General features: G+C 42.6%; 58 protein-coding genes, 10 tRNA genes, 3 rRNA genes and 3 pseudogenes (2 of these 74 running past the window's edge). 11 read left to right on the forward strand and 63 right to left on the reverse strand.

Annotated features, from left to right (window positions below; translation table 11 throughout):
• Positions 1-238: the start of a TlpA family protein disulfide reductase gene (locus FNL97_RS16770; RefSeq protein ID WP_172713587.1), read on the reverse strand. 311 nt of this gene lie to the left of the window's left edge; the window shows 238 of its 549 coding nt (coding positions 1-238); its start codon is at positions 236-238; its stop codon lies beyond the left edge, outside the window.
• 268 nt (positions 239-506) lie between these two features.
• On the opposite strand from FNL97_RS16770, the gene FNL97_RS16775 reads away from it, so the two are divergent.
• Positions 507-1,955, forward strand: coding sequence for an IS66-like element ISBst12 family transposase (locus FNL97_RS16775; protein ID WP_062898466.1), 1,449 nt, complete (start codon positions 507-509; stop codon positions 1,953-1,955).
• Positions 1,956-2,079: 124 nt separating this feature from the next.
• Here FNL97_RS16775 and FNL97_RS16780 read toward each other — a convergent pair whose 3' ends face one another.
• Complete coding sequence (locus tag FNL97_RS16780; RefSeq protein WP_143416224.1) at positions 2,080-2,619, reverse strand: hypothetical protein; 540 nt, start codon at positions 2,617-2,619, stop codon at positions 2,080-2,082.
• Between the two features lie 669 nt (positions 2,620-3,288).
• On the opposite strand from FNL97_RS16780, the gene FNL97_RS18095 reads away from it, so the two are divergent.
• Complete coding sequence (locus tag FNL97_RS18095) at positions 3,289-3,465, forward strand: hypothetical protein (protein WP_172713588.1); 177 nt, start codon at positions 3,289-3,291, stop codon at positions 3,463-3,465.
• A 91-nt stretch (positions 3,466-3,556) separates the two neighbouring features.
• On the opposite strand, the gene FNL97_RS16785 is transcribed toward FNL97_RS18095, so the two are convergent.
• A complete protein-coding gene (locus FNL97_RS16785; protein ID WP_143416225.1) occupies positions 3,557-4,048 on the reverse strand; it encodes a hypothetical protein in 492 nt (163 codons plus the stop codon).
• A gap of 209 nt (positions 4,049-4,257) precedes the next feature.
• On the opposite strand from FNL97_RS16785, the gene FNL97_RS16790 reads away from it, so the two are divergent.
• Positions 4,258-4,599, forward strand: coding sequence for a helix-turn-helix domain-containing protein (locus FNL97_RS16790; RefSeq protein WP_143416226.1), 342 nt, complete (start codon positions 4,258-4,260; stop codon positions 4,597-4,599).
• A 372-nt stretch (positions 4,600-4,971) separates the two neighbouring features.
• Here the strand turns inward: FNL97_RS16790 and FNL97_RS16795 are convergent.
• Positions 4,972-5,679, reverse strand: a pseudogene (locus FNL97_RS16795) (IS256 family transposase); the annotation flags it as partial.
• 579 nt (positions 5,680-6,258) lie between these two features.
• Positions 6,259-6,738, reverse strand: coding sequence for a flavin reductase family protein (locus FNL97_RS16805; RefSeq protein ID WP_003247648.1), 480 nt, complete (start codon positions 6,736-6,738; stop codon positions 6,259-6,261).
• A gap of 914 nt (positions 6,739-7,652) precedes the next feature.
• Here FNL97_RS16805 and FNL97_RS18785 point away from each other — a divergent pair.
• Positions 7,653-7,876, forward strand: a pseudogene (locus FNL97_RS18785) (ISNCY family transposase); the annotation flags it as partial.
• 136 nt (positions 7,877-8,012) lie between these two features.
• Here the strand turns inward: FNL97_RS18785 and FNL97_RS16815 are convergent.
• The 3 genes from FNL97_RS16815 to FNL97_RS16825 all read right to left on the reverse strand — a co-directional run bounded on the left by FNL97_RS16815 (position 8,013) and on the right by FNL97_RS16825 (position 13,344).
• Positions 8,013-9,671, reverse strand: a complete 1,659-nt coding sequence (locus tag FNL97_RS16815; protein ID WP_143416227.1) for an IS1634 family transposase — start codon at positions 9,669-9,671, stop codon at positions 8,013-8,015.
• A 178-nt stretch (positions 9,672-9,849) separates the two neighbouring features.
• Positions 9,850-11,106 (reverse strand): MFS transporter, encoded by a 1,257-nt coding sequence (locus FNL97_RS16820; protein ID WP_143416228.1) that lies wholly within the window; start codon positions 11,104-11,106, stop codon positions 9,850-9,852.
• Positions 11,107-11,943: 837 nt separating this feature from the next.
• A complete protein-coding gene (locus FNL97_RS16825) occupies positions 11,944-13,344 on the reverse strand; it encodes a radical SAM/SPASM domain-containing protein (protein WP_143416229.1) in 1,401 nt (466 codons plus the stop codon).
• 364 nt (positions 13,345-13,708) lie between these two features.
• Here FNL97_RS16825 and FNL97_RS16830 point away from each other — a divergent pair, with 364 nt between their 5' ends.
• The 4 genes and pseudogenes from FNL97_RS16830 (at position 13,709) to FNL97_RS18630 (ending at position 17,521) form a co-directional block, all read left to right on the forward strand.
• On the forward strand, positions 13,709-15,157 hold the full coding sequence (locus tag FNL97_RS16830; RefSeq protein ID WP_062898466.1) for an IS66-like element ISBst12 family transposase: 1,449 nt from the start codon (positions 13,709-13,711) through the stop codon (positions 15,155-15,157).
• A 214-nt stretch (positions 15,158-15,371) separates the two neighbouring features.
• A pseudogene (locus FNL97_RS18945) lies at positions 15,372-16,263 on the forward strand (transposase).
• A gap of 186 nt (positions 16,264-16,449) precedes the next feature.
• Positions 16,450-17,010 (forward strand): IS630 family transposase, encoded by a 561-nt coding sequence (locus tag FNL97_RS18625; RefSeq protein WP_286173419.1) that lies wholly within the window; start codon positions 16,450-16,452, stop codon positions 17,008-17,010.
• Positions 16,994-17,521, forward strand: coding sequence for an IS630 family transposase (locus tag FNL97_RS18630; protein ID WP_062754107.1), 528 nt, complete (start codon positions 16,994-16,996; stop codon positions 17,519-17,521). Before FNL97_RS18625 ends, FNL97_RS18630 begins: the two co-directional genes overlap by 17 nt.
• A 363-nt stretch (positions 17,522-17,884) precedes the next feature.
• Here FNL97_RS18630 and FNL97_RS16845 read toward each other — a convergent pair whose 3' ends face one another.
• Positions 17,885-19,066, reverse strand: coding sequence for an IS701-like element ISBsm1 family transposase (locus tag FNL97_RS16845; RefSeq protein ID WP_143416230.1), 1,182 nt, complete (start codon positions 19,064-19,066; stop codon positions 17,885-17,887).
• A gap of 240 nt (positions 19,067-19,306) precedes the next feature.
• Between FNL97_RS16845 and FNL97_RS16850 the strand changes: the two genes are divergently transcribed.
• Positions 19,307-19,693 carry a hypothetical protein gene (locus FNL97_RS16850; protein ID WP_047817660.1) on the forward strand — a complete coding sequence of 129 codons (387 nt, stop codon included), beginning with the start codon at positions 19,307-19,309 and terminating at the stop codon, positions 19,691-19,693.
• Positions 19,694-19,873: 180 nt separating this feature from the next.
• On the opposite strand, the gene FNL97_RS16860 is transcribed toward FNL97_RS16850, so the two are convergent.
• From FNL97_RS16860 to FNL97_RS16965, 21 genes are all read right to left on the reverse strand, one after another.
• Positions 19,874-21,532: an IS1634 family transposase gene (locus FNL97_RS16860; protein WP_015863777.1), complete on the reverse strand. Its 1,659-nt coding sequence runs from the start codon at positions 21,530-21,532 to the stop codon at positions 19,874-19,876.
• A gap of 303 nt (positions 21,533-21,835) precedes the next feature.
• Complete coding sequence (gene glmS, locus FNL97_RS16870) at positions 21,836-23,638, reverse strand: glutamine--fructose-6-phosphate transaminase (isomerizing) (protein WP_143416231.1); 1,803 nt, start codon at positions 23,636-23,638, stop codon at positions 21,836-21,838.
• A gap of 464 nt (positions 23,639-24,102) precedes the next feature.
• On the reverse strand, positions 24,103-25,449 hold the full coding sequence (gene glmM, locus FNL97_RS16875) for a phosphoglucosamine mutase (protein WP_143416232.1): 1,347 nt from the start codon (positions 25,447-25,449) through the stop codon (positions 24,103-24,105).
• A 28-nt stretch (positions 25,450-25,477) separates the two neighbouring features.
• A complete protein-coding gene (locus tag FNL97_RS16880) occupies positions 25,478-26,713 on the reverse strand; it encodes a CdaR family protein (RefSeq protein WP_012748921.1) in 1,236 nt (411 codons plus the stop codon).
• Entirely contained in the window at positions 26,706-27,527 is an 822-nt protein-coding gene (gene cdaA / locus FNL97_RS16885; RefSeq protein WP_062756465.1) for a diadenylate cyclase CdaA, read from the reverse strand. The genes FNL97_RS16880 and cdaA overlap by 8 nt, the downstream gene beginning before the upstream one ends.
• 101 nt (positions 27,528-27,628) lie before the next feature.
• Entirely contained in the window at positions 27,629-28,240 is a 612-nt protein-coding gene (gene rsiW, locus FNL97_RS16890; RefSeq protein ID WP_062678980.1) for an anti-sigma-W factor RsiW, read from the reverse strand.
• A 13-nt stretch (positions 28,241-28,253) separates the two neighbouring features.
• On the reverse strand, positions 28,254-28,817 hold the full coding sequence (gene sigW, locus FNL97_RS16895) for an RNA polymerase sigma factor SigW (RefSeq protein ID WP_041269551.1): 564 nt from the start codon (positions 28,815-28,817) through the stop codon (positions 28,254-28,256).
• Between the two features lie 159 nt (positions 28,818-28,976).
• Positions 28,977-29,879: an arginase gene (rocF, locus tag FNL97_RS16900; protein WP_143416233.1), complete on the reverse strand. Its 903-nt coding sequence runs from the start codon at positions 29,877-29,879 to the stop codon at positions 28,977-28,979.
• A gap of 166 nt (positions 29,880-30,045) precedes the next feature.
• Positions 30,046-30,118, reverse strand: a tRNA-Ala gene (locus FNL97_RS16905).
• A 20-nt stretch (positions 30,119-30,138) separates the two neighbouring features.
• Positions 30,139-30,210, reverse strand: a tRNA-Gly gene (locus FNL97_RS16910).
• Positions 30,211-30,217: 7 nt separating this feature from the next.
• Positions 30,218-30,290: transfer RNA gene (locus tag FNL97_RS16915), tRNA-Lys, on the reverse strand.
• Positions 30,291-30,508: 218 nt separating this feature from the next.
• Positions 30,509-30,583: transfer RNA gene (locus FNL97_RS16920), tRNA-Gln, on the reverse strand.
• A gap of 92 nt (positions 30,584-30,675) precedes the next feature.
• Positions 30,676-30,760: transfer RNA gene (locus FNL97_RS16925), tRNA-Tyr, on the reverse strand.
• 9 nt (positions 30,761-30,769) lie between these two features.
• A tRNA-Thr gene (locus FNL97_RS16930) sits at positions 30,770-30,842 on the reverse strand.
• A 157-nt stretch (positions 30,843-30,999) separates the two neighbouring features.
• Positions 31,000-31,075, reverse strand: a tRNA-Val gene (locus FNL97_RS16935).
• A gap of 12 nt (positions 31,076-31,087) precedes the next feature.
• A tRNA-Glu gene (locus FNL97_RS16940) sits at positions 31,088-31,159 on the reverse strand.
• Positions 31,160-31,177: 18 nt separating this feature from the next.
• Positions 31,178-31,250: transfer RNA gene (locus FNL97_RS16945), tRNA-Thr, on the reverse strand.
• Position 31,251: 1 nt separating this feature from the next.
• Positions 31,252-31,326: transfer RNA gene (locus FNL97_RS16950), tRNA-Asn, on the reverse strand.
• 152 nt (positions 31,327-31,478) lie between these two features.
• A 5S ribosomal RNA gene (gene rrf, locus FNL97_RS16955) occupies positions 31,479-31,595 on the reverse strand.
• 280 nt (positions 31,596-31,875) lie between these two features.
• Positions 31,876-34,810, reverse strand: a 23S ribosomal RNA gene (locus FNL97_RS16960).
• Positions 34,811-35,446: 636 nt separating this feature from the next.
• A 16S ribosomal RNA gene (locus FNL97_RS16965) occupies positions 35,447-37,001 on the reverse strand.
• Together the 16S, 23S and 5S rRNA genes with 10 tRNA genes alongside form the textbook arrangement of a ribosomal RNA operon.
• Positions 37,002-37,359: 358 nt before the next feature.
• On the opposite strand from FNL97_RS16965, the gene pdaB reads away from it, so the two are divergent.
• On the forward strand, positions 37,360-38,121 hold the full coding sequence (gene pdaB, locus FNL97_RS16970; RefSeq protein ID WP_062678624.1) for a polysaccharide deacetylase family sporulation protein PdaB: 762 nt from the start codon (positions 37,360-37,362) through the stop codon (positions 38,119-38,121).
• Positions 38,122-38,217: 96 nt separating this feature from the next.
• Here pdaB and FNL97_RS16975 read toward each other — a convergent pair whose 3' ends face one another.
• Entirely contained in the window at positions 38,218-38,823 is a 606-nt protein-coding gene (locus FNL97_RS16975) for a KinB-signaling pathway activation protein (RefSeq protein ID WP_143416234.1), read from the reverse strand.
• Positions 38,824-38,979: 156 nt separating this feature from the next.
• On the opposite strand from FNL97_RS16975, the gene gerD reads away from it, so the two are divergent.
• A complete protein-coding gene (gerD, locus tag FNL97_RS16980; protein ID WP_062678625.1) occupies positions 38,980-39,609 on the forward strand; it encodes a spore germination lipoprotein GerD in 630 nt (209 codons plus the stop codon).
• A gap of 39 nt (positions 39,610-39,648) precedes the next feature.
• Here the strand turns inward: gerD and salA are convergent, their stop codons facing one another.
• The 32 genes from salA to rpsC all read right to left on the reverse strand — a co-directional run.
• Positions 39,649-40,665 (reverse strand): iron-sulfur carrier protein/transcriptional regulator SalA, encoded by a 1,017-nt coding sequence (gene salA / locus FNL97_RS16985; protein ID WP_012748913.1) that lies wholly within the window; start codon positions 40,663-40,665, stop codon positions 39,649-39,651.
• Between the two features lie 98 nt (positions 40,666-40,763).
• Positions 40,764-41,471 (reverse strand): N-acetylmuramoyl-L-alanine amidase CwlD, encoded by a 708-nt coding sequence (gene cwlD, locus FNL97_RS16990; protein ID WP_012748912.1) that lies wholly within the window; start codon positions 41,469-41,471, stop codon positions 40,764-40,766.
• Between the two features lie 62 nt (positions 41,472-41,533).
• Positions 41,534-41,974, reverse strand: coding sequence for a YbaK family protein (locus FNL97_RS16995; RefSeq protein WP_012748911.1), 441 nt, complete (start codon positions 41,972-41,974; stop codon positions 41,534-41,536).
• Positions 41,975-42,098: 124 nt separating this feature from the next.
• The gene (gene rpsI, locus FNL97_RS17000) at positions 42,099-42,491 is read right to left on the reverse strand and encodes a 30S ribosomal protein S9 (protein ID WP_012748910.1); all 393 of its coding nucleotides are present in this window, start codon (positions 42,489-42,491) and stop codon (positions 42,099-42,101) included.
• A 22-nt stretch (positions 42,492-42,513) separates the two neighbouring features.
• Entirely contained in the window at positions 42,514-42,951 is a 438-nt protein-coding gene (rplM, locus tag FNL97_RS17005; RefSeq protein WP_012748909.1) for a 50S ribosomal protein L13, read from the reverse strand.
• Positions 42,952-43,096: 145 nt separating this feature from the next.
• Positions 43,097-43,843 (reverse strand): tRNA pseudouridine(38-40) synthase TruA, encoded by a 747-nt coding sequence (gene truA, locus FNL97_RS17010; protein WP_143416235.1) that lies wholly within the window; start codon positions 43,841-43,843, stop codon positions 43,097-43,099.
• 13 nt (positions 43,844-43,856) lie between these two features.
• Complete coding sequence (locus FNL97_RS17015) at positions 43,857-44,654, reverse strand: energy-coupling factor transporter transmembrane component T family protein (RefSeq protein ID WP_012748907.1); 798 nt, start codon at positions 44,652-44,654, stop codon at positions 43,857-43,859.
• On the reverse strand, positions 44,644-45,519 hold the full coding sequence (locus FNL97_RS17020; RefSeq protein WP_143416236.1) for an energy-coupling factor ABC transporter ATP-binding protein: 876 nt from the start codon (positions 45,517-45,519) through the stop codon (positions 44,644-44,646). Before FNL97_RS17020 ends, FNL97_RS17015 begins: the two co-directional genes overlap by 11 nt.
• Entirely contained in the window at positions 45,495-46,334 is an 840-nt protein-coding gene (locus tag FNL97_RS17025) for an energy-coupling factor ABC transporter ATP-binding protein (RefSeq protein ID WP_143416361.1), read from the reverse strand. Before FNL97_RS17025 ends, FNL97_RS17020 begins: the two co-directional genes overlap by 25 nt.
• 121 nt (positions 46,335-46,455) lie before the next feature.
• Positions 46,456-46,818, reverse strand: a complete 363-nt coding sequence (gene rplQ / locus FNL97_RS17030; RefSeq protein ID WP_012748904.1) for a 50S ribosomal protein L17 — start codon at positions 46,816-46,818, stop codon at positions 46,456-46,458.
• A gap of 137 nt (positions 46,819-46,955) precedes the next feature.
• The gene (locus FNL97_RS17035) at positions 46,956-47,900 is read right to left on the reverse strand and encodes a DNA-directed RNA polymerase subunit alpha (protein WP_012748903.1); all 945 of its coding nucleotides are present in this window, start codon (positions 47,898-47,900) and stop codon (positions 46,956-46,958) included.
• A gap of 174 nt (positions 47,901-48,074) precedes the next feature.
• Positions 48,075-48,464, reverse strand: coding sequence for a 30S ribosomal protein S11 (gene rpsK / locus FNL97_RS17040; RefSeq protein ID WP_003247621.1), 390 nt, complete (start codon positions 48,462-48,464; stop codon positions 48,075-48,077).
• A 25-nt stretch (positions 48,465-48,489) separates the two neighbouring features.
• A complete protein-coding gene (gene rpsM, locus FNL97_RS17045) occupies positions 48,490-48,855 on the reverse strand; it encodes a 30S ribosomal protein S13 (RefSeq protein ID WP_012748902.1) in 366 nt (121 codons plus the stop codon).
• A gap of 20 nt (positions 48,856-48,875) precedes the next feature.
• Positions 48,876-48,989: a 50S ribosomal protein L36 gene (gene rpmJ / locus FNL97_RS17050; protein WP_003247619.1), complete on the reverse strand. Its 114-nt coding sequence runs from the start codon at positions 48,987-48,989 to the stop codon at positions 48,876-48,878.
• Between the two features lie 32 nt (positions 48,990-49,021).
• Positions 49,022-49,240 (reverse strand): translation initiation factor IF-1, encoded by a 219-nt coding sequence (gene infA / locus FNL97_RS17055; RefSeq protein WP_003247618.1) that lies wholly within the window; start codon positions 49,238-49,240, stop codon positions 49,022-49,024.
• A gap of 103 nt (positions 49,241-49,343) precedes the next feature.
• Positions 49,344-50,090, reverse strand: a complete 747-nt coding sequence (gene map, locus FNL97_RS17060; RefSeq protein WP_012748901.1) for a type I methionyl aminopeptidase — start codon at positions 50,088-50,090, stop codon at positions 49,344-49,346.
• Positions 50,090-50,740 (reverse strand): adenylate kinase, encoded by a 651-nt coding sequence (locus tag FNL97_RS17065; RefSeq protein ID WP_012748900.1) that lies wholly within the window; start codon positions 50,738-50,740, stop codon positions 50,090-50,092. The genes map and FNL97_RS17065 overlap by 1 nt, the downstream gene beginning before the upstream one ends.
• 47 nt (positions 50,741-50,787) lie before the next feature.
• Positions 50,788-52,080 (reverse strand): preprotein translocase subunit SecY, encoded by a 1,293-nt coding sequence (gene secY / locus FNL97_RS17070; RefSeq protein WP_143416237.1) that lies wholly within the window; start codon positions 52,078-52,080, stop codon positions 50,788-50,790.
• Positions 52,080-52,520, reverse strand: coding sequence for a 50S ribosomal protein L15 (gene rplO, locus FNL97_RS17075; RefSeq protein ID WP_012748898.1), 441 nt, complete (start codon positions 52,518-52,520; stop codon positions 52,080-52,082). Before rplO ends, secY begins: the two co-directional genes overlap by 1 nt.
• A 23-nt stretch (positions 52,521-52,543) precedes the next feature.
• Positions 52,544-52,732 (reverse strand): 50S ribosomal protein L30, encoded by a 189-nt coding sequence (rpmD, locus tag FNL97_RS17080; protein WP_063166981.1) that lies wholly within the window; start codon positions 52,730-52,732, stop codon positions 52,544-52,546.
• Positions 52,733-52,745: 13 nt separating this feature from the next.
• Positions 52,746-53,246: a 30S ribosomal protein S5 gene (rpsE, locus tag FNL97_RS17085; protein ID WP_012748896.1), complete on the reverse strand. Its 501-nt coding sequence runs from the start codon at positions 53,244-53,246 to the stop codon at positions 52,746-52,748.
• Between the two features lie 19 nt (positions 53,247-53,265).
• Positions 53,266-53,628: a 50S ribosomal protein L18 gene (rplR, locus tag FNL97_RS17090; RefSeq protein ID WP_012748895.1), complete on the reverse strand. Its 363-nt coding sequence runs from the start codon at positions 53,626-53,628 to the stop codon at positions 53,266-53,268.
• 32 nt (positions 53,629-53,660) lie between these two features.
• A complete protein-coding gene (rplF, locus tag FNL97_RS17095; protein ID WP_062677096.1) occupies positions 53,661-54,197 on the reverse strand; it encodes a 50S ribosomal protein L6 in 537 nt (178 codons plus the stop codon).
• A 31-nt stretch (positions 54,198-54,228) separates the two neighbouring features.
• A complete protein-coding gene (gene rpsH / locus FNL97_RS17100) occupies positions 54,229-54,627 on the reverse strand; it encodes a 30S ribosomal protein S8 (protein WP_012748893.1) in 399 nt (132 codons plus the stop codon).
• 32 nt (positions 54,628-54,659) lie between these two features.
• Positions 54,660-54,845 (reverse strand): type Z 30S ribosomal protein S14, encoded by a 186-nt coding sequence (locus tag FNL97_RS17105; RefSeq protein ID WP_003247599.1) that lies wholly within the window; start codon positions 54,843-54,845, stop codon positions 54,660-54,662.
• A 34-nt stretch (positions 54,846-54,879) separates the two neighbouring features.
• A complete protein-coding gene (rplE, locus tag FNL97_RS17110; RefSeq protein ID WP_012748892.1) occupies positions 54,880-55,419 on the reverse strand; it encodes a 50S ribosomal protein L5 in 540 nt (179 codons plus the stop codon).
• 27 nt (positions 55,420-55,446) lie between these two features.
• Positions 55,447-55,758 (reverse strand): 50S ribosomal protein L24, encoded by a 312-nt coding sequence (rplX, locus tag FNL97_RS17115; RefSeq protein WP_062677095.1) that lies wholly within the window; start codon positions 55,756-55,758, stop codon positions 55,447-55,449.
• Positions 55,759-55,795: 37 nt separating this feature from the next.
• Positions 55,796-56,164: a 50S ribosomal protein L14 gene (gene rplN, locus FNL97_RS17120; RefSeq protein WP_003247583.1), complete on the reverse strand. Its 369-nt coding sequence runs from the start codon at positions 56,162-56,164 to the stop codon at positions 55,796-55,798.
• A 50-nt stretch (positions 56,165-56,214) separates the two neighbouring features.
• Positions 56,215-56,478, reverse strand: a complete 264-nt coding sequence (rpsQ, locus tag FNL97_RS17125) for a 30S ribosomal protein S17 (protein ID WP_003247581.1) — start codon at positions 56,476-56,478, stop codon at positions 56,215-56,217.
• A 23-nt stretch (positions 56,479-56,501) separates the two neighbouring features.
• Positions 56,502-56,708 (reverse strand): 50S ribosomal protein L29, encoded by a 207-nt coding sequence (gene rpmC / locus FNL97_RS17130; protein ID WP_062677094.1) that lies wholly within the window; start codon positions 56,706-56,708, stop codon positions 56,502-56,504.
• Positions 56,698-57,132, reverse strand: coding sequence for a 50S ribosomal protein L16 (gene rplP / locus FNL97_RS17135; protein WP_062677093.1), 435 nt, complete (start codon positions 57,130-57,132; stop codon positions 56,698-56,700). Before rplP ends, rpmC begins: the two co-directional genes overlap by 11 nt.
• Positions 57,133-57,134: 2 nt before the next feature.
• Positions 57,135-57,362: the final stretch of a 30S ribosomal protein S3 gene (rpsC, locus tag FNL97_RS17140; RefSeq protein WP_012748889.1), read on the reverse strand. The gene runs 429 nt beyond the window's last position; the window shows 228 of its 657 coding nt (coding positions 430-657); its start codon lies beyond the right edge, outside the window; its stop codon occupies positions 57,135-57,137.

Consider the following 57,362-nt stretch of genomic DNA (forward strand, 5'->3'; position numbering starts at 1 on the left):
ATAATAACAGGGCTTTTTGTTGTTTCAATATTTCTTTTAAAATCACTTTTTTGCCTTGATAATCTAAAGCACGAAAAGCTGGAGCTTTGTCTCCATTTTGTAAACTTCCAAACTGGATCCCTCTTACAGTTCTAATCTCGGATAAAAAAGTTCTCACAAGTTTAATAATAGAGTAAATTATATATGATTGAATAAGTAAAAGTGTCATTACTAAAAAAAGTAGAGTATTTGAAAGCATAACTATCATCCTTTCTAAATTCTAGTGAATATATTTAAAAACAAATCGCATAATCTCGCTTATTTTTTTGAGTTCCTTTAAAACTTGAACATATATTAAAAATACACTTACGATAATGAAAGATAATAAAGTTTGAACGGTAAAATAATTGATGGAGTATTCAGATTTAAATAAAACGTAACTATTCAGCCACATCATAAAGTGAGCTGAATATTTTCTTCTTTCCTTGTCTATGATGTGAATATTGATAGACAAGGAGGTGAATCGCATGTTGACGGTACAACAAGCTGTATTTACAGTTGAGAGCTTAATCGGCAAAGTTCAACAACAAAAACAGCTCATTCATCAACTCATTCAAGAAAATGAACATTTGCGTCACGAAAACAAACAGCTACGCAAAGAAAATGAACAACTGAAGTACCGTGTTCAAGAGCTGGAAGCACGCACGAAAAAAAACAGCTCCAATAGCCATTTGCCCCCATCTTCTGACCGTTTTGAGAAAAAGCGTTCCTCCCGCGAGCCGTCTGGCAAAAAGCCTGGTGGGCAAGAGGGACATGAGGGGAAGACGCTCCGTCAAGTGGAACATCCACATCATCGTGTCGTCCACCGTGTGCATACGTGTCAAGGATGTGGAGCTTCTTTGCGTGAAGTCAAACCGTTCAAAGTCGATATCCGTCAAGTGTTTGATGTCCCTCCTGTGGCGATCGAGGTGACACAACATGAACGTGAAGTGAAATCGTGTCCACATTGTCGATGCGTGCAACAAGCCGAATTCCCATCCCATGTCACGAATCATGTGCAATACGGTCCACGGCTCACGGCGCTCGTTGTTTATTTACATCATATCCAATTGATCCCGTACAAGCGTTTAAGTGATACAATCGAAGCGTTATATCAACACTCGATTAGTACAGGAACCCTTGCCAATATGGTGAAACGAGGACGCGAAGCGCTGGAATCAAATATGGACATCATCGAAGACGCCTTACTTGAATCCAACATCCTGCATGTCGATGAAACGAGTTTGCGCATCAATGGGAAACTCGCATGGGTGCATGTCGCGTGTACATCGAGATATACATACTTGGCTCCTCACGCTTCTCGTGGAAAAAAAGCGACCGATGATATCGGGATTCTTCCCCGATATGAAGGGACGATGATGCACGATGCGTTCGGTACGTATCCGAAATACACACATGCCACCCATGCCCTTTGTCATGCCCACCATTTGCGTGAGTTAAAAGGATTCATCGAACAGGGGCATACGTGGGCGATGCGCATGACCACGTTTCTGTTAGCCGCCAAGCAAGCCGTCGAAGCCCATCACGGTGCACTTTCCGAAGAAGAAGCGAGACGGTGGGAACGAGTGTATGATCGCATCCTAGAAAGAGCACAACACCGATTAGAAACGATGACGCCTCTTCCGAAAAAAGCACTCGCTTTTGTTCGACGCCTTCAAAAACGAAAGGAAGAAGCGCTGCGTTTCTTACGTGAAGTACATGTTCCCTTTGATAACAACCAAGCCGAACGCGATCTTCGCATGGTCAAAGTCAAAGAGAACATTTCGGGTACGTTTCGCGAAGAAACATTCGCGCAGTCGTTTTGCATCGCAAGAAGCATCGTTTCCACACTGACGAAACACGAAAAAAACGTGTGGGATTCGTTATGTCTTCTGTTGGCAGGCGAAACGATCGATCGAGTTCTTTCCGCTACCTAGGGCATTTTCTATGACCGAAATGCCCTATTTGTGCTGGGCTTTTTTATACACTAGCACTGGGGTGAATAGTTACAAAATAAATAAGCTGGCGAATACGCCAGCTTATTTATTTTAGCTTAATTTCTTAATTTCGGAACATTCCAGCATCAGCTTGTTCAAATTGCAATCTGTATGACGAAGACGAATAATTTTTTTTGGACAAAGCTCCGAAAACAGGGGGAACAATAATAGTGATAAACAGTGCGATCATAAAAATGGCAAATGAAAAAGGATTTATCCGTTTTCCAACTTCATCCTCGTATTTTTTCACAAAACTTTTTATTTGAGCATTCTTTGTGACTGATGCAGAATCGATAAGTTTCTGCTCATCTAGATCATAATAGTATATCTGTTTTGCATCAAAATAAAAAATGCTGTCTCTAACTTCTTTTCCTTCTGCCAATACCACCTTAATGTTTTTGGTTTGTTTTGTATTTCCTTCAGTGACTTCGGCAGAAGTTGTTATACTGTCGAGTATTTTAGCAGAATTATCCTTATAATAGGTAAGAGTTTTTTTGAACTCTTCGTTAATTGCCCCTGTAATATCTTGGTTGTTTTTTGCCAATGCTGTGAAAGGAGCAATCCATAGCAGCGATAAAATTAAAAAGAAAATGAATTTTTTCATCTTATCACCTCTTTTGAATATTTTTTATAAATTATACCACATTTTTCATCTGGATAAACTCCTTATATGTAAAATTTTTGTTGGAGTTTTAATTCTTTCCTTCCCAATGCATTGTTTTATCAACTGTATAGTCCATCACTTTGAAGCTGATTGAAATTTTACGCTTTATTATTTGTTTGCGCCTCTAATATCGTTAGGAATGTAACAACATTAGCAAATTGGGATCAGGAGCAACCCTTGCGAATGTGAGAAGTTACTTAATGGTATCTTTCAACAGAAAGCTTCCTCCACCCACAAAAATGGGATATTGAAATTTTGAGGTGACAATCTTTTTAAAATAAAATATTTGACGACTTATTTCTTTAAAACATCAAGTCTTAAAGTATATTTTGTAATGAAAGTTAAAATATGTTATTATATTGGGTGAATAATATTTACTATTGTACAGAGTGATTATTGCAATCTTTATAAGTTGTGTAAAATTTTTAACAAAAGTAAATATTATATAGAATACCCAAAAAGTGTGGATTAAAAAATTGAAGTTATAAACAGTACGTTTGAAAAAACAAACTAACCACACTTAATAAAATTTCGGAAGACGATGAATTCTAATGAAGTTAGAAACTTACTTTATCAATATTATCAAGGAGAGCGGGGGGAGGAACTTCGATGAATTTTCAAGATGATTTTTGGAAACGGAAAATCGAAAAATCGATGGATCACATCCAAGTTCCAGAAAGCATTTTTACCTTTGCCAAAGAACTTCCTTTCCAAATGGAAAAGCAACAAAATCCGAAACTCAATTTCCCATCGTTTTTACCTCGAAAGTTAAATACCAAAAAATGACAAACGCAAATGAAATATAGTTTCGAAAAAAGGCAGTTCCTTTATTTGCTATGTGCAAACAAAGGAACTGCTTTTTGTTTAAATGCGCATGTTATGAATATCGATTTACAAAGTTAAAAATTAATTGGGAAAGAATATCTTGTATCTTCAGGTGAGGGAATTTCTGTTGACATACTTTAACGAACTGATTGTACAGATCATCGGAAATTCGAAAATTTTTTGTTGAAATTTTTGAGGATGTGTCGAAAATACGTTTATCGATAAAGAAATCCTCTCTATTTTCGTATTGTTCAATTATCGACTTTAGTGTATGAAAGTGATCTTTGATATATGTGAGTTCGTCATTATCAGTGTTGATCGAATTAGGAGAAATTTGGCTTTCGTCCCTTATAAATTTGTAGTATTGATTTTCACGCTTGATATAGACGTAATCATCTTCCTGCATCAATTTCGTAAAAGTAGAGTAGTTTATATTGAAGTAATCTGCAACTTTTTGTAAATCAAAACCTTCCTTTTTGAGTAGTTCGTTGACGATTTTTACACGTTCTTTGCTACTCATTGCTAATAAGTTGTCTTTGTTCATGTATACGCCTCCTTTCTTTTTGTGTTGCTATATTATAGATTTTTATTTTATGTTTATAACTCTATTAATGTTATATAATCAATTTATTTTTTGGTAAAAAATAATTGACAGATATCTTACTCAAGAGTTATAATAAAATTTTTATTTACTTATAAAATCAGGTGTGGTATATTTGTGGTATACTAACTTGGAAGGAGACTTTACAATCAATGAAACAAAATAAAAATGAAAGTAAGGGAATATATGCATTTGCAAACAAAATTTATGAACTTCGAAATGAGAAACAGATGGACTACTTTGAATTGTCACGAATTACAGGCATTAATGATGTGGAATATTTATCGAAGTTAGAAAGTGCCAGCATAATAAATCCATCTGCTGGTAAAATAATCAGAATTGGACAGGCGTTAGAAGCAGATATTTTCGAGTTATTAAGTTTGGCAAAAAACCGTGAAGAAAATGAAGGAATTCAATTAAGAATCGAAGTAGATAATAGAACGATTTCCTTCATACTCAACAGGACGGTATGCAAGCAGTCATTGAATTTATAGTTAGGGTTCCAGAGAAAGTTGAAAGTGCTGAAAGTTTGGCAAAACTCCTTTGGCTATATTCGCAAGGGGAAGTAGTTTAATCAAGAATATTCGCAATAGAAAATATATATAGAATGGATTGTATTGACAGCAGAGACTTATGTTAATATAGGATTACTCATAATTAAATAGATGGATTTAATTTTTTAATCGATTGGAAAAGTATGTAGAACAAGGTACCGTCAAGAATTTTGTGTAATGAAAGATAGATAGGGTATCTCTGAATGGATTTAGAATGGATAAGGAGTCGGTTTCCTCCGCACAGGAGACAGAATATTCTGTCTCCTGTGCGGAAAGGGAGCATCCCCTTACTTTGTTATTTACAGTATTTGGTTAATTGTAACGTTCTTCAAACATTCGCTGGAGGGCTTCCTGCGCTTCGGCAAATCCTCTTAACTTTCGCCCTGCCCATTTCTCGTTAAAATCTTGAATCGTCAAATACACGACTTTTTCCGCGGCTTCTAAACTGCTCAAACTGTTCATCGGCTTTAGACGTTTCCGAATCTCTTTGATCGTTCGTTCGATGGCATTGGTCGTGTAAATCACACTTCGAATACTGCTTGGATCATCCATAAATGTAGGGAGGACATCCAACTCATTGGCCCAAGATTGAACTTCTCTTGGATATTTGCTGGACCATTTCGACTCAAACTGTTGAAACATTTGTAACGCCATCTCCTTATTCGGCGCGCGATAAATCAGCTTGAGATCCTCGGCCACTTCGAATTGGTCTTTTTTCCGAACACGGCTGAGGGTGTTGCGGACTTTGTGAACGACACAACGCTGCACATCGGCTTTCGGATACACCGCCTTAAAGGCTTCCTCCAGCCCCGGGCATCCATCGAAGACGCCAAGAAGCACTTCCTTGACGCCTCTTTTGTAGAGCTGTTTGAGAATCTCCCGCCATCCATAGGCGCTTTCTTGTCCTCCCACAAAGAAATCAAGAATTTCGCGATATCCTTCTTCATTCACCCCTAACACCACATAAATGGCTTCTTTCTCCACGGTTTCGCGACGAAGTTTTACGTATAAACCATCCATAAAGCATTTTTTACAAAGGCTGTGTTAAATAATTGCAAATATTTGCTACAATATACAAATGGGAGGTGTTGAATTTGAATAATAAAAATATAGGTTTTGTTTTCGTGTTACTTGGTTTTGTTTTCTTAATGTTATCGTTAACTCTTACCTTACCTACCCCTATATGGAGTGTATTGATTGGAATAAGTATAATTTCAAACATTATAGGAACTGCAATTTTAATTCGCTTTATAAAAACTTCGCAAAAAGTATAAGATAGTTTTTAAAGCGACCTTTCTTAGTATGGTCGCTTTTACTTTTTTAAATTAATCAACAGTATTGATTAACAGAGCCAAAAAATAAATACTCAAATCGTCGCCCTAAAAATTTTAATTAATCAAAATCGAGTATACAACTTTTTTGTCACTCAACATCATCTCCTACCTACACTCTGTTTTAGAGGTGAGAGACTTCTCGGTAAATATGTTAAAAGGATGAAGCAGGCGGAAAAAGCCTGCTTCATCCCATACATGCAGTGGTTTTCATATCCGTTCCCTTCGCAACCGCTTATAACTGGCTTATACGTTAGGAGTCGCCAAATTACCCCCCGTAATAAAATCCGGTTTCCTTCAGTGTCAGCGGATCGCCTTCCCGATGCACACCCGCATTGATTACTTCGCCTACATAAATATAGTGATCGCCTTTTTCTACTTTTTCGACGACTTTGCACTCAAAGAAACTGAGCGCATCTTTAAAAATCGGGCATCCTGTTTCTTCGGTATAGAATTCGTACCCTGCCAGCTTATTTCCTTCCGGTTCTAAAGATTTAAAGAAAGCGGTGACCATATCCTTTTGGCCTGTTTCTAAAATATTGACGCTAAATACGCCGCTTTTGGCAATTTGCTCTTGGGAACGGGTGCCTACTTTCACTGCAACCGCTACCAATGGAGGATTAAAAGACGTTTGTGTCAGCCAGTTTCCCGCAAAAGCATTGGCAGCGCCATTTTCATCTTTTGTGCCGACAATGTATAAACCGTATGTAATTCCGCGTAAAGCCGTTTTTTTCGCCTTGGCATCCATGTATGGAACTCCTCCTTCCGTAAAAATCGCGTTTTTCAGTTGTGTAAATGTTCTTATTTTCCATTTTATTCAAACTAATAATATATGTCCAGCTTTTTATTTTTAGGAGACAAGGGAAATTTCACAACTTAGAATACAGCGGCCGAACACAAGTTTTCAAGAAAACGACAGATGGTATAATCCTTTATTGGAAAAGAGAATGGAAGGATATTCCTTAAAAAAGAGGGTGTCCCAAAAGCAGAAAATGGGACACCCTCTTTAAAAGACCCAGTATACTGTTGAGTGACAAAAAAGTTGTATACTGAAAAGTTCATTGAAAAAGCAAAACACCGTTCAGAAATATGAACGGTGTAACAAAAAAGTTGTATACTTATTTTACAATTTTTTGAATCAGCCAATTAAAAAGTGACAAAATTGTTGTATACTCAAATTCCTTTATTTGTATTTAAGATTCTCCCGAAACTTGTTGTATTTATTATACAAATACAGATTAACTAAAGTTATTTCACCACAAAATTACATTATTTTACTTCAACAATGACCTCTATGTAATAACATTTAAATTAAAGGATCTGTTAAATTGTTTTTGGCGATTAGAAAATGTACCAAATGGCAAATAAGAGTATTGGTTTGATTGAATATTAAATTATACGCTACGTTACTTGACATATGGCCTCTGCGGTCATGATTCCATGCAAAGAGGTAAATTTATGTGGCTTTTTAGGCAAAAGAGCCTATCATGACCGCCACTCCATATCAAGTTATAATTATGCAAAATAGATGCATACAATTAATTACCAAACTGTACAAACTGTACATTTTCTGATTGCCACTAACAGTTAAATTTTATTGTTGATTTTTTGACTAAAAGAAAAAGATCACTTTTTATTATGGTCTTTAGTTGTTTTTATTCAAGACAAACAGCCGAACAAGCAGGAATCCTATTCATCTTCCCCATCAACCGCCGCAATAGCGGGGAACGGAAAAATACTGATAGACTGGTTCTTCCTGTCTTTTTGAAAACGAGATTTGGCCAATGGCTGTTTGGGCTTCCGTGTGAGATTGAACGGGTATTTAACGACCTAAAGAGTGATGGGGTGGAAGGTACGGATTTCATCGATATGTACTGCTTGTGTGATGTTACATCTCACATTTCGCACCCCAGCAGTGCAGAAACAAAGGATTTTTTATTCATTTTTTTAAAATATTTTTTGAGCCAACACAACAAGCGATGGCAATCCTTTTTTTACCATCGCTCATCATTCCTTATGAGATTAGACATAAATGCTTTCGTCCATTCCCAACTCTTGCAGAATCCTTCGCTGCTCGTAGGTGAGCGGTTTACCTAACGCGCGTTGGATTTTCCCATCCGGCAGCTCCAACAGGACGACTTTCACATACCAGAACAACTGAAAAATCGCCTGCCCGGTCGGACGGGTCAGCTTGCGGCCCCCTACGCCCTTTAACGGGCGCTCCGGCGTAATAAACTGACGCACCCGGCGCTGGAAGACGCGGTAAATGGCCAATGCGAGGAGAAACAAATAGCCCAACACCGCCACTCGTTCCGGTTTTTTCACGTAAATCTCGTCCGTAAAGAACGGATCTTTCAGGAAGGAGAAGTTCATTTCCACCGAGATCTGCCCTTTATACAGCTTCAAGATCTCTTTCGCGTCCATTCGTCGGTCCTTCCACTCCTCCGGCACCGTCGTGACGAGAACAAACCGGGACGCTTTCCGTCTCGCCTGTTCCCACGCGTCTTGGTCGAATTCCACGCTCAGGCGAAGGATGTACAGCGTCTCCATTTCCGGTTCCGCCCCTTTTTTCGGCCGTCCGCGCCGTTTTTTCGGACGCACGATCTCTTCGATGACGGCCTCCACTCGATGGAACCGGGGACGAAGGGATGCCTTGAGGGATGCCAAGGCTTGTTCGGCGTCTTCCCGGCACGAAAACGGGTGGCGCTCCCAACGGGCTTGTTCCTCGTGAAGAAACTCCGCTTCTTGTGCTCGTTCTTTTTCGAGCGTCTTTCCTTTCCGTTGGTCGAGGGCGCTCGATTCGACAACGACCAGCCGAACCGGATGGCCTTCATACATCGATGCCGTTTCCCATACCCGATACGTGGCGCCGTTTTTCTCCGCCAGCGAAAATGGATCGCTCCACGTCGTGTCCCTGGCATCGGCTTCGGCCAGCGCGGTTTTCACGATCCGGAGCGACGACGGGCCTCTGGTGATCAAAAAGGCGTTCGCCGCTTTCGTTTGCGCCAGCGTGTCCTTCGTCATCGCGGCGGAATCTGCCACGTAAATCCATTCGTCCTCGATCTTCGCTTGCTTCAGCTGCTCATGGACACGGGACAGCACCTCGGGATTCCACGTTTTGTCCGGCAGGTTGCCGTCGTGCACATCTCCATAAAAAGGAACGCCATCCTCGTTGCCGATCAGTCCGAAGCCGATCTGCTTTTGCCAACGGTGTTGTCGGTTGTAGCCATGGGCAATATGCAGGGTATCCGGCGAGGCCGATTCATACGTGCCGTAAACAGATACATCGGTCGTATCGGCATGGAACACCCGAAGGGGGATGCCTTCCTTCTTGTAGATCTGCACAAGGCAAGCCGAAATGACTTGATGGATGTTGGCATCATACAGGCGATCCAGATGGCGGGCGATGGCATCGTCATTGAACCAAGAAGGCTGGAGCTCCGGCCGGATCAGCTTGGGCAAATCGATTTCATGCGCCCATCGTTCCAAATGAACCAGCGCTTGACGGCCGCTTAAGATATCCAGGATGAGCAGCCAGACCACATCGCTGGCTCGGGTGTGGCATTGGGGATCCACCGGAACCAGCCGGTCAATCAGCTGGGGGAGGCCAAGATCCTTGAAGATGGCACTTATTATATTCAAATAGGAACTTTCATAAATAGCACGAATTCGAACGTCCATGGTGTGGAAACTCCTTTGCTTTCCTTGTGTACCAAGGACCTATTCAACATCGGGATGAAAAAATCCTCCCGATTTTCGTCGGGAGGGTGCGAAATGTGAGTTACATCCTTATGCATAACTTCGAGTGTTTACTTTAGTTTCGCAACACCATCATAGTTTATAAAAAACGGGTACATCATCATGTACCCAACTGCTTTTTCTGCTCCCGATTGATATTCGGTATGCGAAAAGTACTAACTAAATACAATCCTCCGATGAAAACAATTGCCCCAATACTAAAGATCATCCAGTTAACCGGCACAAACTGTAATAAAGCTGTGACAATGGTAATGCCTAACGGCTGTCCCCCTCTTATCAACACTTGGATCATCCCGAACACTTTTCCTAAATGATCTTTTTCAGTATTATTCATGATTAAAGTAGAAAAATGGATACTAGCTATGGATAAGGAAATGCCAACGAAAGAAAAAACGAATAAACTTAAGATAAAGCTTTTGAAAAATGTTATGAAAGATAAGGCAAAACCAAACGTAACAACAGCCAACGAAATGGCAGTTTCGGGATTAAGCTTTTTAATAACCTTTATATTGGTTACTACACTTCCAATTAAAGAACCGACAAGTATCGCAGTTAACATTATCCCGTATTTTTCCGACCCTATTCTTAATATATCATGAGCCCACATAGTGATTAGCATTTCTAATGAAGCAGAAGCGAGGTTCACAATGAATATGGTAATAATCAATCTTCTAATGATGCTGTTTCCAATTACTACTTTAACTCCTTCCAGAAATTCCTTTTTAAATTCTTTTTTGGCTTGATTCACTTGAACTTCATTGGATTTCACATATTTCATCTTCCATATGCATAACCCGGACATGAAAAATGATATGCCATTAATGAAAATGATGTATTGAAAACCGAGAAGACCGATTAATACCCCACTACAGGCAAAACCGATAATGGATGTTGCATTTTCTATCATTGTTAGGTACGAATTCGCTTTTAAATATTGATCTTGGCTCGTTATACTTGGGATGATAGCAGCAGAGGATATATTGTAGAATTGCCCGAGCAGCTCAATGACAAACACAATGACGATGACAGGCCAAAAAAAGTGAAAGGCCACTTCGTTTATGTATAAGGCAATACATAGAAAAAATCGTATGAAGTCAGAAAACAGCATCATTCGTTTTTTATCATATCGATCAACAAATACCCCTGTAAAAATGTTAAAAAGAACAGGTAAAACCATAACAAGCGAAATAATCCCTATTTTTGTTGATGATCCATGATCGGAATCAACGGAAAACCACAAAATTGCCGGCAAAAAAATCTTATCACCGAGTTGGGAAATGAATCTGCTTAACAACAATAAAAAAAAATCAGAATTTACCAATACGGTTTGAAGTTTTTTATACATCTCATTTTGCAACTGCTACTCCCCCCTTTTATATGATAATAGATCCTATTCTCTTTTTCTTAACGCATAGAGGGTCATCACCACAAAATGTACTTGGCAAACAATCAATTGTTTGAAATAGGTGCACTCACTTTTTACTTTATATTATCCTTTATATTATCTTATCATCTAGATCTACGCACGCCTTCAGCATCATTCTGTTAAAAAATCAAGTACATCTCTTAATGAATACCCAATATATGTATTTCATCGGTATATTATCCCAATACTACAAATAGTAATTTTCCAACATATGCAAATCACTTTGACCGTTCCCTTAATCGACTCAAACATCTTGCTTATGTCGTTTTTTAATTTGAACTTAATAAATTTCTTTTATGTCACGTTTTCAATCTGAATTTATAGGGAAGGGCTCGGGGAAGTTACCCCTGCACTTCCCTTGAGACAACAAATTATTTTAGCATCCACTTCCACATACTGCATTTTTAATGACATCCATTACTGGTTCACCATGCTTAATCCACTCCATTTTTATCACCTCCTCCCTCTATAGAAATAGTCTTTCAAAAATTAAAATCCTTTGAAAATTCTAGTCTGATAACTATATAAATTCAGATTAAAAAACCGACATAAGCAATACCGTTTAAATCGACTAAAAACGATCAAAATGGTTTGTATATGTCGGGAAATCAATCTATATTAATAGTGTGCTAAACTTTTTCGTTGCATTTTGCTTAAATTTTTAGTTGCAGAAAACAACTGTGACCGAAGTACCCTGTTAGCATATTTGGTAAGGATCATTATTCAGTATAGAAATTATAACCACCATAATATTTAGAATATATAAACTCAATCCATATTTCCTACTGTCATTGGTTCAGCAGCTTTACCCGGAAATTTTTTATGCTGTTCCCATAGAATTTTTAGAACTTCCTTAATACTTTCTTTTTCTTTTGGACACGGTCTTGTCCCAGATTCTATCCTTACTAAAGGACAAGCAGAGCCATGACAAGATGGTCTGAAGAAACATTTTTGACAAACATCGTCTTCTTCCGCTTCGTTTAAAATCCACAGAGCATACTTATCGTAATCAATATCCAGATCACCATTCTTATTAATCTTACCTATTTTATTAAAATCACTTTCTAATGCAACTGTGCATTTATAAAGGGTTCCGTCAGCACCAATTACTAAAGAATTTGGTTTAGCTGCATAACATATAGAACCAAGTGGTTGTAAAAACTCATTCAAAGTGACTATAGGCAACCCTTGCTTAACAGCCTTCATATCAGCTTCCAACATTATTTTATTTGCTTCTTTACCTTTACAAACTTCTAAATTTTCATCGTTTTCCCCACCCCATTGCCCAACAGGACGGAAATACACATTGAAACGCAAATCTCCTGAAAACTCTTTTTGTAAGAATTTGATAAAATTATCTATATCAGTTTTAGGATGAAAGTTATTTCGAATGTTAATTTTAAAGTTTATATCTGTATTTTTTAGTTCTCTTAAATTATTAATAATTGTATTAAAACTTTTTCCTCCTCCCTTTAAAATCCTAGCAAGGTCATGATCTTTCTCTAAACCATCTAAAGTAATATTAAAAGTTCTTATTCCTCTATCCACGAGTTCTTTACATAATTCGGGTGTTAAATAGTAGCCATTTGTTGTGACACTAGATTTATAATTGATATTATATTTTTTTATCGAAGGAAGAAAAGAGTCAGTAATTTCCTTTATTATATCTGGCTCCATCAATGGTTCTCCACCAAACCAACTGATAGCTAAATTACGTATGCCCTGAATACGTGAACTTATGAGATTTTTTACTCCTTCTATTACCTCAGCCTCCATTCTTCCCCTCGGAAATGTCTCATAACAGTAGGTACACCGAAAGTTACATTCTTCGGTAGGCATAATTATAAGGTGCAAGTAATCCGATCTATATAAACCTCTTTTTAATAATTCAGCACGTCGAAACTCATTCGTGCCCTTTTTAACAAGCATTCCTCCTAAAACTAAATCCTTTGCAATTCCCTTTGGTTCCCCCACATATCCTTTTCTTAAAATATATAGGGCCTCCTTCTCTTTTTCATTAGGAATTCCTCCCATTGCGCCAGTAAAACTATTATAAATAATTAAAGTACCATCTTCCCCACGGCTAATTACATTAAACCTTGATGCAACCCATTCGTTATCTCTCACATCATAAGGATTATTCCTAATATTTAATTTTCTTTCAGGCAATATTTCGTCCCTCCTTATACATGTTGGAATTCCGTTTCATAATCAGTCCTTAAATAATCGTAATATCCGTTTTATACGAACATAGACGTAGGGATAAAAAGTGACAAAATTCCTTGTTGCAATCTAATATGGAATGCCATAGAGATTCTGAGTAGGATTGTTTTTAAACAGAGCAGGCAAGAAATCGAGGGTAGATAAGTAAGTAGAATAAATAATTTAATAATCAAAAAATATAAAACAGTTAATAATTTCATACTTATAATAACAAAATTAGTAACTATTCAGCCACATCATAAAGTGAGCTGAATATTTTCTTCTTTCCTTGTCTATGATGTGAATATTGATAGACAAGGAGGTGAATCGCATGTTGACGGTACAACAAGCTGTATTTACAGTTGAGAGCTTAATCGGCAAAGTTCAACAACAAAAACAGCTCATTCATCAACTCATTCAAGAAAATGAACATTTGCGTCACGAAAACAAACAGCTACGCAAAGAAAATGAACAACTGAAGTACCGTGTTCAAGAGCTGGAAGCACGCACGAAAAAAAACAGCTCCAATAGCCATTTGCCCCCATCTTCTGACCGTTTTGAGAAAAAGCGTTCCTCCCGCGAGCCGTCTGGCAAAAAGCCTGGTGGGCAAGAGGGACATGAGGGGAAGACGCTCCGTCAAGTGGAACATCCACATCATCGTGTCGTCCACCGTGTGCATACGTGTCAAGGATGTGGAGCTTCTTTGCGTGAAGTCAAACCGTTCAAAGTCGATATCCGTCAAGTGTTTGATGTCCCTCCTGTGGCGATCGAGGTGACACAACATGAACGTGAAGTGAAATCGTGTCCACATTGTCGATGCGTGCAACAAGCCGAATTCCCATCCCATGTCACGAATCATGTGCAATACGGTCCACGGCTCACGGCGCTCGTTGTTTATTTACATCATATCCAATTGATCCCGTACAAGCGTTTAAGTGATACAATCGAAGCGTTATATCAACACTCGATTAGTACAGGAACCCTTGCCAATATGGTGAAACGAGGACGCGAAGCGCTGGAATCAAATATGGACATCATCGAAGACGCCTTACTTGAATCCAACATCCTGCATGTCGATGAAACGAGTTTGCGCATCAATGGGAAACTCGCATGGGTGCATGTCGCGTGTACATCGAGATATACATACTTGGCTCCTCACGCTTCTCGTGGAAAAAAAGCGACCGATGATATCGGGATTCTTCCCCGATATGAAGGGACGATGATGCACGATGCGTTCGGTACGTATCCGAAATACACACATGCCACCCATGCCCTTTGTCATGCCCACCATTTGCGTGAGTTAAAAGGATTCATCGAACAGGGGCATACGTGGGCGATGCGCATGACCACGTTTCTGTTAGCCGCCAAGCAAGCCGTCGAAGCCCATCACGGTGCACTTTCCGAAGAAGAAGCGAGACGGTGGGAACGAGTGTATGATCGCATCCTAGAAAGAGCACAACACCGATTAGAAACGATGACGCCTCTTCCGAAAAAAGCACTCGCTTTTGTTCGACGCCTTCAAAAACGAAAGGAAGAAGCGCTGCGTTTCTTACGTGAAGTACATGTTCCCTTTGATAACAACCAAGCCGAACGCGATCTTCGCATGGTCAAAGTCAAAGAGAACATTTCGGGTACGTTTCGCGAAGAAACATTCGCGCAGTCGTTTTGCATCGCAAGAAGCATCGTTTCCACACTGACGAAACACGAAAAAAACGTGTGGGATTCGTTATGTCTTCTGTTGGCAGGCGAAACGATCGATCGAGTTCTTTCCGCTACCTAGGGCATTTTCTATGACCGAAATGCCCTATTTGTGCTGGGCTTTTTTATACACTAGCACTGGGGTGAATAGTTACCAAAATTATAATTTTTTTGCAACAACACCTTTTTTATATAAGAACGTGTTGCAAAATCCATAATGGATGCAAAAAATCCACTCCCTTTTTGGAAATTATATATAGTGACCAAAAACTCATTTCCAAGGGGTGGACACTATCATGATTTCCAATTTCGTGATCGAACTTGCGTGGACAGATGAAATGGATCCTTTATTAGAGAGGCATTATTTCAATACATTGACCAACTTCCTTTTCTAGAAACATCGTAATGTGACAGGAAGACCACCGGTATCGAAAAAAGCCTTACTGAAATGTTTCTTTTTGAAAACTTACTTTGCCATTGACTCTTTACGACAGTTGGTGAATATTCTTCGCCGGTTTGGCTATTTTCGACGAATTTGTGGGCTTTCAAAGGTTCTCCATCTGTCGACATTTTCCCGAGCCAGCCCATGGTTTCAAGAACAAGGATTTTCCGATTTCAACGCCCGACTCCTAGCGATTTAGACGTTCAAAAGCCAAACGTCGTCGTCATCGACAGTACCACTCTCCGAAGCAGCCTATACGGTTCCCAAACCAAATGGGGGATGTCCATTCAGTATCGTTGGTTCAAACGCTATCAACTTCATCTTTGCACGACCACGGAAGGAATTATTTTATCGCATGTCATGGCAACAGCCAATCGACATGATGCGGCAGTGACACCGGAACTACTTTCGTCTCTACAAGGATGGGACATCGAGTTTGCGTTTGGTGATGCTACCTATGACAGTGAACAGATCCGTCAAACAGCCGAGCAGGTAGACATCTTTTTAGTTTCTCTAATTAACCGACACAATAACGATGACGAAAAGATGCCTATGGCCGTGTGATTCCTGCCTTCTTGAAAACCCGATTGGGAAAGTGGTTATTCAGTCTCCGTCGTGCCATCGAACGAGTATTTAATCAGTTAAAGATCAACAGATTGGAGCAACCACATTGGTATGGGTTTCTCTGTTATCGGTTACATGCGCAGACATGCATACTTATACACAATTTTAAGTTTTTACTCTAGTTTTACAACACCATCAGGATAGTTTAACAAGAAAATCAGCAATAAAATTTAACAGAGACAAATTAAAAAGCCTACCTAGTTATAGTCATACTATATAAATCCAGTTTGAAATTCCGACATGTTTAATCAACCTGCATCCTTGTCTATACTGCTCCTAAATGAGTAAATCAAAGGAGCGGAAGAAGAATGAGGAAAAAAGGATTACAAATTACAAACGATCATGGTTGGACGATCGAACGTCTTCAAGAACAGGAACGCAAAATGAAAAAGGCGAACATGGCAAAACGAATTGCAGTCATTCGTCTGATTATGCAAGGCTATTTGGGGATCCAAGTCGCTGAGCTCTTGAATCTCCACCGTGAGACCGTTTCGATTTACGTGCAAAAGTTTAATCAAGGTGGGATGGATGCGCTATTAGAACGTCGATACGCCCCGGGCAGAAAGCCGTATCTATCTCCAGAAGAAGAACGGGAATTAAAAAAAATGCTGGAAGAAAGCACTCCTGCCGATGAAGGATACGGCATTGAAACGGGCTGGAATACCCGGATTATTCAACATGTGTTAGAAGAGAAATTTTCTGTCACCATGTCCCGTGGCGGTATTGGTGATATGCTTCATCGATGGGGATTTCGCTATACACGCCCTACGTATACCCTCAAACGGGCCAATCCACAAAAACAAAAAGAGTTTCAACAGGAGATGGAACTCATAAAAAAACTTGTCCGACAACATGGTCATCATCTATGAAGATGAAAGCCATATTCGGGATTACCAAACTCTACGGGCCACATGGAGTGTGAAAGGGCGTCAAAAACAAATCCCTACGTATGGACATCACGCAACCGTTAGCTTATTAGGCGGTGTGAATATCAAAACGGGGGAATTTCACTGTATGGAAACCAATCAATGCAATGCACAGGCTTTTCTGCAATTTCTTCAATACACATTGGACCAGTATCCGGATAAACATGTCGTGATGGTCTTGGATAACGCAAAAATTCATCGCGCCAAAATTCTTCAGCCTTTTCTACATGAGCACGAAGAACGGTTGACTTTGATATTCTTACCTCCGTATTCACCGAATTTAAATTTGGTCGAACGGATTTGGGGATGGCTGAAAGAGAGCGTGATTGCCAATCGGTTTCATGCCAATCGAAAAGAGTTGCGGGAATCGATTGTTTCGTTCTTGGAGCATCTCACTCAATTTCCAGAAAAAGTGCTCCAACGCATTGGACAGATAGTTATGTCGGAAAATTAATCTGAATCTATATACAATAATCAAAAATATAGAAAAATATATGACGGCTATCATTATTTGGTGTATTGCTTTCATTTCTATTTATAATTTGGATCAGTATATATCAGAAAACTACCATCTTAATCATAAACCTGTGCACGTTCAAAACACTAACTCAAACTTTATTCATTTAAAAGATTCTAACTCTTTAAAAGAATTCTTAAAAGATAATAATCAACAATTGGATCAAATAAAAGAAGGTTTATTGGAAAACAAGTATGTAAAGGTTGTAGTACTATCAGATAATCAAAATAATAACTATCTGTAGATGAGCAATTTTCATAACAATAATTACCATGTAAAAAGAAACAAACAGGGTACCCCTTATGCCACATGGAGCTGTTTTTTCACGGTATCAATGGGAATATTTTGTTTCGCTGCACAGTAAATGAACTCCACGAGGCTATGTCCTTTTCTCTTGCGCAAGAGATCGAGCCCATCAGAAAAATCGCTGTTCGACTCGAATAGGCTGTATACGTAAGCAAGCTGCACCAAGATCCAGTAGCGTTTCACCGCCCGAACCTGACGAACACGGTACCCATCGAGCTTCAGCTGGTCTTTCGCTTGTCGAAAAAAGCATTCGATCGACCAGCGTTGGGCATAGTAGCGCAAGATCTCTTCATCGCTTAGCTCCCGGTCGGTGCTCAAGACGCAGTGAAGATGTTCCGATGTCATCGGCTGATTGGCTTTCCAAGCGAGCAGCACCACCGCATGGTCGAGACCGTTGAGCGCTCCTTCGTAACGATAGACGCGATAATGCTCTTCTCCCACCGTGACGAGGTGAGTGTCATTCGGTTCGATGGAGCGGGCCAACTGCTTCGCTTGGACGGCAACGCCGTTCGGATAGAGAATCCGGTTCGTCTTGAGCATCGCGATGACGTGGAATCCTTTTTTCAGACAAGCTTCCACAAGCGCTTTCGATGGATACCACGAATCCATCAGCACATAAACGGGACGGCGTACATCCAACGAAGAAAGCATCTCGATCGCGAGTTCCCCTTTGCTTTTTCCCGCCGTCTTGTCGTAGAGGCGGAAGGCAAAGGGAAACGCCTGGGTTGCAGTATGAACCATGAACCAAACAAGAGAATGGCCCCAAATCGATTTTTTCTCTGAGTGAGAGTAGTGCCAATCACATCCCTGAATCGCGTGTGTTGCCCGTGACGAAGGCTTGGTTTTTTGGCAAATCGTATCATCGATCGAAACAAACAAGGGTTGATTCTCCTGTTTGGCGATGCGTTCGACACGACGAAGGATCCACTGCTGGAGTTTGCGAAGCAGTGTCTCTTCCTCCCACGGACTTTTCGTGAAAAAATGGCTGAGTGTCGTGCGGTGGTTCGGATGAAAGCTCCCATGATGAAGATCGGTCAATGTTCCCGAAAAGCCCTTCGTGATCATCGCATCCACGATATGAACGAGATGCTTCATAACAGGTTTTGAAAAATAAAGGGTCAACCCCAACATCGTGAAAAACTTGTGAATTCCTTGATGATGTGCTAATCTATTCATGAGACATGAACCTCCTTGTGAATGGTTTGGTAGCACATCTATTCTAACCAAGGAATCGGGTTCATGTCTCCTTTTTTGTTTCGATGTAAATTTATGTTAGTGAATTTGCTCATCTACAGTAACTATAAAAAACTATTAGAATTCCTCCATACATATAATATTAATGATATTGAGATAATTGAAATAAATGACAATACGTTTTCAAATTTTGGTATAATTTTATTAGAGGAGGGAGAGTAAATGAAAAAGCCATATATTATTAATTACGCTGAAGAATACTACTTAAAGAAGGTTCCAGTTCTGTATTATGACAATGAAACACAAATAAACTATATTGATGAGCAAAAGAACATAAAAGCATTAAGAATAGGTCCAGAAACAACAATAATGACAGAGACAACTGAAAACATCGATCCAGACGAGATGTATTTCGGCCCAGAAACAACGCGTCAAACAGCAACAATTGAGAATAGTGATGAAAATGAGTATTTTATAGGTCCCGATACCACTAAACGCACCTTTACTATCGAGAGTGAAGATAGAGATGAAGTGTATCTAGGTCCAGATACTACAAGGTTAACAAAAACTATTGAAAATAGTGATCCTGATGAAAGTATAATTATGTGATTTTAAATTGCCAAAAACATCTTGACAGATAGCTAAAAATTTTTCTTTATTCCTCACATTTCGCACCCTAACAAGGTCAAAACAAAGGATTTTTTATTTAGTTTTTCAGAATAACTTTTTGACCAACACAACGAGCGATGGCAATCCTTTTTTTACCATCGCTGGTCGTTCCGTATCACGTTACACGTAGATGCTCTCATCCATGCCCAATCCCTGCAGAATCCTTCGCTGATCAGGGGTAAGGGAGCGATCCAGTGAGCGTTGGATGCGCCCATCCGGCAGCTTGAACAGGACGACGTTCACATATTGAAACAGCTGAAAAATCGCCTGTCCCGTCGGCCGGGTCAGCTTGCGGCCTCCAGGACCCTTCAACGGGTGTTCTGGAGTAATAAACTGACGCACTCGGCGCTGAAAAACGCGGTAAATAGCCAAGGCCAACAGAAACAAATAGCCTAATACTGCGACCCGTTCTGGTTTTTTGACGTAAATCTCATCCGTGAAAAACGGATCTTTCAAAAAAGCGAAGTTCATTTCCACAGAGATCTGCCCTTTATACAGCTTCAAGATCTCTTGGGCATCCATGGGTTGGCCCTTCCATTCCTTCGGAACGGTCGTGACAAGGACAAACCGGGACGCTTTCCGTCTCGCCTGTTCCCACGCGTCTTGGTCGAATTCGACGTCAAGGTGCAAGAAATACAGCGTCTCCACCTCGGGTTCCGCCCCTTTTTTCGGCCGTCCGCGCCGTTTTTTCAGGCGTACGATCTCTTCGACCGCGGCCTCAACCCGATGAAACCGGGGGCGAAGGGACGCCTTGAGGGACGCCAAGGCTTGTTCGGCATCTTCCCGGCAGGAGAAGGGGTGACGCTCCCAACGGGCTTGTTCCTCGCGAAGAAGCTCCGCTTCTTTGGTTCGTTCTTTTTCAAGCGTCTTTCCTTTTCGCTGGTCGAGCGCGCTCGATTCAACAACGATCAGCCGAACGGGGTGGCCTTCATACGTCGAGGCCGTTTCCCATACCCGGTACGTGGCGCCGTTTCTCTCCGCCAACGTAAAGGGATCGCTCCACGTCGTGTCCTCAGCATCCGCTTCGGCCAGCGCGGTTTTCACGATCCGGAGCGACGAAGGGCCTCTGGTGATCAAAAAGGCGTTGGCCGCTTTGGTTTGCGCCAGGGTCTCTTTCGTCATCGCGGCGGAATCGGCCACGTAAATCCATTCGTCTTCGATTTTGGCCTGCTTCAGCTGTTCATGGACACGAGACAGCACCTCGGGATTCCATGTTTTATCGGGCAGGTTGCCATCGTGCACATCGCCGTAAAACGGGATGCCGTCCTCGTTGCCGACCAGTCCGAAACCGATCTGTTTTTGCCAACGATGATGGCGGTTGTAGCCATGTGTGATTTGTAAGGCCTCTAACGAGGCCGATTCATACGCGCCGTAAACGGTCTTGTCCGTCGTATCGGCGTGGAAGGCTCGGAGGGAAAGGCCTTCTTTTCGATAAATATGAATCAAGCAAGTGCTGATGACGTTGTGAATGCCAGCCTCATACAGGCGATCGAGATGACGGGCCAACGCATCGTCGTTCAACCAGGAAGGATGGAGATCGGGACGGATGAGTTTCTCACAATCGACCTCCTGAGCCCAATGTTCCAAGTGAACAAGGGCTTGCCGGCCGTCAAACACATTGTAGAGGATGGCCTGAACAGCATCGCTGACTCGCGTTTGGCACTGCGGATCGACGGGCACGAGATGGTCAATCAATTGAGGCAGACCCAGTTTCTTGAATAGGGCACTTATTATATTCAAATAAGAATTGCGATAGACCTTTTTGACTTGAACGTTCATAAGTGAAAAACTCCTTTACGTTCCTTGTGTGTCAAGGATTCATTCGACATCGGAACGAAAAAATCCTCCCGATTTTCGTCGAGAGGGTGCGAAATGTGAGTTATTCAATCTAGATCTTCCTCCTAAAAATATAGCCTCTAACGTTAAAACGTTAGAGGCATAATTTTTTATTTAAATTATTATCCTAAAATATTTTGGCGAATCAAAATGGAGTATACAACTTTTTTGTCGAGTATACGACTTTTTTGTTCAGTATACAACTTTTTTGTCACTTAACAAATACGAGACGCGTATTTCTATCTTTTATTCCACCGTCACGCTCTTTGCTAAGTTGCGCGGTTTGTCGACATCGCAACCGCGATGCAATGCCGCGTAGTAGGCGATGAGCTGCAGCGGCACGACAGAAACGAGCGGTGTAAGCATTGGATGAACCGCTGGAATGACGTAGCGGTCTTCGTCTGTTTCTAAGCCTCTCATCGAAATGATGCAAGGGTTGGCGCCGCGGGCGACAACTTCTTTAACGTTGCCACGAATGCTTAAGTTGACGTGTTCTTGTGTCGCCAAGGCGATTACTGGGGTGCCGTTTTCGATAAGAGCGATCGTGCCGTGCTTCAATTCTCCGCCAGCGAATCCTTCTGCTTGAATGTAAGAAATCTCTTTTAATTTTAACGCGCCTTCCAAGCATACATAATAGTCAACGGTGCGGCCGATGAAGAAACAGTTGCGCGTTGTTGATAAATACTCGAGAGCGATTTTTTCCATTTCTTCTTTTGCATCGCACAACATTTCCATTACGTTAGCGATAATACCAAGCTCTTTTTTCAAGTCAAAGTCAAGCGCAATGCCTTTTGCTTTCGCCGCAGCTGTCGCTAAAATCGCAAGCACAGCGATTTGGGCCGTATATGCTTTTGTTGATGCAACAGCGATTTCCGGGCCGGCATGAAGCAATAACGTATAATCCGCCTCACGGGAAAGAGTAGAACCTGGTACGTTCGTAATCGTAATCGCTTTGTAGCCAAGTTCTTTCGTTTGGACAAGCACCGCACGGCTGTCCGCTGTTTCCCCGCTTTGAGAAATGTAAATGAATAGCGGTCTTTCAGACAACAGCGGCATATTGTACGAAAACTCGCTTGCAACATGCACTTCGACAGGGATTTTCGCCCATTTCTCGATCAATTGTTTTCCGACTAACCCCGCGTGATAACTTGTACCACAAGCGATAATATATAAACGATCCGCATTGATCACTTCTTTGACTATTTCTGGATCAATCGTAAGCTGACCATTTTCGTCTTGATATTTTTGAATAATGCGGCGCATGACAAACGGTTGTTCATCTATTTCTTTTAACATGTAATGCGGATATGTTCCTTTCTCAATATCGCTTGCGTCTAGCTCCGCTGTATATGGAGCGCGCTCGATAATGTCACCGTTTAAGTTTTTAATTGTAATGCTTTCTCTTGTCACAATGACCATTTCTTTATCCATAAGCTCGACAAATTGTTTTGTCACTTGCAGCATCGCCATCGCGTCGCTCGACACAACATTGAAACCATTGCCGAGTCCGACAAGCAACGGGCTTTTATTTTTTGCGACATAAATAACTTCTTGATTTTCCCCATCAATCATTGCGATGGCATAAGAACCTTTCAACAATGTTAATGTTTTGCGGAACGCTTCTTCGACAGAAAGACAGTCGTTTACAAATTTTTCAACAAGCTGCACGATAATTTCCGTATCCGTATCACTCTTTAGCGTTACATCTTGTAAATACTCCTGTTTTAAAAGCGCATAGTTTTCAATAACTCCATTGTGCACTAATGTAAAGCGGCCAGAAGCGCTTTGGTGCGGGTGCGCGTTGATGCGGCTCGGAGCACCGTGTGTTGCCCAGCGTGTATGGCCGATTCCAAGAGTAGCACTTACGCTCGGATCAACGACATTCCGCAAATCGGCAATCCGTCCTTTTTCTTTAAAAAGGTGAACTCCTTCATCATTTAGTACCGCAATGCCTGCAGAGTCATACCCGCGGTACTCCAATTTTTCTAATCCGCGCAGTAAAATTTCTTTTACGTCCTGTTGACCGATGTAACCGACAATTCCACACATAGATCCGTATCCTCCTTAATATTCAGGAAGACTGTCGCACAAAGGAATTCCTCTATTATTTTTTTGTCAAGGAACGTTGTCAGGTGTCTGACCCCTTTTGCGCGGACAGACTCCCCATTTCCGTATTTTTGCGATTATATCCTTCCCTTTGTCCAAAGAGTCACCTCTTTGTTTTAAGAAAGGACTTGCGGTTGTAATCGCAGCAACCGGGAGGCATCCGCCGAAACCTCGATAAACCTCCTCCTCGTCAACTAAGCGTTTTTCCGTCCACGCTTAGTCCAGGCGCTTTTTTAAAAAATGCAAATGAAAAACCTCTACCCACCTTTCTTTTTAGAATAACAACAAAATAATATTACAGTACGTCTTTAAAAGCGTCAACTGTTAGAATTATTTCATAAAATAACCTATGCATAAATAGAACAGAATGTTCCATTTATACATAGGTTAGTTATGAGCGTTTTATTTTATTCGACTCCCATTTCTTCGCGAACGACAGAGGCGATCCGTTCGACATAATTCCGGCATGCTTCTTCCGTCGGCGCTTCTGCCATCACACGTACAACCGGCTCCGTTCCAGACGGACGAACAAGAACCCGGCCGTTTCCGTTCATTTCTGCTTCCACTTCTTGAATAACAGCTTTTACTTTTTCATTTTCCATTACTTTATGCTTATCCGCTACTTTTATGTTTACCAGCTGTTGCGGATATTTTTTCATTTCACTGGCAAGCTCAGAAAGCGGTTTTTCTTTGACTTTCATAATGTTCACAAGCTGCAATGCCGTTAGCAATCCATCTCCTGTTGTATTGTAATCGAGGAAAATAATATGCCCTGACTGTTCTCCGCCTAAGTTATAACCATTTTTTCTCATTTCTTCTACGACATAACGGTCGCCAACAGCTGTTTGTACACTTTGAATTCCTTGCGCCTCAAGCGCTTTGTAAAATCCGAGATTGCTCATCACAGTGGAAACGACGGTTTGATGTTTAAGACGGCCAGTTTCTTTTAAATATTTCGCGCAAATGTACATAATTTGGTCGCCATCCACAATATTTCCGTATTCATCTACCGCAATCAAGCGATCCCCGTCGCCGTCAAAGGCAAGTCCAACATCTGCTCCTTTTTCTTTCACAAACGCCGCTAATGCTTCTGGATGTGTTGAGCCAACTCCTTCGTTAATGTTAAGACCGTTCGGTGATGCTCCCATTGTAACAACATCCGCTTCCAAATCGGCGAATAAATGAGTGGCAAGAGACGAAGTAGCTCCATGCGCACAATCGAGCGCAATTTTCATTCCGGAAAAATCTTCGTCAATGGTCTGTTTTAAATACTGCAAATACTTTTGGCCGCCTTCAAAATAATCGTTCACTTGTCCTAATGCTTTTCCTATCGGTCTTGGCAACATATCTTCCGGGCTATCAATCAACGCTTCAATTTCTTGTTCTTGTTCATCGGAAAGTTTAAAGCCGTCTGGACCAAAAAACTTGATTCCATTATCTTGAACAGGGTTATGTGATGCGGAAATCATAATTCCCGCTTGCGCTCCCAACGCTTTTGTCAAATAAGCAACACCTGGTGTAGAAATCACACCGAGGCGCATCACTTCCGCCCCGATAGAAAGCAGCCCAGCGACAAGCGCTCCTTCAAGCATATGACCAGAAATACGTGTATCACGACCAATTAATACTTTTGGCCGTTCTTCGCTTTTTGTTAATACATAACCGCCGCAGCGGCCTATTTTAAATGCCAGTTCTGGCGTCAACTCACGATTCGCTACTCCACGAACACCATCAGTGCCAAAATATTTACCCATTATACACTCTCTCCTTACGCAAATGAAATTATCGTTCATTAATTTTAATTTTTACTTTTTCTTTCGGTAATTGCCATTTGATATTTTGTGGACCATTTAATTCCGCTTTTACTTCATGTTCACCAACGCCTAAATCACTAACATCTATATATAATTGAATATCGTCTTTTGTTATATCGCTTAATACATTCGGTGCCCCATAAAGCTGAACATCCATCGCCCCTTCTTGCAGATCTACAAAATCAACCGTATATTGATCTCCTAATCCTACTACATGAATCGGTACATCTTTTAATGTTTTCGATTCTTCTTTTTGTACATCAATGACTATTTTTATTTTAGAAGGATCCACACTTTTTACTCCTGCAGGCAACGGAACATTCACTTCCAATGTCTTATCTTCTGTAATTTCATCTAAATGAATCGTAATACCGTCAATAAATTCAATGGAATTGATTTTTTCTTTTGAGCCAAAAATAGTTACTTGATTTGGGATGGTTTCTATTTTTACTATACTTAATCCTTTTCGCAGTGATCCTGTCCGATTAATTTTCAGTGGAACCGTTTTGCTTGGGCTTTTAATCGGAACGGTTACTTCTACTACGGAAGGCTGGACATCTACATTAAGTACGTTGCCTCTTTTGTCATAAACGGTTACGCTCGATTCCTCTGTTACGGTATCTGTTGCCCTATCTAAATCAATTCTAGCTTTTACCGATGATATACTTTCAATTAATTCTTTGGCACCCGTAATAGTAACGGCGTTTGGTTTGACAATCGGCTTTTCAATCAAATAGCCTTCGGGCACTTTATTTTTATTGATCAAATCAACCCCGACAGGGAAATTTTTAGAAACTTTTTCTTGAATCGTTACTTTTGCGACTGAAGGGTGGATGTTGACCTTTAGTTTATCAGATATATCTTTATATTTAATTGGAACGGTATACGTTCCTAACGGTAAATTCGTTAAGTCGATATACACTTCAAAATTGCGCTGTAAAGCAGTCGGCTTAACAATACTTGCGGGCCCTTGCAAAGTGACATTCACATATTTCGGAATACCGGAGACAACTAAATTTTCCTCATCATAATAAACCACTACAGGAACATTTGTCATTGTTTCCGTATCCTCTTGTCCTACCGTATTGCGGGTAATCACTCCCGATTTTGTTTCTTTCTCAATATTCGCTGACATATAAAGCATAATCGCTAACAGTAAAGAAAATATTTTAATAAACCAATGATTGTTCATTAACTTATCCATGTTTCTTCCCCCTCCATTGCCAACGGGATGAGGAAGTCGCCTTTGTGGATGGCACTAGCTCCTTTGTAAGCAACTCCCGAAACTGCTCCGGGGTTAAATCTCTGTGTAGCTCCCCGTTTTTTGTGACCGATACCGCACCGGTTTCTTCTGATACAACAACCGTTATGCTATCTGTCACTTCACTAATTCCTAATGCAGCGCGATGCCGAGTCCCAAGCTCTTTCGAAATAAAAGGGCTTTCTGAAAGCGGCAGGTAACAGGCCGCTGCTGCGACATGGTTTTTTTGAATAATAACAGCCCCGTCGTGCAACGGAGTATTAGGGATAAAAATATTAATTAATAGTTCAGAGGAAACACGGGCATTCAAAATAATGCCTGTTTCAATATAATCTCCCATTCCTGTTTCCCGTTCAATGGAAATTAACGCGCCTATTCTCCGTTTTGCCATATATTCCGTCGCTTTAATAATCGCTTCAACCATTTTTACTTGCTCTTCGTCCTCATTCGAACTACTTCGAGAAAACAGCTTTCCCCGTCCTATTTGCTCAAGCGCACGCCGCAATTCCGGCTGGAAGATAATAATAATAGCGAGAAACCCCCATGTGATTGCTCGATCCATTAGCCATTGCAGCGTGTTAAGACCGAGAAAGTTACTAACAATATGCACTAGTATAATAAGAATAATTCCTTTTAGAAGCTGGACTGCCTTCGTCCCGCGAATCATCATGATTAATTTATATATAACATACCAAACAACAAGAATATCGACGGCCTTGCCTAAATAACTTAAAATCGGGAGCTCTCCGAAAGGCATTTTCACACTTCCTTTATCATTCTAATTCAAACATAATTTTATTGAAACAACCCTTCTATTATAACATATCATATAAAAAAGCCATCAAAAAAGATGGCTCTCTATTCGAACGCTTCCACCGCATCCTTGATTCGTTCCTTAATATTATACCAAATCCACTCAAATACTTGGTTAATTTCTTCAATTTCTCCTGTTACTTGTCCTGCAGAAGCTAAATATTTTTCTCCATGAATCACGGTGACATTGCCCTCGACTTTCCCTTCTATCTTTATAGAACCGTTGCGAACGACAATATCTCCTTGAACGACTTCTCCTTTCGGAACAATGACAGTATGACCGCGAATAATGACATTTTCATGTGTGGAAACAGAAAATTGTTTCTGTGTGTTCCATGTGGTAAATAGACTGCCTATCGTCAACATCATAAATAACGATGCAGCGGTAATAAACGGATGGGTTTGCAGCCACCTTCTAACACGAATCATCTTTCTTTCTTTCGGTAGCTGTGCCATCACACGGGCCGTAAAATCCGAAGGAGGGGTGAGATGGGACGCATGCTGAATGAACGCGACTGTTTTCTCTAGTCCATTAAAATGATCAGCGCATGCTGAACATTGTTGCAAATGCTCCCTTAATATTTTTTCATCATGCGGCCCAATATCACCATCTAAAAAATCATGCATAAGGTTTACAATGTTATGCGGACATTTCATGTTCTTCACCCTCTCATAAATGACCCAAATGCTTTCGCAACGCTTCTCTGCCACGGTGAAGTCTCGTTTTTACCGTGCCGAGCGGCAAGTCTAAAATTTCGCTAATCTCCTGTAATGATAGCCCTTCTATATACTTCAATACAATAACACTACGATATTTTTCTGGAAGTTGTTCAATTGCTTTCTGTACTGTTTCCTGTAGCTCCAAACTTTCTAATGTTTCTTCCGGAGAAGCTTCGCTAGAGGAAAGCTGTGAATACATTGTAAGCCCATCAGTACCGCTTATCTCTTCGTCTAAATAGGCATCCGGTTTTTTCTTCCGAATCTTATCAATCGCTAAATTGGCGGCAATTCGGTAAAGCCACGAGGAAAACCTCATATTTGGATTATACGTATGAATATTAACATAAGCGCGGATAAACGCTTCTTGCGCAGCATCTTCCGCCTCATGGCGATTTCCTAGCATACGATAACATAAACGGTATATTTTATCTTTATAAAGGTCTACAATATCAGCATAGGCATTTTGATCGCCTTTTTTGACCGCTTTTATACGTTTTTTCACAAATATCTCCATAATAATACGTACCCCCGCTCACTGCGGCTACAGTGTATTACGTTCACAAATAAAAAAAGTTTCATGCAAACATGCACCATTTATTTTATCATATCCGCCTAATCTTTCCTAAGCAAAATAAAAACAGCAGATTCTGTAAAATCTGCTGTTTTTACACCGTTACACCAGCTTTTCTCCAAAAAGGGACCCCATCAATCCTACAGCAACAGAAGCAGTCTTATTGCGCTCATCTAAAATCGGATTCACCTCTACAAATTCCGCTGATGTAATTAGTTTTGCCTCTGCGAGCATTTCCATTGCCAAATGGCTTTCACGATAAGTAAGACCACCGATAACTGGCGTACCCACTCCCGGTGCATCGTTCGGATCAAGTCCGTCTAAATCAAGTGATAAATGCACTCCATCCGTTCGTTCTTTTAAATATGCAATCGTTTCTTCCATTACTGTCGTCATGCCGAGACGATCTATTTCATGCATCGTATATACTTTAATCCCTTTTTCACGGATTAACTGCTTTTCCCCTTCGTCCAGAGAGCGAATGCCAATAAGAACAATGTTTTCAGGTTTCACTTTTGGGCTATAACCGCCGATATTCGTCAAATATGGATGTCCTAAACCAAGACTCACAGCCAGCGGCATGCCATGAATGTTTCCGGATGGAGAGGTTTCTGGCGTATTTAAATCACCGTGGGCGTCATACCAAATAACTCCTAAATTCTTATAATGCTTCGCAATACCAGCTAATGTACCAATGGCAATGCTATGATCACCGCCCAACACGAGAGGGAAGCGCCCCCTTTTGATCACTTCGTCCACTGTTTTTGCCAATTTTTCATTCGCTTCTGCAACCGCTTTCAAATTTCGTAAGTTGAGCCGTGATCCTTCATCATCAGGATGTTCTGTTTTTCCAATTGGAATATCGCCTAGATCTTCAATTTCATAATGAAGACGTTCTAACCTCTCGATTACCCCTGCATAACGCATGGCACTCGGCCCCATATCTACACCACGACGTGTCTGCCCTAAATCCATCGGTACACCAATAATCGATACCGTCTTCATGTTTCCCTCTCCTTCCCATTGTGCTACTTCAATTGTAGACAAAAATATCATATTGACTCAACTCGACAGTTTTTTGAATATTTATTCTTATAAAAAAAGAACAGTCTGCAATCACAATAAACAAAAAATCCCACTTCGGAAAAAACGAAGTGGGATGTTATATTAATGGAGCCTATCGGGATCGAACCGATGACCTCCTGCGTGCAAAGCAGGCGCTCTCCCAGCTGAGCTAAGGCCCCAAACTATCTTGTTGTAAAAGAGCGGAAGACGGGACTCGAACCCGCGACCCCCACCTTGGCAAGGTGGTGTTCTACCACTGAACTACTTCCGCATGACAATGAGCCATGGAGGACTCGAACCTCCGACCCTCTGATTAAAAGTCAGATGCTCTACCTGCTGAGCTAATGGCTCGTGTAGTAAATGAAAACACTCCATGTTTTTGTTGCCTCTTCCTCTGCTAGCCAATTCAAAGATGTTGGATGTGTCGAGGCAACTGGTAATCAACTCTCCTGCTCGTTGTCCCTTCCTCTTCTAGCTAATTCACAGAAGCAGGATGCGTCGGGACAATTCGTAGCGAACTCATAGAAGCTTTGCTCATTGCTTCCCTGCTGAGCTAATTAATGAGATTATGGCTGGGCTAGCTGGATTCGAACCAGCGCATCACGGAGTCAAAGTCCGTTGCCTTACCGCTTGGCTATAGCCCAATAATATTGGAGTACCTAATGCTACCCAAAAATATTATTTCACATAACATAAAAATTATACTTCATTTCAGCTAATTACTCTATGTATAAGGTGGTGGAGGGGGACGGATTCGAACCGCCGAACCCAAAGGGAGCGGATTTACAGTCCGCCGCGTTTGGCCACTTCGCTACCCCTCCATATTATGATGCCGGCTGCAGGACTTGAACCCGCAACCTACTGATTACAAGTCAGTTGCTCTACCAATTGAGCTAAGCCGGCATAAGAAAGGAGTATTGACATATATACTTAATTTTTTGTGTCCCTTCCTCTTCTCGCTTATTCAGCGAAGTGATATGCATCGGAACAACTCGCAGGGAATTCACGGAAGCTTAGGCTCGTCTCTACCAATTAAGCTAAGCGGGCATTAAAAATGTCGTGGTGGAGGATGACGGGATCGAACCGCCGACCCCTTGCTTGTAAGGCAAGTGCTCTCCCAGCTGAGCTAATCCTCCACAAAAAGAAAGTGACCCGTACGGGATTCGAACCCGTGTTACCGCCGTGAAAGGGCGGTGTCTTAACCACTTGACCAACGGGCCAAAAAATCACAATACGAAAGCTTCCAACCGGGCTTGAACCGGTGACCTCTTCCTTACCATGGAAGTGCTCTACCAACTGAGCTATGGAAGCATGGCTCCGCAGGCAGGATTCGAACCTGCGACCAATCGGTTAACAGCCGATTGCTCTACCACTGAGCTACTGCGGAATAACGGGTTGTTGGTTTATACTCAATTTTTTCGTTGCCTCTTCCTCTACAAGCTTTTTCAAAGAAGCTGGATGCGTCGAGGCAACTCGCAGCTTATTCATAGAAGCTTATGCTCGTTGCTTCCCACTGAGCTGCTTTGGAATATTCAACTTGCCTAGCAACGACCTACTCTTGCAGGGGCGCTGGCCCCAACTACCATCGGCGCTGGAGAGCTTAACTTCCGTGTTCGGGATGGGAACGGGTGTTTCCTCTCCGCTATTGTCACTAGGCAAGTTGTCAGCCAAATATTATTATATCCAAACAAATAAGCTTGTCAAGAGTGAATTTTCATTCCTTCAAAACTAGATAACCGTCTGTTTGGAAGAAGCCGTCTTGCATAGGCGGCCTACGCTTTTCCGTTGTCTAGCTCCTAGCGTCCTCCGCTTTTCACTTTGTCTAGCTCCGGACGCCATCGGCTCGCGACGCTTCGGTCCCGTTGCGGCGGCAACAGCCTCCTCACGGGCCCTCCAGCGCGTGTCGCCGATAGGCGGGCGTCCTCCACTTTTCGCTTTGGTTAAGTCCTCGATCGATTAGTATCCGTCAGCTCCACGTGTCGCCACGCTTCCACCTCGGACCTATCGACCTCGTCATCTTCGAGGGATCTTACTCGCTTGACGCGATGGGAAATCTCATCTTGAGGGGGGCTTCACGCTTAGATGCTTTCAGCGCTTATCCCTTCCGCACATAGCTACCCAGCGGTGCCCCTGGCGGGACAACTGGTACACCAGCGGTGCGTCCATCCCGGTCCTCTCGTACTAAGGACAGCTCCTCTCAAATTTCCTGCGCCCGCGACGGATAGGGACCGAACTGTCTCACGACGTTCTGAACCCAGCTCGCGTACCGCTTTAATGGGCGAACAGCCCAACCCTTGGGACCGACTACAGCCCCAGGATGCGATGAGCCGACATCGAGGTGCCAAACCTCCCCGTCGATGTGGACTCTTGGGGGAGATCAGCCTGTTATCCCCGGGGTAGCTTTTATCCGTTGAGCGATGGCCCTTCCATACGGAACCACCGGATCACTAAGCCCGACTTTCGTCCCTGCTCGACCTGTCCGTCTCGCAGTCAAGCTCCCTTGTGCCTTTGCACTCTACGAATGATTTCCAACCATTCTGAGGGAACCTTTGGGCGCCTCCGTTACCTTTTGGGAGGCGACCGCCCCAGTCAAACTGCCCACCTGACACTGTCTCCCACCCCGATAAGGGGTGCGGGTTAGAATTTCAATACCGCCAGGGTGGTATCCCACCGGCGCCTCCACCGAAGCTGGCGCTCCGGCTTCTCAGGCTCCCACCTATCCTGTACAAGCGATACCAAAATTCCATATCAGGCTGCAGTAAAGCTCCACGGGGTCTTTCCGTCCTGTCGCGGGTAACCTGCATCTTCACAGGTAGTATGATTTCACCGGGTCTCTCGTTGAGACAGTGCCCAAGTCGTTACACCTTTCGTGCGGGTCGGAACTTACCCGACAAGGAATTTCGCTACCTTAGGACCGTTATAGTTACGGCCGCCGTTTACTGGGGCTTCGGTTCGCACCTTCAGCCTTGCGGCTTAAGCGCTCCCCTTAACCTTCCAGCACCGGGCAGGTGTCAGCCCCTATACTTCGCCTTTCGGCTTCGCAGAGACCTGTGTTTTTGATAAACAGTCGCTTGGGCCTTTTCACTGCGGCTCTCTCGGGCTCATCACCCAAGAGAGCACCCCTTCTCCCGAAGTTACGGGGTCATTTTGCCGAGTTCCTTAACGAGAGTTCTCCCGCGCACCTTAGGATTCTCTCCTCGCCTACCTGTGTCGGTTTGCGGTACGGGCACCTCTCACCTCGCTAGAGGCTTTTCTTGGCAGTGTAGGATCGGGGACTTCGGGACCGATGGTCCCTTCGCCATCACGGCTCAGCCTTTGCGCCAGACGGATTTGCCTATCTGGCAGCCTAACCGCTTGGACAGGCTATTCCAGCAGCCTGCTCGCCCTACCTTCCTGCGTCCCCCCATTGCTCAAACGGTGAGGAGGTGGTACAGGAATCTCAACCTGTTGCCCATCACCTACGCCTTTCGGCCTCGGCTTAGGTCCCGACTAACCCTGAGCGGACGAACCTTCCTCAGGAAACCTTAGGCTTTCGGTGCAGAGGATTCTCACCTCTGTTTTCGCTACTCACACCGGCATTCTCACTTCTAAGCGCTCCACGAGTCCTTCCGGTCTCGCTTCGGCGCGCTTAGAACGCTCCCCTACCGATGACGGGCGGTCATCCCACAGCTTCGGTGGCACGTTTAGCCCCGGTACATTTTCGGCGCAGAGTCACTCGACCAGTGAGCTATTACGCACTCTTTAAATGATGGCTGCTTCTAAGCCAACATCCTGGTTGTCTGGGCAACTCCACATCCTTTTCCACTTAACGTGCACTTTGGGACCTTAGCTGGTGGTCTGGGCTGTTTCCCTCTCGACCACGGATCTTATCACTCGTAGTCTGACTCCCAAGGATAAGTCGTTGGCATTCGGAGTTTGACTGAGTTCGGTAACCCGATGAGGGCCCCTAGCTCAATCAGTGCTCTACCTCCAAGACTCTTCCCTTGAGGCTAGCCCTAAAGCTATTTCGGGGAGAACCAGCTATCTCCAGGTTCGATTGGCATTTCACCCCTACCCACACCTCATCCCCGCACTTTTCAACGTGCGTGGGTTCGGGCCTCCAGTAGGTGTTACCCTACCTTCACCCTGGACATGGGTAGATCACCTGGTTTCGGGTCTACGACGACGTACTAAACGCCCTATTCAGACTCGCTTTCGCTGCGGCTCCGTCTCTTCGACTTAACCTCGCACGTCATCGTAACTCGCCGGTTCATTCTACAAAAGGCACGCCATCACCCATGAACGGGCTCTGACTACTTGTAGGCACACGGTTTCAGGTTCTCTTTCACTCCCCTTCCGGGGTGCTTTTCACCTTTCCCTCACGGTACTGGTTCACTATCGGTCACTAGGGAGTATTTAGCCTTGGGAGATGGTCCTCCCTGCTTCCGACGGGATTCCCCGTGTCCCGCCGTACTCAGGATCCACTCGGGAGGGAACGAAGTTTCGACTACAGGGCTGTCACCTTCTCTGGCGGGCCTTTCCAGACCGCTTCGTCTACCCCGTTCCTTTGTAACTCCCATATGAGTGGTCCTACAACCCCAAGAGGCAAGCCTCTTGGTTTGGGCTGTTCCCGTTTCGCTCGCCGCTACTCAGGGAATCGCGGTTGCTTTCTTCTCCTCCGGGTACTTAGATGTTTCAGTTCCCCGGGTGTGCCCTCCATACCCTATGGATTCAGGTATGGATACTGCCCCATTACGGGCAGTGGGTTTCCCCATTCGGACATCTCCGGATCAACGCTTGCTTACAGCTCCCCGAAGCGTTTCGGCGTTTGCCCCGTCCTTCATCGGCTCCTAGTGCCAAGGCATCCACCGTGCGCCCTTTCTAACTTAACCATGCGAAAACAGCTTCACGCTTGCCGCCTTCGCTTCTCGGCTTCTTCCACTGTCTAGCTTCGGCGCCTAGCTCTCTTGTGCCAAATAACCTTCCCCCTCGAAGTACAAGCACTTCTGTGGGTGAAGAACATTTGGCTTCGAGAGCTAATCGCGGCGCCTCCGCTTTTCTTCTCGGTTATCTAGTTTTCAAGGAACGAAGCTACTACTTTGAGTTCGCTTCTCTGCAGCTTTGTGCCGAGGAACCTAACTCCCTCGAACCTGCTTGTAGACGCAGGCACAAGACTGCTTCTGACACAAAGCCTCTGTTTTGAAAGAACATTAAACATGCTCCCTCAAAACTGAACAAGGCTACTGCCTTGAATCAACTTCTCTGCTGCCTTGCGCCGAGGAATCTAGCTTCTCTGAATCCACTCGTAGACGCAGACGCAAAACGGATTGATTGAAGAGAACATAAACATGTTCCCTCAAAACTGAACAAAACGTAAGCGTCCTTCGCTTTTCGTACTGTCTAGCTCCAGCGCCTAGCTCTCTTGTGCCAAATAACCTTCCCCCTCGAAGTGCAAGCACTTCAACGGGTGAAGAACATTTGGCTTCGAGAGCTGATCGCGGCGCTTCCGCTTTTCGTATCATCCTTAGAAAGGAGGTGATCCAGCCGCACCTTCCGGTACGGCTACCTTGTTACGACTTCACCCCAATCACTTGCCCCACCTTCGGCGGCTGGCTCCCTTACGGGTTACCTCACCGACTTCGGGTGTTGCAAGCTCTCGTGGTGTGACGGGCGGTGTGTACAAGGCCCGGGAACGTATTCACCGCGGCATGCTGATCCGCGATTACTAGCGATTCCGGCTTCATGCAGGCGAGTTGCAGCCTGCAATCCGAACTGAGAGCGGCTTTTTGGGATTCGCTCCCCCTCGCGGGTTCGCAGCCCTTTGTACCGCCCATTGTAGCACGTGTGTAGCCCAGGTCATAAGGGGCATGATGATTTGACGTCATCCCCACCTTCCTCCGACTTTTAGCCGGCAGTCCCCCTAGAGTGCCCAACTGAATGCTGGCAACTAGGGGCGAGGGTTGCGCTCGTTGCGGGACTTAACCCAACATCTCACGACACGAGCTGACGACAACCATGCACCACCTGTCACCCTGTCCCCCGAAGGGGGAACGCCCTGTCTCCAGGGTTGTCAGGGGATGTCAAGACCTGGTAAGGTTCTTCGCGTTGCTTCGAATTAAACCACATGCTCCACCGCTTGTGCGGGCCCCCGTCAATTCCTTTGAGTTTCAGCCTTGCGGCCGTACTCCCCAGGCGGAGTGCTTAACGCGTTAGCTACAGCACTAAAGGGAAAACCCCTCTAACACTTAGCACTCATCGTTTACGGCGTGGACTACCAGGGTATCTAATCCTGTTTGCTCCCCACGCTTTCGCGCCTCAGCGTCAGTTACAGACCAGAGAGCCGCCTTCGCCACTGGTGTTCCTCCACATCTCTACGCATTTCACCGCTACACGTGGAATTCCGCTCTCCTCTTCTGCACTCAAGTCCCCCAGTTTCCAATGACCCTCCACGGTTGAGCCGTGGGCTTTCACATCAGACTTAAGGGACCGCCTGCGCGCGCTTTACGCCCAATAATTCCGGACAACGCTCGCCCCCTACGTATTACCGCGGCTGCTGGCACGTAGTTAGCCGGGGCTTTCTCGTTAGGTACCGTCACCGTACCGCCCTATTCGAACGGTACTTCTTCTTCCCTAACAACAGAGCTTTACGATCCGAAGACCTTCTTCGCTCACGCGGCGTCGCTCCGTCAGACTTTCGTCCATTGCGGAAGATTCCCTACTGCTGCCTCCCGTAGGAGTCTGGGCCGTGTCTCAGTCCCAGTGTGGCCGGTCACCCTCTCAGGCCGGCTACGCATCGTCGCCTTGGTGAGCCGTTACCTCACCAACTAGCTAATGCGCCGCGGGCCCATCCGTAAGTGGTAGCCGAAGCCACCTTTCAACCGAAGACCATGCGGTCTTCGGTGTTATCCGGTATTAGCCCCGGTTTCCCGGAGTTATCCCGGTCTTACGGGCAGGTTACCCACGTGTTACTCACCCGTCCGCCGCTAACCGAACAGAAGCAAGCTCCCGTTCGGTCCGCTCGACTTGCATGTATTAGGCACGCCGCCAGCGTTCGTCCTGAGCCAGGATCAAACTCTCCAAAAAGAAAGTTGATTGGCTTATTTTCTAAGCTTCGGCACCGACACCGAAGGTGTCGCTCGCCTTCGCTTTTCTATGTGGACGCTTCGTTTTGTTCAGTTTTCAAAGAACATTTTTTCCTCTTTGCGACCTTTTTATGCTAACACATTCATTAACAAGATGTCAATATTATTTTCTCTATCACTTAGCGACGTTAGACAATTTACCACAGCAAATTTTTATTGTCAATACTTTTTATGTATTTTTTATTAATATGTTTATCGGTACCGACAATAAAACATGGTTTGAAAATATTTTTCATAACACCCGGGGTGACAAGCATAAGATGGTGACAGAACAACTTTAGGATAAAGGGGGAAAAATAGTGAGTTTTTTCTATGCATTAAATGGACGTTCCTTAAAAAAGGCACTTATTATCGTTCTATCTGCATTTTTTACAGCCACTATTTTATATGCCCAAGGAATCAATAATCCCACGCTTTCTCTCTCTACTGGGCCAAAAGCGGTCTATAAAATAGAAAAAAGTAAACATGAGGTATCACTAACATTTGATATCAGCTGGGGGGATCAAAACGCCTTACACATCCTCGATGTATTAAAACAAAATGACATAAAAAATGCAACATTTTTTTTATCTGCCTCTTGGGCGGAACGTCATCCGAATATTGTGAAACGAATTAAAGAAGACGGTCATGAAATCGGAAGCATGGGATATAACTTTGTTAACTACACAGAGTTAGAAAGCCCGAAAATACGTCAAGATCTTATGCAGGCAAAAAAAGTATTTGACACGCTTGGAATTAAAGAAATTACATTATTGCGGCCTCCGGGCGGCAACTTTAATAAGAATGTATTAAAGATTGCTGATTCGCTAGGTTATACCGTCGTTCATTGGAGTATTGACTCAAAAGATTGGCTTAACCCTGGAGTAAAGACAATTGTTGAAAATGTCGTAAACGACATGGAAGCCGGAGATATTATTTTACTTCACGCATCAGATTCTGCTAACCAAACAGCAAAAGCACTTCCAAAAATTATTGAAGCAATGAAGGAAAACGGTTACCGTAATGTTAGCGTTTCACAACTGATCGCTAATGGCGATGTAAATAGTAAAGAAATAAACTAAACTGAATTTCCGCGTGATTAAAGTCGCGGACTTTCGTGGTTAGTTATCCTGTAAACATAAGCACGCGCAAAAGAAAGGGAGGTATCCTCCTCCCCTTTATGACTTTGGAACACCTGTTAGTTTATGCAGTATAAGAAGCTGATAAGCGTTACAAACTAATAATGGAAATAACATTAAATAAAGCCAATCTTCATTGTTAATACGCAATGCTGGAAACCACTCAATAACCGTTACGACAACCATAAAAAATAATGCTGGTACGAATGCCCCTTTATTCGTTTGTGCACTTTTTATATAAGCAACAATAAGCCCGACAATCAAAATAAATAAAGCGACTAGTATATAACTGACAATAGACTCCCCTTCCACAGCAAACACTTGATAGCGGAAATATACTAAATCGAAAAGCACAAACAAAATTAGCACAACTTGTACTGAGTTCCAAAGAGAGTCAGAACGAAAGATCCCAAGTCCAAAGCGATGAATGGTTAAATAGGCGAAAAACCCCATTTGACTAATGACACTAAAAATAAAGCCAACACCAATGTGCCACACTAACACCGCAATAATTTCCAATACGTCCGATCGTAAAAACAGTTTCTCGTATTCATTCCAGTTAAGTATAATCCCTATAATCGCTGTTGTTATTCCTCCAATAGCTAATGTTGTTAAAAATAAACGCACCCATTTACGGCTGTTCACAACTTCATCCTCCATTATTTTTTTCAAACTGATTCGTTTAAAATTTTATCAACCACTTTGGAAAAAAGCCAGCTTAGAATAAGGTGAATGCATATTTTTTTGACAGAAATTCATATTAAGGGTAAGGGATTTTTGCAGAAAGGAGCTTATTTACACATGAAAAAAAGCGCATTGCTCCTATTATTTAGTTATTTCCTTATCCTTAGCTCTTGTGCTCCTCAAGAAATTAGCCCACCTCCCCCGGATTACGATCAAACGAAAAAAATGGTCGTTGATATTTTAAAAACAGATGAGGGGAAAAAGGCTATTCAGGAAATTATGACGGATGAAAAAGTGAAACAACAATTAGTAATGGAGCAAACCGTTGTCAAAGAAACACTCGAACAAGTGTTAACGTCGGAAAAAGGAATAAAATTTTGGGAAAAAGCACTGCAAGATCCAAAGTTTGCAGAAAGCTTTGCAAAAAGTTTAAAAACAGGGCAAGAAAAAACGATCAAAGCGTTAATGAAAGACCCTGAATATCAAGGGATGATGATAGATATTTTAAAAAATCCAGAAATGGAAAAAGCGATGATGGACGTGCTAAAAAGTAAAGAATTTCGCAAGCACCTTCAACAAGTCATAACAGAAACGCTGAATAGTCCATTATTCCAGGCAAAAATTCAAGACATATTAATAAAATCCGCTGAAAACATTCAGCAGGAAACAAAAAAACAAAATGAAAATCAAGAGGGAGGAGAAGGAGAGGAAAGCGGCGGCGATCAGCAAGGGCAAGGAGGAAGTTAAAAAGGAGCTATCTCCGAGCGAGATATGCTCCTTTTTTCTTTAACACTTTTCAATAATTTTTCGCGCAATGTCCATATATATTTTCCCAATAGGATGATCTTCCGCATAAACAGATGGAGCAAAATCCTCATCGTTCCAATCTGGTTGTTGGAGTGGCAGCTGCCCTAAAAGTTCCGTTTGTAACTCTTTCGCAAGCTTTTCGCCGCCGCCTTTGCCGAATACATATTCTCTTTCGCCTGTTTTGCGGCTTTCAAAATAGGACATATTTTCAATCACACCGATGATTTCGTGTTCCGTGCGAAGCGCCATTGCACCTGCGCGCGCCGCGACAAACGCCGCTGTCGGATGCGGGGTAGTAACAATGATTTCTTTACACGAAGGCAACATGGTATGTACATCTAACGCAACGTCCCCCGTTCCCGGAGGCAAATCTAATAATAAATAATCTAAGTCGCCCCATTCGACTTCTTTGAAAAAGTTGTTTAACATTTTTCCTAACATTGGACCGCGCCAAATAACAGGAGCGTTATCTTCGACGAAAAAGGCCATGGAAATAACTTTTACGCCGAATCGTTCAACCGGAATAATTTTATCGCCGCGCACGGTTGGTCGTTCGACAATGCCCATCATATCTGGAACACTAAACCCATAAATATCGGCATCAATCAGCCCTACTTTTTTCCCAAGACGAGCGAGAGAAACAGCAAGGTTCACGGAAACGGTCGATTTTCCAACGCCGCCTTTTCCGCTAGCAATCGCAATGTATGTCGTTTTCGATGTTTCCCCTTGATATTTTGCTACTACTTCTTCAGGGAGCTGCGCAAATCGCAAACCGACCGAAGCAGCGCCAGCATCTTTTAGTAGCTGAACAATCGTTGTTTGGATGCGAAGCTGCTCGGCTGTCCCTGTTTTTGCTAATGCGATTTTGACGCTGACGTGCTTTTTATCTTCCTTGATTTTAATTTCTTGAATCGCATTTGTTTCTTTAAACGTCTTGTTTAAAAATGGGTCTTTTATATTTTCTAACAATCCTCTTACATCATTTTCTGTGAGCATCGGCCATCACCAATCCTTATGTATGTATTCCCTTTCATACTTTTACTATAACATATATAACCATTGCGCATCTATCATGTAAAAAAAAGGAATCCTCCCTATTCAGGAGGATTTTTTTCATTCGAAAAATATCGCAGTACCCCTTTATATATCGATGCCGCTAGCTTCGTTTGATAACGATCAGAAGCTAAAAGTTCCCGTTCCTCTGGATTAGATAAAAACCCCACTTCGACAAGCGCACCTGGTTTTTTCGCATATTTCAACAAATAAACGGTATCGATTATTTTGGCAGTACGATTTGTATTTTCAAGATTGCGCCGCAATTCCGCTTGGATAAACTTAGCGATCCGTTCATTTTCGATCAGCGAGCCGTAATAAAACGTTTGCGCCCCACGCCAACGCGGAGAGGGAATGGCATTAAGATGGATACTAATAAATAAATCTGCCTCCGATTTATTAATCAACGCAACACGTTTTCGTAAATCTTCCGCCTTTCGACGGCTATAGCCACGTGTGTCTTTATCGGCAAGGTCGCTGTCCGTTTCCCTTGTCATCAACACGAGCGCACCTTGCTGCTGCAAGTAGTCTCGCAATTTCTCCGCCACTTTCAGCGTCACTTCTTCTTCTACCACATCACCGCCGACAGCTCCTCCGTCCGGCCCGCCATGACCAGGATCTAAAATGATAATCCTTCCAGAGAGAGGGAGGTTCCACGATTTAGTTGAAGTCGTATTCGCAAAGATATATTGGAAAAGAACAATAACAATAATGGAAATAATGAGAGCACCCAACCATTTTACTTTCATTGTTTCTCCTCCTGCGTTTCCCCTTCTCTATCATATGGGACAAGAGGCAAAAATAGAACTTTTTAGTGAAGTTTCAGTCGTCGACGTTTTTTTCCTCTTTCAAATCCTTCCGTCCACCAATAAACAACGTAATGTTCACAGGCATAATAAAGCGACTCATTGGCTAAACCATCATCAATGTTTCCCCAAAAGCAAAGAAAATCAAATAATGTATCAATGAAATATTTTTCTTCTTGCGCGCACCGTCGTCTTACACTTTCTGCTGGTTCTCCATAGTAACCGAATCGACTGTAGTTCGCACCAAGTAAATACGCTTCAATAGCGATATCGATACATCCTTCTTCAATGACGGATGGGAATGCACGGTACATTGGATAAAAAGGACTAAAATGCTTGATCGCCTTTGTTTTCAGCTTTTCGAAAGACAACTCACGCAACATTTTTCGTTCATATAACATTTGTTTTTCCTGCTTCTTTTCTTTAAATGAAGTGATCACACTCATGTTCTTTCACACCCCTTTAGGATGTAGTTTTTAACGATTCATCCTAAACATGCGTGAATAAAAAAAGAGGGAGAAAAGAAAAAAATCCCAGCCGATATCGGCTGGGATTTTTGGAAAAATACCATTAACGTTTTGAGAACTGTGGAGCGCGACGAGCACCTTTAAGACCGTATTTTTTGCGTTCTTTCACACGAGCATCGCGTGTTAATAAACCTGCGCGTTTTAATACTGGACGGTAATCTGGATCTACTTGCAATAACGCACGAGCGATTCCATGGCGAATCGCGCCTGCTTGGCCAGAGAATCCGCCGCCTTTTACGTTTACTAACACATCGTAATTTCCTAATGTTTCTGTTAATACTAACGGTTGTTTCACAACTTCGATCAACGCTTCCGATGGAATATAGTCACGAATGTCACGATCGTTAATCACAATGCGTCCGTCGCCTGGAACGAGGCGCACACGTGCGACAGAGCTTTTACGACGGCCTGTGCCATAATATTGTACTTGTGCCAAAATAAAGCCCTCCTTCTATTGATTATCCGCGAAGTTCATAAACTTCTGGTTTTTGTGCTTGATGTGGGTGTTCGCTTCCACGATATACGTGCAATTTTTTAAACATTTGACGACCTAAGCGGCCTTTTGGAAGCATTCCGCGTATAGCTCTTTCAAGCATTTGCTCTGGATAATTTGTACGCATTTCTAACGCCGTTCTTACTTTTAATCCACCTGGATGCAAGCTATGACGATAGTATAGTTTCTTTGTTAATTTCTTTCCAGTTAGTTCAATTTTCTCAGCATTGATAATGATGACATGATCACCACAATCCACATGTGGTGTGAATGTTGGTTTATGTTTGCCACGCAAAATGGCTGCTACTTCACTTGCAAGGCGTCCTAACGTTTTACCAGCAGCGTCGACAACGTACCATTTACGTTCTACTTCATTCGGCTTCGCCATATAAGTTGTACGCATACTTTTCCCTCCTAAATAAAAAATCAACGAACATCATCTATTTATCTCAACACGATTACTTTCCGGGGCTAATCGTGGAAAAATACATACCATATGATATAATATCTCTTTAGCATATCAATGTCAAGAAAATGTTACACCAGGACTAGTTGCCATAATATACTTTCCATAAATATAATCCTTGCGGTGGAGCCGTTTTGCCAGCAAACTGGCGATCTTTTGCCTCAAAAGCGTGTGAGATGCTATCTATACTCCGTTTTCCTTGCCCAACTTCCAAAATCGTTCCAACGATAATCCGCACCATATTATATAAAAACCCGTTGCCAATAAAGCAAAACTCCAATAAATCATCATGCATCGCCATATCTGCTTTATAAATCGTGCGTACACGATCATCAACATCCGTCTTTGCTGAACAAAAGCTAGTAAAGTCATGCGTGCCCTCTATAAGTCGCAATGCATGTCTCATCGCTTCCATATCAAGTGGATAAGGGTAATGATAGCAATAATTACGTAAAAATACGTTACGTTCTTGGGCAATTCGTACTTTATATCGATATTCTTTTGCTTTGGCACTAAAACGCGCATGAAAAGAAGGATCTGCTTCTTGTACATCTTTAATCACTATATCATCCGGTAACTGGGCATTTAATGCTTTTTTCCATTGATCTGGAGAAAGCGATAAGAACGTATCGAAATGAATTACTTGCCCGTATGCATGAACACCCGCATCTGTCCTTCCTGAAGCAGTAACACGAATCGCTTTCCCTTTATGCATTTGTTCGAGCACTCGTTCTAACTCGCCTTGCACCGTTCGTTTGCCAGGCTGAATTTGGTAACCGAAAAAATGTGTACCGTCATAGGAAAGCGTGCATTTGATCCGTTTACTCATTTTTCTCACCCTGTTATGAGCGTAGTATAAACAAAACAACTGCTAATAATAACACTGCCGCTAAAAAAGCTGTATCTGTCCATTTCCATACAAGCAGACGAAATTTCGTCCTTCCCTCGCCGCCGCGGTAACCGCGTGCCTCCATCGCGGTCGCCAATTCTTCGGCACGTTTAAACGAACTGATAAACAATGGAACAAGCAAGGAGACGATTGCCTTGATTCTTTCAGAAAACGGCCCCCCTGTAAAGTCGACACCGCGTGCGGTTTGTGCTTTTATAATTTTCTCCGTCTCTTCCATTAACGTCGGGATAAAGCGAAGCGAAATAGACATCATTAGCGCCAGTTCATGGACAGGGACGCGCATTTTCTTCAACGGCGCCAGTAGGCTTTCCACTCCGTCAGTCACTTCGATCGGGGTGGTTGTTAAGGTTAATAAAGTAGTAATAATAATGAGCAGCAGAAAACGCAGCGAAATAAAAATTCCTTGCTTGACGCCGCCTTCGTAAATCGAAAAGGAACCAATTTGGTACAGCACATCTCCTTCTTTTGTCATAAAGACATGCAGCAAAAAAGTAAAGACGATAACCCATATAATCGGTTTTAAACCTTTAATCACAAACGATAACGGAATGCGTGATAATGCTAAAAGACTAAACGTAAATATCGTTAAAACAGCATAAGTAGCACTATTATTCGCTAGAAAAACAATGAATACGTATATAAAGATGATTAGCAGTTTCGCGCGCGGATCCATGCGGTGAATCACGGAATCGCCTGGTACATATTTGCCGATAATCATGCTATTCATCATGGGCGTTCACCTTGGAAAATAATTTTTGAATGGCGTCTACGGTCTGCTCGATCGTCAAACATGGAGACGGCACGGTGATCCCTAACTTTTTCTCCAATTCTTTTTTTAGCCGCACTGTCTCCGGCACATTGAGCCCAATTTTCGCCAAAGAATCGCTATCTTGAAAAATTTGCTTTGGTGTCCCCGTTTTCCACACTGTTCCTTTATGCATGACAATCATATAATCTGCGTATGCGGCAGCATCTTCCATACTATGAGTAACTAACACGGTCGTCAGCTGTTTTTCACGATGAAGGCGATAAAACATTTCCATAATTTCTTTGCGGCCGCGTGGATCTAAGCCAGCAGTTGGTTCGTCTAACACAATCACATCAGGTTCCATCGCAAGCACTCCGGCAATCGCAACACGGCGCATTTGCCCGCCGCTTAAATCGAATGGTGATTTGGTTAGTACGTCTTCTGAAAGCCCGACTAACTTAATAAGCTCCTTTGCTTTCTTTTTTGCTTCCTCCTCAGAAACGCCGAAATTCATTGGTCCGAAACATATATCTTTCTCCACCGTTTCCTCAAACAGTTGATGTTCCGGAAATTGAAAGACAATGCCAACTTTTTTTCGGAGCGGTTTTAAGTCCGTTTGTCGTTTTTTATTCGTAATCGTTTGATTTCCTATCATCACTGTTCCGCTTGTCGGCTGAAGCAAACCGTTTAGATGCTGAAGCAGCGTTGATTTTCCTGAACCAGTATGGCCGATAACCGCCACATAAGAGCCGCTTTCAATCATGATGTCTACATCGTACAACGCTCGGCGGGCAAACGGTGAGTTGGCATTATATACATGCTCTACCTTTTGGAATATAATGTCCATAATTCTTCCACCAACTCCTCTATCGTAAAGTAGCTTGAAGATAGCGGGATTCCGCACTGCTTCAGCCGGTCTCTTACTTTTACCGCAAACGGCAGATCTAAACCAATTCGTTCTAGTTTTGTCCCAAGCGCAAAAATTTGTTTCGGCGTTCCTTCTGCCATGATTTCTCCCCTATTCATAACAATAACGCGATCGGCCTTAGCGACTTCCTCTAAATCATGGGTAATGGACAATACAGTGATACATTGCTTTTTGTTTAAATCACGGACCGTGTCTAATACTTCCTGCCTTCCTTTCGGATCTAGCATCGATGTTGCCTCATCTAAAATGATGAGATCTGGCCGCAATGCAAGGATGCCTGCAATTGCAACACGTTGTTTTTGACCACCAGAAAGGTGATGCGGTTCATGATGCAAAAACTCTTCCATACGAACTAGCTGTATAGCTTCATGCACTCTTTTGACCATTTCATCGCGAGGAATTCCATTATTTTCAAGAGCAAAAGCGACATCATCTTCTACCGTTGTTCCAACAAACTGGTTATCGGGATTTTGAAATACCATGCCAACACGGCGACGAATCTCCCAAACCGTCTGTTCATCGAGTACAGTGTGAAATAGTTTAATCACACCGCTTTCCGGTCTTAACAACCCGATAAGCAATTTAGCGATCGTTGATTTTCCTGAACCGTTATGACCGACAATCGCTAGCCATTCCCCACGTTTCACTTGAAAGGTAACGTTTTGTACCGCGTAATCTGATTGATTCGGATATCGAAAGTATAGTTTTTCTACGGATAAAATGGTTTCTTCCATCATTTCTTCCCCTTGTCTCTGACATTCTCATCTCTACTCTACTAAAAAAGGGTAAATAAAAAAAGGGCATAGATCCAGTTCAAAACAAACTGTCTCGCCCTTGTTAGCCAACCGAATCGTTTTATACTAACTCGATAATCACCATTGGTGCCCCATCACCACGACGAGGACCAAGTTTCATAATACGAGTGTAACCGCCTTGGCGATCTTGGTAACGCGGTGCAATGTCGCTAAATAGCTTTTGAAGTGCATCTTGACCTGTTTCGCTATTTGCTACTTCTTTACGGATAAATGCAGCAGCTTGACGGCGTGCATGCAAATCACCGCGTTTACCAAGCGTAATCATTTTTTCAACAACAGAACGCAATTCTTTTGCGCGCGCCTCTGTTGTTTCAATACGCTCATTAATGATTAAATCTGTTGCTAAATCACGAAGCAATGCTTTGCGTTGAGCGCTTGTACGTCCTAATTTTCTGTATGACATGAAGTGTCCCCTCCTTTTTAGCATTTTCACTACAAATCTCATTTCAGAAATGATACTTTATACGATCACGTCTATTTTTAGAAACGTAAGCGTTCATGTATCTAGTAACATGAAAATACTAGTTAAACAAACGTTAACTAGTCATCTTTACGCAAACTGAGACCGAGTTCAGCAAGCTTTGCTTTTACTTCTTCGAGAGATTTGCGACCGAGATTGCGCACTTTCATCATATCTTCTTCCGTTTTTTGCGTAAGCTCTTGAACGGTGTTAATACCAGCACGTTTTAAACAGTTGTAGGAACGAACAGAAAGATCAAGTTCTTCAATTGTCATTTCGAGCACTTTTTCTTTTTGATCTTCCTCTTTTTCTACCATGATTTCGGCATTTTGTGCTTCGTCTGTTAGGCTAACGAAAATATTTAAGTGCTCGGTCAAAATTTTTGCGCCGAGAGCAATCGCTTCTTTTGGTCCAATGCTCCCATCTGTCCACACATCTATCGTTAACTTATCATAGTCTGTCACTTGACCGACACGCGTATTTTCTACTTGATAAGAAACGCGTGAAACCGGTGTATAAATCGAATCGATAGGGATAACGCCTATTGGCTGATCCTCGCGTTTATTGGCCTCAGCTGGAACATACCCACGCCCTCGTTTTGCTGTCATTCTCATGCGTAAGCGCCCGCCTTCTGCTAACGTAGCAATATGAAGGTCCGGGTTTAAAATTTCTACATCGCTGTCGTGAGTAATATCAGCAGCTGTGACAACTCCTTCGCCCTGTGCATCAATTTCCAACGTTTTTTCTTCGTCAGAATAAATTTTCAACGCTAATTTTTTTATATTTAAAATAATTGCTGTCACATCTTCTACGACGCCATCAATCGTTGAGAACTCATGCAGCACACCATCTATTTGAACCGATGTCACAGCAGCACCAGGGAGTGAAGACAATAGGATACGACGTAAGGAGTTACCCAAAGTTGTACCATATCCACGCTCAAGCGGTTCGACAACGAATTTGCCATATTTGGCATCTTCGCTGATTTCAACCGTTTCGATTCTCGGTTTTTCAATTTCGATCATTAGTTATTATACCCTCCTTCAAAACGTCGAAACCCCGACCAAACGATAAACGCCTAATCGAAATTCCCCCATGAATAAGTTCCCAAATGTGCGAATGGCTGAGCAAAACTTCCCTGTAATTTAATACTTATCATATCCCATTATTGACAAGGATACAAATTCTATACAGGGGTATTACACACGGCGACGTTTTGGCGGACGGCATCCATTGTGCGGTATAGGAGTTACGTCTTTAATTGCTGTAATTTCTAATCCAGCTGCTTGTAATGCACGAATCGCTGCCTCACGACCAGCACCAGGGCCTTTTACATTTACTTCTACTGTTTTCATTCCATGTTCCATGGAGGCTTTTGCAGCTGCTTCTGCTGCCATTTGTGCCGCAAACGGCGTCGATTTACGAGAGCCTTTAAAACCTAATGCTCCAGCACTTGACCAAGCAATCGTGTTACCGTGAACGTCAGTAATTGTTACGATCGTATTGTTAAATGTTGAACGGATATGCGCAATACCAGTCTCAATATTTTTTCTTACACGGCGTTTGCGTGTATTTGTTTTACGTGCCATTCGTGGAATTACCTCCTTTGCTTAATTATTTTTTCTTGTTTGCTACTGTACGGCGTGGACCTTTACGTGTACGAGCATTGTTTTTCGTATTTTGACCGCGAACTGGCAAGCCGCGACGATGACGAATACCGCGATAGCATCCGATTTCGATTAAGCGTTTGATATTTAGCGATACTTCGCGACGAAGATCTCCTTCTACTTTCAAACGACCAACGATTTCACGAATTCTTCCTAATTCTTCTTCTGTCAAATCACGAACGCGTGTATCTTCGGAAACGCCAGCCTCCGCTAAGATTTTTTTAGCAGTAGATTTACCGATTCCGTAGATATATGTTAACGAAATGACTACACGTTTGTCACGAGGAATATCTACACCTGCAATACGTGCCATACTATACACCTCCTTAAAGATTACCCTTGTCTTTGTTTATGTTTTGGATTTTCGCAAATTACCATAACTTTGCCACGTCTACGAATAACTTTGCATTTTTCGCAAATAGGTTTTACAGATGGTCTTACTTTCATGTCCTTTAACCTCCTTGTTGATGCGGAGTCCTTTATTTATAGCGGTACGTGATCCGACCGCGAGTCAAATCATACGGAGATAATTCTACCGTAACTTTATCTCCTGGTAAAATTCGAATGAAGTGCATGCGAATTTTGCCAGAAACGTGTGCCAATACCGTATGACCGTTTTCTAATTCTACACGGAACATGGCATTGGGCAATGTTTCGACAACGGTGCCTTCCACTTCAATTACATCGTCTTTAGCCATCGAACGGCTCTCCCTCCTTCGAATGAGTAACATAGTGTTAGGAAAAAACCGAACGCATACTATATCTACGAATTGCTACACGACCAGTTCCATCATGATTATATTAGAGAGTTGTTAAAATTTCATAGCCATTTTCTGTAATGGCAATCGTATGCTCAAAATGAGCACACATCTTTCCATCTACTGTAACGACCGTCCAGTTATCGGCAAGTGTTTTAACATAACGGCTTCCCGCATTTACCATCGGTTCAATACATAGCGTCATTCCTGGTTTCAAACGTGGCCCTTTATTTGGCGGACCATAATGCGGTATTTGTGGGTCTTCATGTAAGTTTTGACCAATTCCGTGCCCAACATACTCGCGGACAATCGAAAAATGATGGGATTCGACGTACGTTTGTATAGCATGGGAAATATTAGACAAACGGGCACCTGGTTTTGCTTCTTCTAATCCTATATATAAGGATTTTTCCGTTACTTCAAGAAGTTTTTTCGTTTCTTCCGCAATTTCCCCAACAGGATACGTCCATGCAGAGTCGGCATGATAACCATTATATTGGGCCCCGACATCAATGCTAATAATATCGCCTTCTTTTAACACCCGGTCACCAGGAATACCGTGAACGAGTTCTTCATTTACCGAAGCGCAAATGCTGCCAGGGAATCCGTTGTATCCTTTAAACGAAGGAATTGCCCCATGTTTCCGTATAACTGCTTCAGCAATCGCATCCAACTCTTTTGTCGTAATTCCAGGACGAATATGTTTTTCTAACTCTTGGCGAGTCAAAGCAACAATTTTTCCTGCCTCACGCATGATTTCAATTTCACGCGGAGTTTTGCAAATAATCATTATTGTAATCCCCCAAGAAGTTCACGAATGTCCGCAAATACTTTTTCAATGTCTTGCTGTCCGTTAATGTGGCGTAAATACCCTTTCTTTTCATAAAACTCAAGCAATGGCTGCGTTTGTTTTATATTGACTTCGAGACGGTTTGCCACCGTTTCCTCATTGTCATCTGCACGTTGGTACAGTTCACCGCCACATTTGTCACAAACACCAGACTTTGCTGGTGGGTTAAACACGAGGTGGTACGTTGCACCACAGTTTTTACAAATTCTTCTTCCAGTTAACCGCTCCATTAAAATATCTTTGTCGACTTGAATATGGATGACATAGTCGATCGAACGATTTAATTCCGCTAGAATGTTTTCTAATGCTTCCGCTTGAGCAACGGTCCGCGGAAACCCATCTAGCAAAAACCCTTTTTGGCAGTCATCTTTGCTTAAACGCTCGCGAACGATCCCAATCGTCACTTCATCAGGAACTAGATCGCCGCGGTCCATATACTCTTTCGCTTGCAGTCCTAATGGCGTCCCTTCTTTAATGGCAGCACGAAACATGTCGCCAGTCGAAATATGCGGAATCCCATATGTTTCAACAATTTTCTCCGCTTGAGTACCTTTCCCAGCGCCAGGCAATCCCATTAGTACTAAATTCATCCTCGCTCCCCCTCAGCTCTATAGAGGTTAGGGTACCCTTGACCTCTTTATTTAATAAAACCACGATAGTGACGTTTTACAAGCTGACTTTCAAGTTGTTTCATTGTCTCAAGCGCAACACCGACAACAATGAGCAAACTTGTTCCACCGATTTGAGCGGAAGGCGGCAATTTAGCAAATTCCACAAAGAAAACAGGAAGAATTGCAATAGCCGCTAAAAATAGCGAACCGACGAAAGTAAGCCGGTAAAGAATTTTCGTCACATATTCCTGCGTATTCTTTCCTGGACGTATTCCTGGGATGTAACCACCTTGTTTTTTCAAATTGTCCGCCATCTGTTCCGGATTAACTTGGACAAATGCATAGAAATACGTAAACGCAATAATTAATAGGACGTAAATAACCATGCCAACTGGTTGTGTATAATCAAATGTTTTCCGAATCCACAATGTTACATCATTCGAACCAAAAAACGATGCAATTGTCGGTGGAGCAACAAGAAACGACACAGCAAAAATAACCGGAATCACTCCCGCCGGATTTACTTTCAGCGGCAAGTGAGTAGAATGCCCGCCAACTGGGCTGCGTCCTTCCAGTCGTTTTGCGTATTGAATCGGAATTTTCCGGAATGCTTGTTGAATGTAAATAACGCCAACGATAACAACAACTACCGCTAACGCAACAAGCAGAAGCGTAACAATTCGTAAGAACAAATCTTCGCCGACGTTTTCAAATTGTTGAGCATAAATTTGGTTTAACACGGCAGGGATACCGGAGACAATCCCGGCAAAAATAATGATCGAAATGCCGTTTCCAACACCTTTAGCAGTAATTTGTTCTCCAAGCCACATTAGAAATGCAGTTCCGGCTGTTAACACCGTTGCAATTAACAGGTATGTCGGTATTCCAGGATTTTTAATGAGCGCTCCTGAAGCCAAGTTATTAAAACCGTATGACATTCCGAGCGCCTGAATAAAACCTAAAACGACCGTAAAATAGCGGGTAAACTGAGCTAATTTACGTCGTCCAACCTCACCTTGCTTCGACCACTCCGTAAATTTAGGAACAACATCCATCTGCAAAAGCTGCACGATGATGGATGCTGTAATATACGGCATGACGCCCATCGCAAAAATGGAAAAGTTTTGTAATGCTCCGCCGCCGAATATGTTCAGAACACCGAAAGCGTTCATTTGGTCTTGCACTTTTAATACATCCGCATTCACATTCGGCACAGGAATAAATGTCCCAATTCGGAACACGACGAGCATGAGAAGAGTAAAAATAATTTTTTTTCTTATATCACCGACGCGCATAAAGTTGGAGATTGTCCGAAACATTAAATCACCTCAGTTTTACCGCCAGCAGCTTCAATCGCTTCTTTCGCAGAAGCAGAGAATTTATGAGCTTTTACCGTTAACTTTTTCTCGATTTGGCCTTTTCCTAAAATTTTCACACCTGATTTCAATTTGCTGATTACGCCAGTTTCAAGCAGCAATTCAGGCGTTACTTCTGTACCGTCTTCAAAGCGATTTAACTTATCAAGGTTGACGATCGCATATTCTTTGCGATTAATGTTGGTAAAACCGCGTTTTGGAAGACGACGGAATAAAGGAGTTTGACCACCTTCAAAACCAAGGCGTACCCCACCGCCAGAGCGTGCATTTTGACCTTTTTGACCTCTACCAGACGTTTTACCTTTACCAGAACCGATACCACGGCCCACGCGAGTGCGTTCTTTGCGGGAACCTGGTGCTGGTTGTAATTCATGAAGTTTCATCGCGAAGCACCTCCTTATGATCATTATTCTTCAATTTCTTTTACTTTGACAAGGTGAGCGACTTTGTTAATCATCCCGCGAATCGCAGGATTATCATTATGAACGACGGTTTGGTGCATTTTGCGTAAACCTAACGTTTTCACTGTGATCCGTTGATCTTCTGGACGACCGATGACGCTGCGAGTGAGGGTAATCGCCAATTTTTTTGCCATTGTATTTCCCTCCTTATCCTAACAGTTCCTCAACTGTTTTACCGCGCAATCTCGCTACATCTTCTGCACGTTTTAATTGTTTTAACCCGTCAACAGTAGCGCGCACCATGTTAATTGGCGTGTTCGAACCGATAGATTTGGATAAAATGTCGCTAATACCCGCTAACTCTAATACAGCACGAGCTGGGCCACCAGCGATAACCCCTGTACCTTCGGATGCAGGTTTCAAAATGATTTTCCCTGCTCCAAAATGACCGATCACTTCATGAGGAATCGTTGTTCCAACAATCGGTACTTCAATTAAATTTTTCTTCGCATCTTCAATCGCTTTGCGGATCGCATCAGGAACTTCTTGTGCTTTTCCTGTGCCAAAACCGACATGACCGTTTTTATCGCCGACCACCACTAATGCGGAAAAGCGTAAACGACGTCCACCTTTTACTACCTTTGCAACACGGTTCACCGCTACTACGCGCTCTTCAAGTTCAAGTTTATTTGGATCGATACGACGCATCATTGTCCCTCCTTTATAATTAGAATTCTAAGCCAGCTTCGCGAGCAGCATCAGCAAGTGCTTTTACACGTCCGTGATATAAATATCCGCCGCGGTCGAAAACGACCTTTTTAATTCCTTTTTCTAACGCACGTTTTGCGACTAATTCGCCAACTTTTTTTGCTGCTTCGATATTTCCAGTCGATTCTAAGTCAAATTCTTTATCTAATGTAGAAGCGCTGACAATCGTTACTGCTTTCATATCATCAATAATTTGCGCATAAATGTGTTTATTAGAACGGAACACATTTAAGCGTGGACGTTCAGCAGTTCCAAATATTTTTTTGCGAACGCGCGCATGTCTTTTTTTACGAACTGCGTTACGGTCAACTTTTGTGATCATTTATGTCACTCCTTTCATTTCGCTAAGCTGCATTATTTGCCAGTTTTACCTTCTTTAAGACGTACGACTTCGCCTTCGTAGCGAATACCTTTGCCTTTATATGGTTCAGGTGGACGCACAGCGCGAATATTCGCGGCAAGTTCGCCGACACGTTGTTTGTCTGCACCTTTTACAACGATTTTTGTTTGTGAAGGAACTTCAATTTCTAATCCTTCTTCCGGTTCAATTTCTACTGGATGAGAAAAACCGACGTTCAGTACAAGTTTTTTACCTTGTTTCGCCGCACGATAACCGACACCGACTAATTCAAGCGCTTTTTCGTAACCTTTTGATACACCTTCAACCATGTTTGCAAGCAAACTGCGAGTCGTACCATGAAGAGCACGATGGCGTTTTTCGTCGCTCGGGCGAGTAACAGTGATTACATTATCTTCTACTTTAATTGTCATATCTGGATGAAAAGTGCGAGTCAATTCGCCTTTTGGTCCTTTCACTGTAACGGTATTGCCGTTAACCGTTACTGTTACACCAGACGGAATTTCAATTGGCTTTTTACCAACACGTGACATGCATAAACACCTCCATTCTTAGCAAAATGAATTACCATACGTATGCGATTACTTCGCCGCCAGTTCCTTTTTGACGTGCTTCTTTATCTGTTAAAATGCCTTGAGATGTAGAAAGGATCGCAATCCCTAAACCGTTCAATACGCGAGGCACTTCATGGGCTTTAACATAAACGCGCAAACCAGGTTTGCTGATGCGTTTCAAACCGGTAATTACACGTTCGTTATTTGGGCCGTATTTTAAGAAAATACGAAGAATGCCTTGCTTATTATCTTCAATGTATTCAACATCACGAATAAATCCTTCGCGTTTTAAAATTTCCGCGATTTCACGTTTCATTTTCGAAGCAGGCACTTCGAGCTTCTCGTGACGTACCATATTCGCATTACGAATGCGAGTGAGCATATCTGCAATTGGATCTGTCATCACCATATGTTTTACCTCCTTCCCAATTCATGGGTTTATTACCAGCTTGCTTTTTTAATGCCTGGAAGTTGACCTTTGTATGCTAATTCACGGAAACAAATACGGCAAAGTTTAAATTTGCGATAAACCGAATGCGGACGACCGCAGCGTTCGCAACGGGTGTACGCTCTTACTTTAAACTTTGGCGTACGTTTTTGTTTCGCGATCATTGATTTTTTAGCCACGATTTCGCCTCCCTTATTTTACAGATGGGATTCATTATTTTTGGAATGGCATACCGAGTAATGTTAATAGTTCACGAGCCTCTTCGTCCGTTTTCGCTGTAGTAACAATAACGATATCCATACCGCGAACTTTATTTACTTTATCGTAATCAATTTCAGGGAAAATCAATTGTTCTTTAATTCCTAACGTATAGTTACCGCGACCATCAAACGACTTTTTCGATACTCCACGGAAATCACGAACACGCGGAAGAGATACAGAAATAAGTTTGTCTAAGAAATCATACATGCGTTCTCCACGCAATGTCACTTTCGCACCGATTGGCATTCCAGCGCGAAGACGGAATCCAGCGATTGATTTTTTCGCACGAGTTACAACCGGTTTTTGACCAGCGATTAATGTTAATTCTTCTACAGCACTATCAAGTGCTTTTGGATTTTGTACCGCATCACCAACACCCATGTTGATGACGATTTTTTCGATTTTTGGAACTTGCATTATAGATTTATAGTTGAACTTGCTCATTAAAGCAGGAGTCACTTCTTTTAAATACTTCTCTTTCAGGCGGTTCATAAGAGTACCTCCTTTCTGACATCACAATTATTTATCTAAAATCTCACCAGATCTTTTTGCATAACGTACTTTTTTGCCATCTACAATCTTATATCCAATACGTGTTGGAAGTCCCGTTTTTGGATCTAAAGGCATTACTTTAGATACGTGAATTGGTGCCTCTTTTGTGATAATACCGCCTTGTGGATTTGCTTGAGATGGTTTTGCGTGTTTTTTAACGATATTGACACCTTCAACAATCACACGGTTTTTCTTAGGAAATGAAGCAAGGATCACGCCTTGTTTTCCTTTATCTTTGCCGGAGATTACTTGTACTTTATCACCTTTTTTTACATGCATCGCAGTTCGCACCTCCTTAAAAGGCTTTTCCTGTCCGTTAAATTACTTCTGGAGCTAAAGAAATGATTTTCATAAAGTCTTTGTCACGTAATTCACGTGCAACAGGTCCGAAAATACGTGTGCCACGCGGGCTTTTATCATCACGAATAATGACGCAAGCATTTTCATCAAAGCGGATATAAGAACCGTCAGAGCGACGAACACCACGTTTCGTACGAACAACTACCGCTTTCACTACTTGACCTTTTTTAACAACGCCACCTGGTGTCGCTTCTTTAACTGTCGCAACGACCACATCGCCAATGTTTGCGTAGCGGCGACCAGAACCGCCTAATACTTTAATGACAAGCACTTCACGTGCGCCTGAGTTATCAGCTACTTTTAAACGAGATTCTTGTTGAATCATTGACGAAACCTCCTTTCGGAATTATATCACGATCCGAACATAGATAATGATTAAACGATAACTGCTTTTTCAACGATTTCTACTAAACGGAAACGCTTCGTTGCAGAAAGCGGGCGAGTCTCCATAATTTTTACGATATCGCCGACTTTTGCGATGTTGTTTTCATCATGCGCTTTATATTTTTTTGAATATTTCACGCGTTTGCCGTAAAGCGGATGTTTTTTGTATGTTTCAACAAGAACAGTAATGGTTTTATCCATTTTGTCGGATACAACGCGGCCTACGTACACTTTGCGTTGATTGCGCTCACTCATGTCGCAAACCTCCTCTCAAACGGTTATTTTTTTGCGCTCGCAGCAATCTCTCTTTCGCGGATAATCGTTTTCATACGTGCGATATCTTTACGCACTTGACGGATGCGTGCTGTGTTTTCTAATTGCCCTGTTGCCAATTGGAAGCGAAGGTTGAATAATTCTTCTTTTAACGCTTTAATTTTTTGTTCGATTTCGGCAGTGGTAAGTTCACGAATTTCTTTAGCTTTCATTTGCTTCACCACCAATTTCTTCACGTTTTACAAACTTGCATTTAATCGGAAGTTTGTGAGAAGCAAGACGCAATGCTTCACGTGCTACTTCCTCAGAAACACCGGCAACTTCAAACATCACTTTACCTGGTTTTACAACAGCTACCCAACCTTCAGGAGCACCTTTACCGGAACCCATCCGTACTTCCAATGGTTTTGCTGTATATGGTTTAGAAGGGAAAATTTTAATCCAAACTTTACCGCCACGTTTCATATAACGAGTCATCGCACGACGAGCAGCCTCGATTTGTCGGTTTGTGATCCAAGCAGATTCTAGCGCTTGTAATCCGTATTCACCGAAATGTACTTCCGTACCGCCTTTTGCGCGCCCTTTCATGCGTCCGCGATGTTCACGACGATATTTTACGCGTTTTGGCATTAACATAATTATTTTCCTCCTTCCTCAGTTTTCTTTTTTGTCGGAAGGACCTCTCCACGATAAATCCATACTTTTACACCAAGTTTTCCGTATGTTGTATCTGCTTCTGCAGTTGCATAATCGATGTCAGCACGAAGCGTGTGGAGTGGAACAGTTCCTTCACTGTAATGTTCAGAACGTGCGATATCCGCACCGCCAAGACGACCGGATACCATTGTTTTAATCCCTTTTGCTCC

Origin of the sequence: Geobacillus sp. E263, from assembly GCF_007197795.1 — a bacterium.
GTDB lineage: Bacteria > Bacillota > Bacilli > Bacillales > Anoxybacillaceae > Parageobacillus_B > Parageobacillus_B toebii.

Excerpts from the sequence above, each read along its gene's own strand:
- FNL97_RS16775 (WP_062898466.1), top strand. The coding sequence starts at position 507 with ATGTTGACGGTACAACAAGCTGTATTTACAGTTGAGAGCTTAATCGGC.
- FNL97_RS16780 (WP_143416224.1), bottom strand. The coding sequence starts at position 2,619 with ATGAAAAAATTCATTTTCTTTTTAATTTTATCGCTGCTATGGATTGCT.
- FNL97_RS18095 (WP_172713588.1), top strand. The coding sequence starts at position 3,289 with ATGAATTTTCAAGATGATTTTTGGAAACGGAAAATCGAAAAATCGATG.
- FNL97_RS16785 (WP_143416225.1), bottom strand. The coding sequence starts at position 4,048 with ATGAACAAAGACAACTTATTAGCAATGAGTAGCAAAGAACGTGTAAAA.
- FNL97_RS16790 (WP_143416226.1), top strand. The coding sequence starts at position 4,258 with ATGAAACAAAATAAAAATGAAAGTAAGGGAATATATGCATTTGCAAAC.
- FNL97_RS16805 (WP_003247648.1), bottom strand. The coding sequence starts at position 6,738 with ATGGATGCCAAGGCGAAAAAAACGGCTTTACGCGGAATTACATACGGT.
- FNL97_RS16815 (WP_143416227.1), bottom strand. The coding sequence starts at position 9,671 with ATGGACGTTCGAATTCGTGCTATTTATGAAAGTTCCTATTTGAATATA.
- FNL97_RS16830 (WP_062898466.1), top strand. The coding sequence starts at position 13,709 with ATGTTGACGGTACAACAAGCTGTATTTACAGTTGAGAGCTTAATCGGC.
- FNL97_RS18625 (WP_286173419.1), top strand. The coding sequence starts at position 16,450 with ATGAGGAAAAAAGGATTACAAATTACAAACGATCATGGTTGGACGATC.
- FNL97_RS18630 (WP_062754107.1), top strand. The coding sequence starts at position 16,994 with ATGGTCATCATCTATGAAGATGAAAGCCATATTCGGGATTACCAAACT.
- FNL97_RS16845 (WP_143416230.1), bottom strand. The coding sequence starts at position 19,066 with ATGAATAGATTAGCACATCATCAAGGAATTCACAAGTTTTTCACGATG.
- FNL97_RS16850 (WP_047817660.1), top strand. The coding sequence starts at position 19,307 with ATGAAAAAGCCATATATTATTAATTACGCTGAAGAATACTACTTAAAG.
- FNL97_RS16860 (WP_015863777.1), bottom strand. The coding sequence starts at position 21,532 with ATGAACGTTCAAGTCAAAAAGGTCTATCGCAATTCTTATTTGAATATA.
- glmS (WP_143416231.1), bottom strand. The coding sequence starts at position 23,638 with ATGTGTGGAATTGTCGGTTACATCGGTCAACAGGACGTAAAAGAAATT.
- glmM (WP_143416232.1), bottom strand. The coding sequence starts at position 25,449 with ATGGGTAAATATTTTGGCACTGATGGTGTTCGTGGAGTAGCGAATCGT.
- FNL97_RS16880 (WP_012748921.1), bottom strand. The coding sequence starts at position 26,713 with ATGGATAAGTTAATGAACAATCATTGGTTTATTAAAATATTTTCTTTA.
- cdaA (WP_062756465.1), bottom strand. The coding sequence starts at position 27,527 with ATGCCTTTCGGAGAGCTCCCGATTTTAAGTTATTTAGGCAAGGCCGTC.
- rsiW (WP_062678980.1), bottom strand. The coding sequence starts at position 28,240 with ATGAAATGTCCGCATAACATTGTAAACCTTATGCATGATTTTTTAGAT.
- sigW (WP_041269551.1), bottom strand. The coding sequence starts at position 28,817 with ATGGAGATATTTGTGAAAAAACGTATAAAAGCGGTCAAAAAAGGCGAT.
- rocF (WP_143416233.1), bottom strand. The coding sequence starts at position 29,879 with ATGAAGACGGTATCGATTATTGGTGTACCGATGGATTTAGGGCAGACA.
- gerD (WP_062678625.1), top strand. The coding sequence starts at position 38,980 with ATGAAAAAAAGCGCATTGCTCCTATTATTTAGTTATTTCCTTATCCTT.
- salA (WP_012748913.1), bottom strand. The coding sequence starts at position 40,665 with ATGCTCACAGAAAATGATGTAAGAGGATTGTTAGAAAATATAAAAGAC.
- cwlD (WP_012748912.1), bottom strand. The coding sequence starts at position 41,471 with ATGAAAGTAAAATGGTTGGGTGCTCTCATTATTTCCATTATTGTTATT.
- FNL97_RS16995 (WP_012748911.1), bottom strand. The coding sequence starts at position 41,974 with ATGAGTGTGATCACTTCATTTAAAGAAAAGAAGCAGGAAAAACAAATG.
- rplM (WP_012748909.1), bottom strand. The coding sequence starts at position 42,951 with ATGCGTACAACTTATATGGCGAAGCCGAATGAAGTAGAACGTAAATGG.
- truA (WP_143416235.1), bottom strand. The coding sequence starts at position 43,843 with ATGAGTAAACGGATCAAATGCACGCTTTCCTATGACGGTACACATTTT.
- FNL97_RS17015 (WP_012748907.1), bottom strand. The coding sequence starts at position 44,654 with ATGATGAATAGCATGATTATCGGCAAATATGTACCAGGCGATTCCGTG.
- FNL97_RS17020 (WP_143416236.1), bottom strand. The coding sequence starts at position 45,519 with ATGGACATTATATTCCAAAAGGTAGAGCATGTATATAATGCCAACTCA.
- FNL97_RS17025 (WP_143416361.1), bottom strand. The coding sequence starts at position 46,334 with ATGGAAGAAACCATTTTATCCGTAGAAAAACTATACTTTCGATATCCG.
- rplQ (WP_012748904.1), bottom strand. The coding sequence starts at position 46,818 with ATGTCATACAGAAAATTAGGACGTACAAGCGCTCAACGCAAAGCATTG.
- FNL97_RS17035 (WP_012748903.1), bottom strand. The coding sequence starts at position 47,900 with ATGATCGAAATTGAAAAACCGAGAATCGAAACGGTTGAAATCAGCGAA.
- rpsK (WP_003247621.1), bottom strand. The coding sequence starts at position 48,464 with ATGGCACGTAAAACAAATACACGCAAACGCCGTGTAAGAAAAAATATT.
- rpsM (WP_012748902.1), bottom strand. The coding sequence starts at position 48,855 with ATGGCACGTATTGCAGGTGTAGATATTCCTCGTGACAAACGTGTAGTC.
- rpmJ (WP_003247619.1), bottom strand. The coding sequence starts at position 48,989 with ATGAAAGTAAGACCATCTGTAAAACCTATTTGCGAAAAATGCAAAGTT.
- infA (WP_003247618.1), bottom strand. The coding sequence starts at position 49,240 with ATGGCTAAAGACGATGTAATTGAAGTGGAAGGCACCGTTGTCGAAACA.
- map (WP_012748901.1), bottom strand. The coding sequence starts at position 50,090 with ATGATTATTTGCAAAACTCCGCGTGAAATTGAAATCATGCGTGAGGCA.
- FNL97_RS17065 (WP_012748900.1), bottom strand. The coding sequence starts at position 50,740 with ATGAATTTAGTACTAATGGGATTGCCTGGCGCTGGGAAAGGTACTCAA.
- secY (WP_143416237.1), bottom strand. The coding sequence starts at position 52,080 with ATGTTTCGGACAATCTCCAACTTTATGCGCGTCGGTGATATAAGAAAA.
- rplO (WP_012748898.1), bottom strand. The coding sequence starts at position 52,520 with ATGAAACTTCATGAATTACAACCAGCACCAGGTTCCCGCAAAGAACGC.
- rpmD (WP_063166981.1), bottom strand. The coding sequence starts at position 52,732 with ATGGCAAAAAAATTGGCGATTACCCTCACTCGCAGCGTCATCGGTCGT.
- rpsE (WP_012748896.1), bottom strand. The coding sequence starts at position 53,246 with ATGCGTCGTATCGATCCAAATAAACTTGAACTTGAAGAGCGCGTAGTA.
- rplR (WP_012748895.1), bottom strand. The coding sequence starts at position 53,628 with ATGATCACAAAAGTTGACCGTAACGCAGTTCGTAAAAAAAGACATGCG.
- rplF (WP_062677096.1), bottom strand. The coding sequence starts at position 54,197 with ATGTCACGTGTTGGTAAAAAGCCAATTGAAATTCCGTCTGGTGTAACA.
- rpsH (WP_012748893.1), bottom strand. The coding sequence starts at position 54,627 with ATGGTGATGACAGATCCAATTGCAGATATGCTCACTCGCATTCGTAAT.
- rplE (WP_012748892.1), bottom strand. The coding sequence starts at position 55,419 with ATGAACCGCCTGAAAGAGAAGTATTTAAAAGAAGTGACTCCTGCTTTA.
- rplX (WP_062677095.1), bottom strand. The coding sequence starts at position 55,758 with ATGCATGTAAAAAAAGGTGATAAAGTACAAGTAATCTCCGGCAAAGAT.
- rplN (WP_003247583.1), bottom strand. The coding sequence starts at position 56,164 with ATGATTCAACAAGAATCTCGTTTAAAAGTAGCTGATAACTCAGGCGCA.
- rpsQ (WP_003247581.1), bottom strand. The coding sequence starts at position 56,478 with ATGAGTGAGCGCAATCAACGCAAAGTGTACGTAGGCCGCGTTGTATCC.
- rpmC (WP_062677094.1), bottom strand. The coding sequence starts at position 56,708 with ATGAAAGCTAAAGAAATTCGTGAACTTACCACTGCCGAAATCGAACAA.
- rplP (WP_062677093.1), bottom strand. The coding sequence starts at position 57,132 with ATGTTAATGCCAAAACGCGTAAAATATCGTCGTGAACATCGCGGACGC.